Here is a 57671-nt window from a genome sequence, read left to right on the forward strand (position 1 = left end):
TGCGACGATGTTACCGCCGAATGCCGGACGGATCTGGCAGAGCTGGTTTTCGTAGAACTTCTTCACGCCACCGATGCTCATTTCGAAACTGTCGATTTCGAGTTCGGTACAGTCAGCGGTAAGGCCGCTGTGCATGGCGCTGGAGATGCGCGGGCCGAGGTCACGGCCGATAACCGTTGCACCGAGCAAGCAAATCTGCGGCTGTTCTTCCTTGAAGAGGTTCACCACGAGAGATGCGTGCGGGTTGGTGGTGTAGGGGAACAGGCCTTCGGCGTCGAACACATGAACCTTGTCCACACCGTAAGGGAAAACCTGTTTTTCAATGCCGTCAAGGCCCTTGCCAGCGCAAATGCACTCGAGCTGAACGCCGAGAGTGTTGGCCAACTTGCGACCCTTAGAAAGCAGTTCAAGGGAAACGTCAACGACGGTGGTTCCCTCAATTTCGCAATATACAAATACGTTATTCATAGGTTAGCCAATAATCTTCCCGTCTAAAAGTTCCTTGATAAGTCCTTCAATGTCGGCGTCGTTTGCGGAGAGCGTGCGGCTTTCCTTAGCCTTGAACACGATGTTCTTGACGGCCTTCACGTTCGTCGGCGAGCCTGCCTTACCGATCTGAGCCGGGTCGGCGTCGATATCGGCTGCACCCCACTGCGGGATGTCGAGGTAGGGCTTCTTAGCGATGAGGGCTGCGTACTTGTCAGCATCTTCCGGCTTGCGTTCGGCAACAGCAGTAGCGTTCTTGAACTTCATGATGCGCTTTGCATTGCGCGGACGGCACGGTGCGGCACTACCGTTAACGGTCACGACCAGCGGGAGCGGTGCTTCCACAGTTTCGACACCACCGTCGATGTGGCGGCGAATCACGACCTTGCGTGCCTGTTCGTCGAGCTTCAAGATTTCTTCGGCGTAAGTGACCTGAGTAAGTCCGAGCTTTTCTGCAATCTGCGGACCGACCTGTGCGGTATCGCCGTCGATAGCCTGGCGGCCACCGAGAATAATGTCGTAGTCACCGATCTTCTTCACTGCCTGGGCGAGCGTGTAGCTCGTAGCGAGCGTGTCAGCACCACCGAGCGGGCGGTCCGTCACGACGTAACCGCAGTCAGCACCGCGGTACAAAGCTTCGCGGACAACTTCGGCAGACTTCGGGAGACCCATGGTCAACACGGAGATGGTGGAACCCGGGAACTGGTCCTTCAAACGAAGGGCTTGCTCCAGGGCGTTCAGGTCTTCGGGGTTGAAGACCGCGGGCAATGCGGCACGATTGATAGTACCCTGCGGCGTCATGGCGTCCGGGCCTACGTTTCGTGTATCAGGTACTTGCTTTGCAAGCACAACGATTTTAAGACTCATATTACTATAGTGTTTTAATTTAACGGTTAATTGAAAATCCTGCTACTCTGCAAAATTTTACGGATACAAGATAAAATTATTAAGCCCGCCGGATTTCCGAATATGATCCAAACGGGCTGGAAATAACTCCATTTTAAGATTTACGTAATATTTCTGTAATAAATAAATTTGACCAGGTGGGGGAGGGATCCCCCTGATTGCAGCCCCGGCTTACATTGTCACCCCGATCATAATGTCATGCCCGCCACCGAGCGGGCACCTCCTTCTCGTACAGTATCAATGCATTCCCGCCGGGTCTTCCATCACCCTCTCGTGCGGGCTTCAGGCGCCAGCCCGCAACGCCTGGCTTGAGAACGCTATCCTTGTGTGTGGTTCTCTTGACTTATCATAATTATGATAGTATATTATCATAATAAAAGGTAAGCATATGCCGAATATTAGACCGATTTCTGATTTACGCAATAATTTCTCTAGCGTTGCCGAAACCGTACATAAGTACGATGAACCCATGTACCTTACTAAAAACGGCGTAGGGGATATGGTTGTTATGTCTATTGAGTGTTATGAAAAACAAATGGCTCAGCTAGAGCTTTATTCAAAACTTGCCGAAGCTATTTCTGAAATTGAACATGGTGCAGAAGGTGCTGATGCTGAAAAATTCTTGAAGGACTTGATGGATGGCTAAGAAATATAAGGTTCTTGTCTATCCATCGGCTCAAAAGGACTTGAACGAAATCAAGAACTATTTTTCGAATATCCTTAAAACATCTTCAAATTCTGTGTTCAAGAAATTCCTTGAACAAGTGCAAATTCTAAAGGAACATCCGCTTGTGTATCCAGTACATCAGGATTCGTTGCTGAAGCTTATTGGCTACCGTGTTATTCCCATAGATAACTATTTGATGTTTTATGTGGTAAAGGGTGATTCTGTTCAAATACATCGTGTCCTTTATGCTAAACGAAATTACTTGCAGTTGCTAGGAATTGTCGATTCTTAATTTTTATCACTATATTTAACATCGAAAAAATCAATAAAAAGGGGAGCAATGTATGATTGCGAAAATTTTTGCGGAAGGATTCCCGTGTCCATGAAAAACGACTGGAAAACCATCTACGGCGACGGTGTCCAGAAGGCAAAATAAAATGCGCAGCGGGCGCCGCGCATTCCGAATTATTTCACGATTTCCACGTAAATGCCTTTAGGCAGGTCGGGCAATTCGCCTGAATCAGTCCTTTTGCCGACAGGCTTGCCGAGCGCGTTAAAAATCACATTCCCGGGTTTGCCGCGTCTTAAACTGCGGATATTTGAAATTCGCGTCGTCTTTTGCTCAATCGTGACCGTGATTTCGAAGGTGACCTGCTTGTTTTCGTAAACGACCGCTTGCCGCACGGTGAATGAATCGCCTGCATAGACCTTGTTTGGCATATGCCCGATTTTTGTCGTCATTGTCGAAATGTCTGCGTTAGAATAGACGATGCTCGAACCGTTTGGATCCCAGGCGACGATTTTGCCGTCCTTGTCAAACCAGTGTCCGGTCCCTTCGCCGGTGGTACGGCTGTTGAGCGAACCGTCTGGTTCTACGCCGTAGAATTTGACTTTATCTGCGATTTCGCTTTTCTTGATGTTTAAAATTTTTGCGACGTCGTCACCTTTCAAGTCGAGCGTGACGTAAGCATAATTGTTGTCTATCGGAAGCGTCACGTCGAATGCGATTTTCTCGATTTTCATTTCGACGGCGCTGCTGCTCTCGGGCTTCGGCGCACTCGAGGAACTTGAAACAATTGCGCTGGACGAACTTGACGCAATCCCCGTTGAACTTGACGATTCTTGTGCTGGGCAGTTCCCGCCGATGCAGAACGTGAGCGTTTCGCCGGGCGTTCCGATGTCCGTGATTTTGAGTCCTGTCTTGGAACCGTTGTACCAGCGGATGGCGGGGTACTTGTCATCCGAAAATTCGGGATAGGCGCTGTAACTGAAGAACGTGTTTGCGGTACTGCCAGGGCTTGGCCACTGGTCTGAAACGTTGTCCGTAGATTTGCCTGCTGCACTTGCATGTACGATTCTTAAACCGAGCTTGTCGGCGGAGGAATTGGCGCCGATCGAAAAATCGTAGTGCTGCATCAAGAGTCCGCTACCTTTAAGAACTTTGTTGCGGCCCGTGTTTCGTACGTATGACCATACCAAGCCTTCTTTGTCCGGCCTTGCGGGGTTCTTGTAGCGGTAGCACACTTCGCCAGGCTTTGTGGTTTCGAGGCTCACGTCTTCGCTGGTCACGTCCACGAACGGAATCCAGCCCTGGTCCGCACGGTAAAAATCGTTGATGGCGACGGGGTTCAAGTCGTTTGCGCGATTGCCCATGGTGCAGTAGTCGCCGTACCAGTAAAGGTCCGGCCAGCCAAAAATCATGTGTCCGCTTTCATGCACAAAGACGTAAATGGAAAATTTGCCCGGCATGTCCGTCATCTGGTGGTGCGTGAGCTTTACGCCGTCGCGTTTTTCGTTGGACCATCCCGAGTGGGGCCACAAGCCTTGTCCCCATGTTTGCCCGGCGCCTGCGTACACGATATTGATCGCTTCGGTGGTGCCGTCCTTGTCGTTGTCGTAGCGGGAAAAATCAACTTGTGGATCGAAATAGTCAAAGACTTCCTTCATCAGCGAATCCGATCCTGTGTACCCTTGCAGGTTCTCGTACCAGGATTTGGGGTGCTTGGCGCGGTACCAGCCGTAGACTTCGTTGGTGAGGTCGAGTTGCCCGTTTGAAACGTCCAGATAGTAATCGCGGACGGATCCGTTGCAGCCGTCCCTGTTGAATCCTTCCTTGTTCAGCCATTCTTCAACGTCGGCAACTGAGACGGGCGCCTTCTGGTCCGAAAAATCAACGAGAAGCGTCAGGCTGTAAATTTTGCCTTTGGGGGCAGCGTAATGGCTTTGGGTCTGTGTCGCGGACGTTCTTGCCAAAATAAAGCTGGGCTTGTTGGCGTTTGAACCGTTGAATGTCGGACGGGCCTCGTCAGGCCATTCCTGGACCCTTTTCCCTTGATACACGATGTCTGCGAAAAGCATCGTCGGTAGCAACAATAAGCTTGATAATAAGCCAAATACAATTTTGGTTCTCATAGAACATCCCTTTCCCTTCAACTCTTTTTATAAATACATTAATTAGTGGTAAGAAGGCGTTTCGTATGAAAAAAGCAAGGACTTTTAGTGTTGGCCATAGCCTATTTTTATTACATTTCCTCTGAGACACTAATGGTCTCGTCATCCTGAACGTAGTGAAGGATCCAGGGCTTTAATTGACTGGATTCTTCGGCTTCGCCTCAGAATGACGGCGACAAATAACCATTGACTACTAACTACTGACCAACTTATGAAATTCAAACGCATTCTCCTCAAGCTCAGTGGCGAAGCCCTCGCAGGCGAAAAGGGCCACGGCATCGACAACCAGATTCTTTCTGACATGGCCTCCGAAATTGCATCCATCGTCAAGCAGGGTGTTCAAGTCGCTCTCGTGATTGGCGGTGGCAACCTCGTTCGCGGCATTTCCGCTTCTGCAGGCGGCATGAATCGCGCCCAGGGCGATGCCATGGGCATGCTCGGTACCGTGATGAATGGCCTTGCCATGCAAGACGCTCTCGACAAGCAGGGCATCGACTCCGTCGTGATGTCCGCTATCCGTATGGAACCGGTCTGTGAATTCTTCGACCGTCGCAAGGCTCTCAAGCTTTTGTCCGCTGGTTCCGTGGTCATCTTCTCTGCCGGTACGGGCAATCCGTTCTTCACGACGGACAGCTGTGCTGCTCTTCGCGCTATCGAAAGCGAATGCGACGTGATCATGAAGGCCACCAAGGTCGATGGCATCTACACCGCAGACCCGGTCAAGGACCCGACTGCCACTCGCTTCGACGATATCTCCTACAAGGAAGTCATCTCTCGCGGCCTCAAGGTCATGGACACGGCAGCTGTTGCACTTTGTATGGAAAACAACATGCCCATCTTCGTGTTCAAGATGGAAAAGGGCAACCTCACGCGCGCCGCTATCGAAGGCGATCTCGGTACGCTTGTCCACTGCTAAATTATAAATAACTTACAATTGTGCGCCCTTGCGATCGCGGGGGCGTTTTTGTGTTTTAAATAGGCCAAAAATGTAATACTTGCTTTGCTTTTATTTATATTTAGCCTCTAGAAGAAATCACTAAAACCTTTAACCTTTTATCTAGTAACTACTAACTAGTAACTAGGAACACAAACTATGGCAGATTATTCTGAAAAAATGGACAAGGCCATCGAGGCCACCGAACGTGAATTTTCCAAGATCCGTGCTGGCCAGGCTAGCCCGGCTATCCTCAACGGTGTGCGCATTGACTACTACGGCACTCCGACTCCGATCTCTCAGGTCGCAAAGATTTCCGTGCCGGAACCGCGTATGCTGCTCGTGACCCCGTGGGAAAAGCAGCTCGTCGATACGATAGACAAGGCTATCCTCGCTGCAAACATCGGCCTTACCCCGATGAAGGACGGCAACTGCATCCGCGTGACGCTCCCGATCCTCACGACCGAACGCCGCAAGGAACTTGCCAAGATCGCACGCAAGCATGCCGAAGACGGCCGCGTGGCTATCCGTAACATCCGCCGTGACGCAAACGACGCCCTCAAGAAGAACAAGGAACTCTCCGAAGACGACGTCAAGAAGCAGCAGGACGAAATCCAGAAGGCAACTGACAAGGCTATCGCACAGATCGACGCTCTCCTTGCTGAAAAGGAAGCCGACATCCTCAAGGTGTAATAGGTTCTATGGCCAATCAGCTTAGACATATTGCCATCATCATGGACGGTAATGGCCGTTGGGCCCGCCGTCGCGGTCTAGAACGGTTCTTGGGGCACCGCAAGGGCACGGAATCGACGATTGACGCTGTGGAAATGGGCGTGAACCTCAAGCTCGAGCACATGACATTGTACGTGTTCAGCTCGGAAAACTGGGGTCGCCCGTCCAAGGAAGTGGATTACCTGATGAACCTTCTCATCGAGATGGTTTACAAGGAAATCCCGGACCTCATGGAAAAGAATGTGAAGCTGATTGTCATCGGAGACATCAGCCGCTTGCCCGAGAAGCCGCGTGCCAACTTGCAGATGGCGATTGATAAGACGGCGAACAATACGGGTATGCAGCTGAACCTTGCCATCTCCTATGGCGGTCGTCAGGAAATCGTTGAAGCGGCAAAGCACATTGCTGCAGAAGTTGCCGCAGGCAAGCTTTCTATCGACGAAATCAACGACGACGTTTTTGCAAAACACTTGTACCTGAAGGGCGCTCCCGATCCGGACCTGATTATCCGCACGGGTGGCGAATTCAGGCTTTCCAACTACCTTCTGTGGCAGGCCGCCTATAGCGAGTTCTATGTGACGGACACGCTCTGGCCTGATTTCACGAAGGAAGAGTTCATGAAGGCGGTCGAGTTCTATAATACTCGCGAACGCCGTTTTGGGAAGGTTCTTCATGAGTAATTTGGCTCAGCGATTGATCACTGCATTTATTGCAATTCCAATCGTTTTTGTTTTACTTTGGTTCAACGATTTTAGTCGCATTGGACTGATGTGTTTTCTGGGCGCGGTTGGCGCCTGGGAATGGGCCGGCATGGCATCCAAGATGTACGCAGGCCCGGATATGCGTTACCTTTCGTTTGCGTCGACTATGGCGCTGACGCTTGCGTGGGCGCTTTCGAAGGGCGGCTACTTTGGTCTCCCGGCTGTGCCTTATGTTGTCGGCATGACGTTCCTCGCTATTTTTGCGATTTACATTGGCGTTGCCTACGCGAAGGTTGAGATTGACCATTTGTTCCCGTGGCTCGTGATGCAGCTTGGCGCTCCGCTGTATGTGGGGTTCTGGGGCGGCATGAACGTGCTCATGATGGGCAACGGCCAGGGCTTTGAACATTGCTACCCGTTCATCCTCGTGATGACGGCGGTATGGCTTTGCGACACGGTCGCTTATTTCTTTGGAAAGTTTGCGGCGGGCAAGGGACCGTTTGGCCGTCATCCTTTTGCTCCGAGCATCAGCCCGAAGAAGACTTGGGAAGGTTCGGTTGCGGGTTCCATCGCAACGATTGCCTGGGTCGCGTACTGGGTCAAGTGCAGTGCTGCACTCAGCTCGTTCGAAATGAATTTCACTTGGACATCGGCGATCGTCATTGGCCTCCTCATCACGGTAGCAGGCCAGGTGGGCGACCTTCTGATGTCTGCGCTCAAGCGCTGGAGCGGCACGAAGGATTCCGGGAACTTGTTCGTTGGGCACGGTGGCGTACTCGACCGTTGTGACTCGTTCCTCCTCGCAGCACCCGCCCTATACATCTTCATGGACTTCTTGAAGAGCGTCGTCCATCCATAAAAATGGCAAGATAGTCGATAACGCCTGATGCAGCGCCCTTCACGGGAACATAACGCATACTGTTGTCTGTTCCGATGATGATTGCAAGTCCGGCAATGTAATTTATCCAATGGTAGTCCTCGTGGTATTTGAGGGCTACTTTTTTGTTTGAACCGAATACGGCGAGCGGCATCACGAAAATGTCGTGCGAGACCATTATGCTTACGCGCTTCCATTTGGATAAATTCTTGAGGATGACTTTCTGCATGAATTCTTCGGCGCGGGGCGAGAGTTCATAGAGTACGTCGGGGTAGCCGCCTTCGTATGCCCAATGAGCCATGAGTTCGACAGAACTGCCTTTCATGTTGAACTTGGTGGCGTACTGTGCAAGCGAATCTGCTGAAATTTTCAGGAACCAGTTCCCGGTGATGTCGTAGTTGGTGATGAGTTTCGGGAGGCTTGCTTCTCCGCGACCTTTCGAAATGTTGTTTGCGGTTTCGTTAGTGCGCACAAATCCAGAAGTGATGTATGAAAATTCTTCATCGCTTTTGAGGGTGGCGCCTAGGTCTTGGGCCATCTTTACGCCATTGGCGGTGAGTTCCGTTTCTATAGCGACGTCATCTTCGCGTTCGGAATGGCGTATGATGAATACCGCTTTTTCTTCGGGGGCGAGGCTTCTGTAAACATCGGCGATGGTCGCAAAGCCGTTTTCGTCGAGCATGATTTTAACAGGCGGGGATGCTGTTGACGATGATGAAACCTCTTTTTGCGATGAAGCTTGCGTGTCTTGCGATGATGAAATTATGGATGAGCTTGTTTGTGCTACAGAAGACGAAGATCGTCGATGGCTACTTCGTGATGAGCTGGAATTATTTTTTGTTCCACTTGACGACGAGCTTTGTTGAATTGCTGAGCCGGATGACTCAATGGTTGCAACCTCCGATGACGAGAGTTCCTCAGTTGTTGTTGAGGATGAAGCGATGCTCTCAGGAGCTGTTGAGGATGTGGTGTCGCTACAGGCTGAAAGCATCGCTGTGAATGAGATTGCGACAAATAGGGGCTTTGTCGCAATTGCGCGGAGCACGCTATGGTTGAGTTTTTGCATTTACGAACCCCACTGGTAATCCCCTGCTTCGTAGACGGGTTTTTCGCCGTTGAAGCCTCGTGGGCGTTTAATCTTGTCGTCGAATAAAGTCTTGTTGAATATGCGGAAGTCTCCACGTTCGTAGCTCTGGAAAGATATATGGCAGAAAATGGGGCCTGCCGGCATGTACTCGCTATAACTCATGGTGCGTTCGCCGGATGTGTAGAGGTAATTGAAATACTTGCCGTTCAAAACGATGTGTAGCCCGATGTTGCCGACTGTGAACCAGCGCCCTTTTGCGAGAATGTTTTCGTGGTGGGTGTCATCGTAATCCATGACGACGAATTCTGCATCGCCATTCTTGTCGAGGTGGAAACGGTATTTGTGGTTGCCACCACAGCAACGCCCGTCAAAGAACCAGGTGTAACCACTTGCGGTCGCAATGCGCGGGTCTCGCACACTAGTATCGGGGTGGGCGAGCTGTTCATCGCTCACGATTCGTTCGGGTTCCACTGCTGCGATAAGCTGTGCCAATGTTTTGGGGTTGCTTACCGTGGGGATACTCACTTTGCTCTTCGCTTCGCTTGCGGCTCGGCGGTATAGACGATAGGGAATGCCATCGTCACTGATCATCGTGAGTTCATCCTCGCTGAACACGTAATAAGCGTAAGTTTTGGTGCCGTTCTTGGTGACAACGTTAAAGCTGCGGTTGTTGAGCGTGTACCATTGTCCTGAAACATTCGGGAATCCGGACACGGCCGCTATTCCGTCTTCGTTGATGATTACGGTGTAATCGTCGCTGATCCAGGCTTCGTCTGTAGCGGTGATTAAACGGCAGTCGCGGTTCTTATCGCCTTGGCAGACGGCGGCCGAGGGGTTTGCAGCTTCGCATGGGCTGACCATTCCCGGCGGGAGCTTTGTGGACATCCCGATTCTAAATCCCATGTCGGCGGCGCCATCGCGGCTGCGGATGGCGCGACGGCTCACTCGCGCGAACTCTGCGGGTTCCCCGTAACTTCCGCCTCGACGAGTCTTGTTGCCGGAACCCGTGAGCTGTACCGGGTTCACCTTGTCGCCAGATGTATAGCCTACGAGCCAGTCGTACACCCATTCCCAGGAATTCCCGCTCATGTCGTAAAGTCCTAGCTTGTTTGGCTTCTTGGTCGCTACATCGTGCGATTTCCCGCCGCTGTTTTCGGAATACCATGCCACATCATCGACGTTGTTACTTCCTGAAAACTTAAAGTTGTCTGTAATTCCGTCCTTGCCTCCGCGGGCGGCGAATTCCCATTCGGCATCGGTCAGCAAGCGGTATTGCCGTCCTGTTTTTTGCCCTAGTTTACAGGCGTAGTTGTTGGCGTCAAACCAGCTTACTCCAATTTTGGGTGCCTTGTCCGATTCCCAGGCGCTCTTTTTGCCGCCCATTACAGCGTTCCATTGTGCAATAGTCACTTCGGTATTGGCGATGAAGTATTCATCGACTGTTACTTTGTGTGATGGACTCTCGTAAATTTTATCTTGTTCGGCGCAATTGTCGCAGCCTCGTGTATAAGAACCGCCTGTTACATAGACCATGTTGAATACAACGCCGTTTACCGTATCGGCGAAATTTGCAGGCGAGGTGTAGACAAAAGATTCTTCGCTGGAGCTAGAATTTACTTGAACTCCAGACGATTTTCCTTGCTCGGGACTCGAAGATGAACTCCGGTGAGGACGTGTACTCGAAGAGCTGTTGCGCGAACCAGCGGACTTTTCTGATGATGCTATCGACGATGTTCCCGACGAGCTTTCTGGTACATTTGTGATTGATGATGAAATATTGATGTCCGACCCGGAAATGCCATTGCTTGACGAATCCGAGCAACTCCAAAGCACCCCAACTGCGCAACAACACGCAGCATATACACCCGAGGAAAGTATGCGCATAAGCACCTCCTTCGAGCAACAAACCTAACCCATATTCAATATACACTAATTTTTTTTATTGAAATGTAAAATGTTGTAATTGTCTCAACGCAAGCATATATATGGATAAATCGTTTATCTCCATATGTATGTTACCCTAGAATTTAAAGCTTGCTTTCTTGGCGGGATCATCTCTTTATTCTATCTTTACCGAAAAAGCAATCACTGAGGTTCTTAAATGAAAAACGTAGTTCTTTTGGGTGCCACCGGTTCTATCGGTACTTCTAGCGTCGATGTCATTCATCAACATTCGGACATTTTTAATTTATATGCCGTTGCAGCAAATAGTAGCGTAGAAAAAGTTGCAGAAATCGTGCGCAAGTACAATGTCGAACGCGTTTGCATGTTCAACGAGACTGCCGCCAAGGAACTCGAAGGCGTTCTCGGCAAGAAGGTGCTTGCCGGTATGGACGGCCTCTGCGAACTTGCTGCCGATCCGAAGGCGGACATCATCATCAACGCCTTGATGGGTGCAGTGGGATGCCTCCCGACGATTACCGCTATTGAACATGGCAAGCATGTCGCTCTTGCGAACAAAGAAACGATGGTCATGGCGGGTCCTGTCATTTGGGATAAACTTGCTGAAAATCCGAAGTCTTTCATTACACCGATTGACTCCGAACATAGCGCTATTTTCCAGTGTCTCGAAGGCGGCAAGCGCGAACACGAAGTCGAATTCCTTGAAATCACGGCTTCGGGCGGCCCGTTCCGCGAATGGCCTATTGAAAAGTTTGAAAACATCACTGTTGCCGATGCCCTCAATCACCCGGTGTGGAGCATGGGTAAGAAGATTACGATTGACTCTGCGTCCATGATGAACAAGGGCCTCGAAGTGCTCGAAGCTCATTTCTTGTTCCACATTCCGTATGACCAGATCAAGGTCGTTGTTCACCCGCAGTCCATGGTACATTCCTTGGTGCAGTTCCGCGATGGTTCCTTGATGGCCCAGCTCGGCGCTCCCGACATGCGCATTCCTATCCAGGTGGCACTCACGTGGCCCGACCGCCTCAAGCTCGAAACCAAGCGCCTCGACTTGCCGACGCTTGCAAAGCTCACGTTCTTCGAACCGGACTTCAACAAGTTCCGTTGCCTCGCTCTCGCGTTTGAAGCTGGCCGCCGTGGCGGTATTGTGCCTTCGATGATGAACGCTGCAAACGAAGTCCTCGTGGACCGTTTCCTCAAGGGTAACCTCAAGTTCACCGATATTCCGAAGTATGTGGAAATGGTGATGGAAAAAGCCCCGAATGCCACCGGTCACCTTTCGCTCGAACAAGTTCTCGAAGCCGACAAGGAAGCCCGCCTCATGACAGAAGGCTTCTTGAAATAATCGCCTTATGTGGTTTTGTTGCAAATAATGCATTTGTTTAGCACGGCTTCGGCCGTGCTTTTTTGTATATTCTGCACAATTTGTTTAAGGAAAAATTTATGAGAAATTCATGGCGTGTTGCGGGTTTGTCTGTAGCTATTCCGTTGCTTGCATTTGTTGCAGGTTGTTCCGAAAATCCGACGAGTCAGCTTGATGAACCGGGCAAGAACCCTGCATCACATTCGGGGGATGAGTCTTCGTTCGAAACTTTGCTCTGCTCTTCGCCTGTTGGCGGTGCGGTAACGCCAGAACCCGAGTACCTGAATGTGGGGTCGATGACGGCCGTCATTCGCGACTTCCAGCCGAATCATTCGGACTTTGAAAACTTCTCGGAAGAAGCGACGACACAACTGGAGTACGAATCCATTGCACATCTGGATCTCATTTATAACTATGTCACGCGCACTGGTGTTGCGATGAAGGATAATGGCTACGGTGATGATTGGTATACCGCTGTTCCTTATCACGCTTCTTGCGGAACCGTGAGTGCCAATGCCAAGTATGGCTCGGGAACGCAAATAGGTGTCGACGGTCTTCCTATGGACGAAAATACGAATTTGCCGGAATACCTCCGACAGACCTCCGCAGGTCCTGTATTGGAATACGGCGAATGTAATTTTTATAAGAAGTATGAATCCGGGCAAATGATTGTGCGCGGATACAAGAATGCCCTTGAAGGTATTGATTATTATTCGTGCGAAGGGGGCAAAACGAATTGGGCAAATCCTGTTATCGCTACGACGGGCATGGTTTCTCCTTATCTTACATTTGCCAAGGCCGGTGCTGATGGCAAAATTGATATGATTGATGGTGTTACGATTAGTAAGCTGAACGAACGCTGCGATAATGCGAACTTTGATCAGTGGTTTACCGATGTCCCGTCTGTAAATAAGCGAGTCAATACGACGCTTAACCTTATTAAGGATCCCGAGTCCGATGATTACATTTACAGCCGTGGCTATAATAATGGGGGCTTCTTTCCGCTCGATAGCATTAATCCCTCGACAAGGGAATGGGTCATGAACAAGCCCTGTGACCCGTCCATCCAACCGAATGGTATGTGCGAACAGTATGAACCGCAATCCCTTTCTATTTATTGTCCGCCTTATGATTATCAGTATGCACGAACTCAGTCGGATGAATTTCAACAGAATACTTATGAGCTTTGCGATGAATGGTTGAATCAGGGTGGGCCGCGTGCCGCTGATCCCCAAGGTACTGGGTATAGTGCGGCCTGGCTTGCTATGGTGTCCATGGCGAATAGGGGGGCCAAGATCGGTATGCAGCACCTCCGCAATTTCCATTTTACGATGATGGCTTATTCGACCTTCAAGTATGATGCCGCCAAGCAGGCTACGGCTCCGCAGAATTTTGAATTTATCAGTAGCGGTGATATGTGGGTTTTTGTGGATGGTGTGCTTGTTGCCGATATGGGTGGCGACCACATGCCGGTCCCGAGCATTGTGAATCTTCAGGTGCTTGCCGCTAACAACCATGGATGCCATGATGGAGAACCTCTTGCCACATACGAAAACTGCAAGGGTTCGTCAGAAAATGCGGGCTGGGCCGATGGTTCCGTCCACCACTTGCATATTTTCTATGCAAACCGCCAGACGAACGGTTCCGAAATTTACATCCGCGCAATTCCTGAAAAACGCGCAACGCGCCGTGTTGAACCGCTTTCGATGAATAAGTTCGAAGTGGTAAAGGATGCTCACGGCAATACGCAGAACCGTATTTCCATGAATCTTCCGTTTGCGGATTCTACAGTTAAGGCAGTGACCTCGCAGAATATACCGTCGATGATCGTGCTTCGCGACGATGCTGATGGCAAGACAAAGGCTCTTGGCCTTTATCTACTCTCGTTGACAGGCCCGACGGCCAGCGAAAATGGCGAACAGGTGTACCAGTTTGAAGGGGTCCTGAGGGACATCGATGGTAATACTGTTGAGGGCGGGTTGCGCAGCTTGGACCGCATAGCCTTTAATGTTCCCTGGAGCAAGGCGCTCGAGAATGGAAGTGATTCGGAAATGTATGTCGGCGATGTCTGGGCGCAGATGATGGCTTGGTCCAAGATGATGCCGACCTACATAGCTTCTTCGTCTGGGAAACAGATTGTGACCTTTACTGCAAATAATGCATTGAACAAGTTGATCAATTCATGTGCTGAATAAATTTTTGAGGGTTGTAAAACTCAACAATGGAAATGAAGCTCCGCTTTGTCGCGGGGCTTTTTTTGTGTATAAATTTGATGGCAGGATGCGGCTATAGAATTTAGCCGGTGTTGATTGGAGTGGATATGAAAAAGATGACAATGGCGGTATGCATTGCCGCTGTTTCTGCGTTCGCCCAGTGGGGCGGCGGTGGAGGTTTCGGCGGTGGTGGCTTTGGCGGCCCACAAGGTGGTGGGAGCGTATCTAATGCCGATAAGACTGCCGATGTAAACTATGTAGGCGACGGAAAGTCCTACCATACGCTGGATATTTATATTCCAAAGGAAGCCAAGGAATCGTATCCGGTGGTTATCCATACTTATGGTAGTGCCTGGAGCTTTAACAACATGAAAGGCTCTGCGGACCTGAGCACCATCTGTTCCGCATATGTCAAGGCGGGCTATGCCGTCGTGACTCCGAATCACCGTTCTGCAAGTGACGCCAAGTATCCGGCGCAGCTTCACGACATCAAGGCTGTGGTCCGTTTTGTCCGTGGCAATGCGGCTAAGTACAAGTTTGACACGAATTTTGTGGCTGTGTCCGGCTTCTCGTCGGGTGGTCACCTTTCGAGCCTTACTGCGACAACCTGTGGCTTGAAAGAAGGCAAGTCGGGTTCGGTGACGGTGGACTTGGTGGGTGACCTTGGCGAATTTACGTCGTTCAGCAGTTGTGTGGATGGTGCCGTGCTTTGGTCTCCTCCGACCGACCTTTACACGATGAACCCCATTCGCATGGGCGGCTCTGGGACAATGGAAGGCGATTTCATCGGTGTCGAGCGTGAAGGTAACAAGGATAAGTGGACTGTTGCCAGTTCGCCGTATTATGCAAGCGATGACGATCCGCCGATAATCATGTTTCATGGAACTTCTGACAATATTGTGAATATCGAACAAAGCCAGGAACTTTACGATTCCCTCAAGAACCACAATGTGGTGACGGAATTTGTCAAGGTGTCGGGCGGTTCCCATGGCGGCGACAAGATGAATGCGACTGAAAACTTGAACAAGGCGGTCGCGTTCCTTGACAAGGCGCGCGAGGCGAAGGCGGCAAGCGTCCCGCCAGATACGGTTGCTAGGGACACGTCCGTGATCGATACCTCCGCAAGGGATACATCTAGGACGGATACGAGCAAGGTGGATTCTGGCAGGACCATGTTGCCGGAATTTGCAAAGTCCCATGGTGTGGAAATTCGCGGAAATCGCTTGACGGTTCAGGGATCTATGGCGATATTCCGTTATACGGTAATTTCTGTAGACGGGGCGCGTAAAGTTAGCGGATTCTTCCGTAGGGAACTAGATCTGTCTCTATTGCCGGTGGGCGTTTATGGGATTATGGTGGAATCGCCTTCGGGTGTGACGAGCATCATAAAATTTGCGAAAAAGTAATACATTGGGTACAGTTGTAACCAGATTGTCCAACAAAAGTTGGGCAATTCTTTTTTTTAGGGGTAAATTTATATTGTGAAAATGGAAAGGAGTGTCTTATGAAGGCTTCATTTGGCTTAAAACAGTATATCCCCCTCGCAGCTACGGTTCTTTCGCTTGCTACGGCGGCGACCGCTGCAACAGCCTACATCAACCAGGTTGGCTACCGTACCACAGATCCGAAAGAATTTACGCTTTTTGAAGGTTCTGGTGATATCGAAATTGTGGATGCCGCCGGTCAAACTGTGCTTCAGGCTACTCCGAAAGCGGCATCCCGCTGGAATCCGAGCGGTCAGGATGTGCAGCTTGTCGATTTCTCCGCCTTGACCGTTCCTGGAACTTATTCCATCAAGCAGGGCGGGCAAGTGCTCCGTTCCGATTTGGTAATTGCCGAAAAGCCGTTTGAAAATGTTGCTAAGGCAGCCCTTAAGTGGTACTATTATCAGCGAGCTTCCATGGAACTGGAAGAACAGTATGCGGGTCAGTGGAAACGCGCTGCGGGCCATACGAACTCGACGGCGACGCTCCACAGTTCTACGGGAGCTTCGGGAACGATTGAATCTAGCAAGGGCTGGTACGATGCTGGCGACTACGGCCGCTATATCGTGAATTCAGGTATTACGACTTATACACTCCTGTCTCTTTACGAGCATTTCCCGGAATATTTCAAGACTTTCAAGTGGAACATCCCGGCCGACGGAACCCTCCCGGATTTGCTTGCCGAAATCAAGTACAATCTTGACTGGATGCTTACCATGCAGGCGGAAGATGGCGGTGTCTATCACAAGCTTACGACGCTCCAGTTCCCGGGCGACGTGATGCCCGCGAAGGATACGGAAAAACTTTATGTGATTGGCAAGGGTACTGCAGCTGCGTTTGATTTTGCGGCGGTGATGGCTACGGCATACCGAGTGTACAAGCCGTTCGACTCTGCCTATGCGACAAAGTGCCTTGAAGCGGCGAAGAAGGCTTATGCCTGGGGCGCTCAGAACCCGGAAAAGGCATTCAACAATCCGATGGATGTAGGCACGGGTTCTTATAGCGATGGCAAGCTGGATGACGAAAAGGTCTTTGCTGGTATGGAATTGTTTATTTCCACAGGCGATGCATCTTACAAGCCGACTCTGAATCCGAACGAAACGAGCATTGTTCCTGCATGGCCTGAAGTTTATGGCCTTGCTGTTTATGGTGCTGCAACTCATGCAACGGAACTTGGTGCTGAAGCCGCTACCGCAAAGAAAATGCTTACGGACTATGCTAATGAATTTGCGTATGAAGCCTCGAAGGGCTTTGGCGTTGTTATGTCTCAAGATGATTTTGTCTGGGGATCGAATGCTGTTGCTGGCAATCAGGGCGTGTTCCTTCTTCATGCTTACTATATCACAGGTGAACAGAAGTATTACGAAGCTGCAAAGAAGGTGGTGGACTACCTGCTTGGCAAGAATCCGCTCGACATGTCTTTCCTGACGGGTTTCGGTACCAAGTCCGCCAAACTCCCGCACCATCGTCCGAGTACTGCTGACAAGGTGACGGATCCTGTTCCGGGCATGATCGTTGGCGGTCCGCAGCCGGGTGGTGAAGATATCGGTTCCAAGTCTTGGGAATGCAAGGACTATACATCTGGCAAGAAGCCTGCGACGGCTTACATCGATGACCGTTGCAGCTATGCCACGAATGAAGTGGCCATCAACTGGAATGCTCCGTTTGCATACTTGGTTGGCGCTATGGAAGCCTTGAATGCTGGTTACGCTCCGTCCTTTGCTGTAGAAGGTGTTGCAAAGGGAACCTCTGCGATCAAGCCTTCCGTTTCAAGAATTCGTAAGAATGCAAATGATGGTGTTCGTCTTCGTTTTGCTGATCAGAAGGTGTTTATCGAAAAGAGCGGCAAGCGCTTTGACCTCAAGGGTCACCGCATGAAATAGAATTCCCCAAAATCCATATTCATAGAATGCAGAAACGGCGCCCCTTCCGGGACGCCGTTTTTTGTGGCATTTCGTCATCCTCGTATGAAGTGAGAGGCAACCTCAAAAGGCTAGTATGCCCCAAGCACGGTCATCCTCCGTTAGGAGGAACCATAATTTTTCGCCAAACACTTGCTACACTTTTCTGTAAAATAACGTTCTCGCGGGTGGGAAATGCGTTCAAACGGCTCTATATTATATGGACCAAAAACTTGCACTTTTTTACGAGGATGTTTGTGAAGAATCATGCGTTAAAGTCCGTCGCGCTTGCCGCGCTCGTCGCAGCCCCAGCTTTTGCAGCGACTGCCTACATCAACCAGATCGGCTACCGTCCGGGCGACTTCAAGGAACTCGCCTTGGTCGATGCAAACGGCAACGTGGATTTTGTGAATGCTGCCGGCCAGGTCGTTCTCTCCGTGACGCCTAAGGCCGCATCTTACTGGGATGCGAGCGGTCAGAATGTCCAGCTCGTCGATTTCTCCAAGCTTGCCGAAGCGGGCAAGTACAGCATCAAGGTAAACGGCAACGTGCTCCGTTCCGACCTCGTCGTGAAATCCCAGACGTACGAAGAAATCGTCAAGGCCTCCATCAAGTGGTTCTACTACCAGCGTGCCTCCATGGCTCTTGAAAGCCAGTATGCTGGCAAGTGGGCTCGCGCAGCCGGCCACACGAATCCGACTGCCGAACTTCACAATTCTACGGGTGCTTCGGGCACGATCAATTCCAGCAAGGGCTGGTACGATGCTGGCGACTACGGCCGTTACATTGTGAACTCGGGCATTACGACCTACACGCTTCTCTCTCTTTACGAACACTTCCCGCAGTATTTCAAAACGCTCAAGTGGAACATCCCGGCTGAAGGCTCCCTCCCGGATTTGCTTGCCGAAATCAAGTACAATCTCGACTGGATGCTCACCATGCAGGCTTCTGATGGCGGCGTCTACCACAAGCTCACCTCTCTCGGGTTCCCGGGCGACGTGATGCCTGCTCAGGACAATTCCAAGCTTTATGCTATCGGCAAGAGCACGGCGGGCACGTTTGACTTTGCTGCCGTGATGGCGATGGCTTCCCGCATTTACAAGCCGTTCGATGCCGCTTACGCTTCCAAGTGCCTTGAAGCCGCTAAAAAAGCTTACGCTTGGGGCCAGCAGAACCCGAGCCGCAACTATCTTGCCAATCCGTCGGATGTCTCGACGGGCGCCTACGAAAACGACAATCCGAACGACGAAAAGATTCTTGCTGGCACAGAACTTTTCATCACGACGGGGGATGCTTCTTATAAGCAGTCCGGCTCTTCGGAATACGTCTCTTACTGGGGCGATGTCATGGGCCTTGCCACGTACGAGAAGGCAACGCACCAGACGCAGTTTGGTGGCGACGCAAGCGAAGCCAAGCAGAAAATTTTGGGTACGGCGGACAAGTTTGTGAACCGCGCCGAATCTGGTTTTGGCGTTACAATGGTAAAGGATGACTTTGTGTGGGGTTCTAACTCTACGGCTGCAAATCAGGGTGTTTGGCTGTTGCATGCCTACTACCTCACTGGCGAACAGAAGTATTACAAGGCTGCCGTCAAGGCCCTTGATTACCTGCTCGGCAAGAACCCGCTCGACATGTCTTTCGTGACGGGTTATGGTACAAAGTCTCCGAAAATGCCGCACCACCGCCCGAGCACTTCGGATAACGTAGAAGAACCGATTCCGGGTATGCTCGTGGGCGGCCCGCAGCCGGGCGGCGAAGACGTTGGCTCTGCCGCTGAATGGAAGTGCCCGGATTACCGCACGGGTCAGGCTGCTACCGCTTACACTGATCAGCGCTGTAGCTATGCCACGAACGAAGTCGCTATCAACTGGAATGCTCCGCTGGCTTACCTCGCTGGTGCAATCGAAGCCATCAACTCTGGTTTTGCCCCGGAATTTGCTGCCGCAGGCGTTGCAAAACAGGATACGCCGGCCTCTAGTTCTTCCGAGGTTCCCGCAAGTTCATCTTCGAGCGTACCGCAGAGTTCCTCCTCCGCGATTTCTGGCAATTCCTCCTCTTCCGAGATGCCCGCAAGCTCTTCTTCTATTCCGGGCGTTTCCTCTAGCTCTTCTACAAACATTGAATCTTCCAGCTCGCAGGGCACGATTGCAATTCACGCTCCGGTGGATTACAAGGCCGTTCACTCGACACAGCCGCGCCTTCGTTTCGACGACCAGAAGCTTTTCGTTGAAAAGGGCGGCAAGCGCTTTGATTTGAAGGGCCATAGAATTAAGTAGGTTCTATTTTCTAATATTCATGGATTGTCAAATGGTGCCCTGTCTGGGGCATCATTTTTTTCTACATTGACCGTATGATGTCGAGTATCTTAAATAATTTGTTGATGTTCGTTTTGGGGCTTTTGGCGTTGAGCTTTCTCGTGACTATTCACGAACTGGGCCATTTTATCGTCGCCAAGTGGAATAAAGTCCGAGTGAACACTTTCTCTGTAGGCTTTGGCAAAAAGCTTTTCCGATTCAAGAAAGGCGAAACGGAATACTGCATTTCTGCAATTCCCTTTGGCGGCTACGTTGCCATGGCGGGTGAAAATCCGGACAGCATCGAAGAAGGTAAAGTTCCTTCGCAAGATGATTTTTTGGGAAAGTCGGTTGGCGCTCGAGCGGCGATTGCTTTTGCGGGTCCGTTCGTGAATATCGCATTTGCATTTATCCTTCTGATTTTCCTTTATATGGTTGGCGTTCAGGAACCTGATAATAAGAGTCTCATTATCGGTTTTGTGGCGAAAAATTCGTCTGCTGAAATTGCAGGCATCCAGCCGGGTGATACGATTACGTCTATCAATGGCAAGGAAACGCAAGGTTGGGATGATTTTCGTGAACAGATTGGCGTGAGCCTTGGTGCTGATGTGATGCTCGAAGTGCATCGCGGCGGCAAGCCTCTTGCCATCAAGGTTGTCCCGCAAGAACTCGTGATCCCGGCGGCGGATTCCGCTTCAGAACCCATAAAGATGGGAATTGGCGATATCGGTATTTATCCGCGCAACCGCGTGATTGTGCGTCTGCCACCTAAAGAAGGTTCTGCGGCGCAAAAGGCGGGCATCATGCGCGGTGATACGCTCTTTGAAATTAATGGAGAGCATATTTCGCGTTACGAAGATGTTATCCGCCTCATTGATGGATCCAAGGGTGCCGAAGTCAACGTGACGCTTTTGCGCAGTGGCGAAAAGGTCAACGTGAAGATGACGCCTGCTTATAGTGAAGAATTCAAACGCTACATCGTGGGTATCCAGATGGGCTATGTGATGTTCAGCGAAACGCATCTCGTGCGTCGTGGCCCGATCGAAGCTTTCGAAAAGACTTGCGCCACAAGCTGGAAAATGACGACGAGCATCTTCCGCTATTTCAAGCGCTTGTTCCAAGGCCAGGTGAAGGTCGATGCGTTCTCCGGCCCGGTCTCGATTGTCGCCGTGATGGGTAACGTGTGGATGAGCGGCTTCCAGGACTTCCTCATGCTCCTTGCGCTTATCAGCATCAACCTCGGCGTGATGAACTTGCTCCCGCTTGCAATTACCGATGGCGGTCTGCTCCTGTTCCTCGGTATCGAAAAAGTGCGCGGCAAGCCGCTGAGCCTCAAGACACAATCTGTGATCCAGAACGTCGCGGCGGCGTTCTTCATCAGCTTCTTCGTGTTCATCACGATTCTCGATTTCGGGAAAATCTCGCTCTTCTTGAAATAGTAATCTTTGGGCAAGTGCTGCGCGAACTCGTGTCATCCTGAGCGGAGCGTAGCGAAGTCGAAGGATCTAAACTCACAAGAGACTAGTAGTCATGATCCGCGTATGGGGAGGGAATCTCCATTTATCTTGCTTGCATGTACGCGTACGCGAAATTCATCGGTGGCGTACTGATGCAAATGTATTCGAAAATCTCGGGTCCCATATTGCGCAGCCCGTGGATTTCCTTTTCTGCAAAACGCACAACATCGCCTGCTTCAAACGGAACTTCCTTGTCGTCGGCAAGCAATAAAACGCCACGGCCCTGAACCGCGACCCACACCTGTTCCGACGTATAATGCTTATGGCGCGGCTGTTCTGCACCCGGCATTACAGAAACTTTCGTGACCGAAACCTTTTCTGACCTGCTGTTCTCGGGCGTGAGCATCTGTGCAGACTCCACTCCAGGGTTGCACAAAACCGTTATGTCGTACTTTTTAATCAGTTCCATTTCATATGCAAAGATAGCTCTTTATTGTGCACAAATGGCTCAATGCTGTGCTAATCTTCTGTATTTTGCCGTTTTTAAGCTTCCATCCCGAGAACGGCTCGGGCGAGCTGGTCTGCGCAAGAGGTCGGCTTTCCACCGCAGGTGTTGCCGAGCAACTTGGCAGCAATGTCTTTGGCCTTCATACCTTCGCAAAGTTTTGCAATGGCCTTGAGGTTTCCGTTGCATCCACCCGTAAAGCGGATGTTGCGGATTGTATCTCCGTCACGCGTAAACTGAATCGTCGTTGCACATGTACCTTTTGTCTTAAATGTTTCTTCCATAGAAAACTCGTTGTTGTTTTGTAATGTTCGCGTATCTCGCCATCCTGAGCAACGCGAAGGATCCAGTGATGTCTTGATTTGCACTAAATATAGAATGTCTTGTCACTGAGCGTGGCGACTTAGCGCTCCCTAGTTATTTTTTATAGATTATAGCAACAAACTATATGGCAATGGTTTAAATATGAATATTCTTGTTCTTTCGGGTAGCCCGCGCAAGGGCGGCAATACGGATTTATTGGTGGAATCGTTCGTAAAAGGAGCCTCGCAAAATCATCAAGTCGAAGTCGTTTCGGTTCATGATTACAAGGTCAATCCTTGCATCGGTTGCAATTCGTGCTTTGCCCGAGAAGACCACAAGTGCTTCCAGAAAGATGACATGCAGACCATTTACGACAAAATGGCGAGTGTCGAAATGCTCGTGATTGCATCGCCGGTGTATTTCTATGGACTGAGCGCCCAGCTGAAATCTGTCATCGACCGTTTCCACAATCCGATTCGCGATGCGTATCACATCCACAAGATGGCGCTCCTCTTGGTCGGTGCGGCTTCGCTCCCGGAACTGTTCGACGGCATCCTCACGCAGTACAAGCTTTGCTTGAATTTCTTCAAGTTGCAGGACATGGGCCAAGTGCTTGTGCGCGGCGCAAAAGATAAAGGCGATGTCAAGAACAGCGATTCGCTTCAAAAAGCTTTTGAGTTAGGACAAAGTCTTTGATGGTCCGTCATCCTCGAACGAAGTGAGGGGGTCCATTATTTCTTGTATTTACTATAAGGAGGAAAAATGAAACGTTTTCGTGATTTTATCGGATACCTGTTGGGCGGGATTCTTTTTGTGATGCTCATCCCGACAATCATGTGGCTTGCTTCTGGAATGCCTGCGCTGTGGCCCGTTGATACTTGGCGTTGCATCGTGTCGCCTGTCGTGATGCTTGTTGGCCTTGCGCTGAGCGTCTGGACAATCGTCTATATGCGCAGTCGCGGCAAAGGAAATCCAATGGATGCATTCGGCCACGAAGTGGCCCCGCGTACGCAGCATTTGATGGTCGAAGGCCCGTATAAAATTAATCGCAATCCGATGCTGACGGGAACTCTTGTTTACCTCGTGGGCGCCGCCGTATGGCTATGGACTTGGCAAGCTTGCGCCGTATTCGTCGCCTTCTTTGCCATCATGATGGTGCAGGTGCTGAGCGAAGAAAAACGCCTCCGCCGTGATTTCGGCAAAGAATACGAAGAGTATTGCAAACACTCCCGCCGGTTCTAAAATTTGAGATTTTGTATGTAATTTATTTTACAGCTTGAACTTTACACCCCAAGCCATGAAACCGGCCTGCCCGATTCCAAACTGCATAAAGAAGGATGTGTCCTTTCCAAATTCAAATCCCGCAAGGGACAAATGCCAAAGTGTATTTGCTTTAAATTCTTCACTGTTGAAAAGGAATACGGTTCCAATTGCCAGTAGAGAGTAAAAACGAAAATTAGATTCGTTAATCCAATTAATTTTAGCTTTGGGCATGAACGTAATGGTGTGATTGTTATAACCGGAACCGACATACGAATATGTCAGTATGCCGCCGGTTTCCAATTTTCCCCATAGCTCGTATCCATATGCGACATTGAACGAACTCATTGTTAAAAGATTGATATCTTTTAGGTCTTCTTTGTCACCACCAAAGTAACTGACTAGCGCATTTGCTGCCATGACGCTTGCTCCAGTCGTGTTTAAAAGACCGTAGCTAAGGCTCACGCTGTGGGCTCCATTTTCACTGGCGAATAAAACAGAAACTGTAAACAGCAAACAGAGAATAAACGATTTCTTCATATAACAGACAATGTGCAAAAACGTTTTATACGTGATTGACATAATTGCGTTTAAATATAACATTGTTGGCAGGACTGTCGTGAAATTTTATCATAAAAAATGTGATAGAAACGCAATGAAAGTATATTATAGGTGTGAATCTCTTTAACGCTTTGAAATGACCACTGGAATTTAGAATGATGAACAAGATATATTTCTATTCGCTGTATGCTTTTAGCGCGCTTCTTTTTGTCATTGGTTTGTTCCTGCCGCCAACGCCATCTTTTTGCTTTGTTATGCCTGCCATTGAATTGGTATCGGTTTTGACATGTTTCATTTTGTTAGAGAATGTTGTGCCAAGACTGAAGTACTTAAAATGGACGTTGTATTTGTTTGTTGTTGTTGCTGTTTATCATTTGGCATGGCTGCTTGTCGGTTTCTTGGAAATACCCCTTCATTGGAGTAACGGAACGGAATCGCTGCTCTTTTTTTATTACATGACAATGGTGCCGCTTAGAATCCTTCCGCAAATATTTCCGCAAGAAGGTGTAAATATGATTTTTTATTCAATTGCGATTCCTGTGCTTGCGGGGCTTTGGTGCGATGTGTGTATTTTGGGGCTGTTCAGAAAACTCAAAAAGAAGTGAGAGTTTATTAAGCGTTTCGAAAACGGAGTCTCGTGGATTTCTATGGAAAAGAAAAAATGATATGCTAAAATGCTGTAATCTGCATAAAAATATTGAATAATTGTGCAGATTAATATTTTTTTCTGCATAAAAAGAGTTCTTTCGCTACTTCTTTTGTACAAGAATGGTTACGATGTCGGCAAGTACATTTCGTACGAAGAACAGATTAGCAAGAATAAGTCTTGGTATTACGAATCCTTGCGGGAATCTTCCGTGAATTGGCATGAAAGCCGCAATAACTATTTTCCGTTCGTTCAGCACTTCTTAAGCATGCTTTACCAGTGCTATCAAGAATTAGACAAACGCTTTGCAATAGTGAATTCAAATAAAATAACAAAGTCGTCCCGCATTGAGGCTACAGTATTGAATAGCCTTCTTCCGATATCGAAATCCGAGATATGCAAAATTCTCCCCGATGTCAGCCCGACTACTGTCGAATATGTTTTATGAAAAATGGTGAAAAATGGAGTCGTCACGACAGTCGGTGCCGGGCGTGGCACGAAGTATTTGAGGAAGTAATTCAAAACGTCAAATTTTTTTAGCTAGTTTCGGTTCTATATGGAAAAAAACTTGCATGAATGAAACTTTAAAAGACCTTGATAAGGTTAGTGTTTTGATGCTGCATAAATTTTCCAGGCTTCATCTTCGTCGAGTGCTGACATACACCATCCGCCGCCAGGGGTTTTATTTTCGAGCAAGGAAAACATTTGCTGGTCGATTCTCTTCTGAACTTTAATCTCGTCTCTATATGCAGCCATTTCAGATGATACATGATGCCAGGTTGGTGCGAAAAATAATTTGTGACAAGGTAAAATCCAGGTTGGACGTTTTAAATAAAGATAGCCCATAAACTGTTCATCGTAGGGGAAATTTTTATCGGCGTGAAGGACTATGTTGCTTTTTTGATATACTAATAATTTTTGAATTTTATCTAGTTTCAATAGTTCTTCAAACAATTGCTTCCCGGATTGCTCCATCTGGGCTTCGAAACCTATAAATTTTCCATTGAGAACTGGTTGTAACTCAAATCCGTGCTGCAATAAAATTGCTGCATTAAACCCTTTCTGTACTTTCAGAATAACAGTGTTTTGATATGGCATTTGTTAATCCTTAATTTATCTTACCGAATATCCGGTAACTTTATTTGCTTAGTATTTTACGACGCATATTTGACCATGCTTGAGCCTTCAACCGATTGCTCTCAAATCATAGTATTGTGTTATACTCCAAAAAGAGGCGGCGTTTCTAGATCCAAGAAACACATCTTCTTGTTTGCCAATGTAGTCTGCTTTAATTTCGTTGTCTTGTGTCATCAAGATTCTCTATAAGATTCGTATTATGAATATACTTTTATTTTACGAACTATCGTAAAGGATGTGGAAAAGAATATGGATTAAGTTTGCTAACGATGCTATAGCGTCGGCCAAGGATGGGGAGGGTGCAGGGAGGGGCCCGTGCGGCCTTCGCAACTCTGAGCTGGGGCCCCTCCCGCAAGCTTTTTTTCTACATTTTCCTCCGTACAAAGATAAGGACTCGCTTATGAACATTCTCGTCGTTGGTAGCGGTGGTCGCGAACATGCCATCGCTCTTGCAGTCAAGAAGTCGCCGATGTGCGACACTCTCGTGTGCGCTCCGGGCAACCCGGGCATGGCTAACCTCGGCAAGTGCGTGCCGGTCGATGTGGCCGACCCGAAGGCTATTGCCGATCTCGCCGTAGCCGAAAAGATTGACCTCGCGATTATCGGCCCCGAAATCCCGCTCGTCGCTGGCGTGGTGGATGAATTCCGCCGCCGCGGTCTCCGCGCTTTCGGCCCGACTGCGGCTGCTGCCGCGCTCGAAGGCTCCAAGGCCTTCAGTAAGGATATCATGAAGAAGTATGGCGTGCCGACGGCAGCCTTCGAGACCTTCACCGATCTTGCCTCCGCGAAGAAGTTCCTCGCCGAACACCCGGCTCCGATCGTGGTGAAGGCGTCGGGCCTCGCTGCTGGCAAGGGCGCTATCGTCTGCATGACCGACAAGGAAGCAAACGACGCTGTCGAAGAAATGCTCGGCGACAAGGCCGTCTTCGGCGAATCCGGCAAGACGGTCGTGATTGAAGAATTTATGGACGGCGAAGAAGCCTCCATCTTCGTGGTTTGCGACGGCAAGGACTACGTGATTCTCTCCTCTGCTCAGGACCACAAGCGCGTCTTTGACGACGACAAGGGCCCGAACACCGGTGGAATGGGCGCTTACAGCCCGGCTCCGGTTGTGACCGACGCTCTCCTCGATGAAGTCAAGGCAAAGATTATCGAACCGACTCTCAAGGGCATGGCTGCCGAAGGCAAACCTTACACGGGCGTGCTCTACGTGGGCATCATGGTTACGAGCAAGGGCCCGAAGGTTGTGGAATACAACTGCCGCCTCGGTGACCCCGAATGCCAGATTGTGCTCCCGCTCTATGACGGCGACGTGCTCGCTTTGTTCGACGCTGCCGAAAAGGGTGAACTCGCCAAGCTCGGTGCCCCGAAGGCTCCGAAAGGCAGCTCCGCTATCGTCGTGCTCGCCAGCGCCGGTTATCCGGGTTCCTACGAAAAGGGCAAGGTCGTCACGGGAATCGAAGAAGCCGAAAAGAATGGCGCCCAGGTGCTCCATGCCGGTACCAAGATGGTCGACGGCAAGTTGGTGACCAATGGTGGTCGCGTGTTCGGCGTAGTCGGTCACGGTGCAACGCTCCAGGAAGCTTTGGACATCGCTTACGCCGCTTGCGAAAAGGTTCAGTTCGAAGGCAAGTTCTACCGCAAGGACATCGGCAAGAAGGGCTTGGCCCGTCTCGCCAAGATGGGTAAATAAAAAAAGGAATTGAAAATGCAGATTAATGAAGTTCCGAATGCAAAGGTCGGTATCGTTGCGGGTAGCAAGTCCGACCAGGAAACTGTAGACAAGATCACCGCTGTGCTCGACCAGTTCGGCATCACGTGGGAATACAACATCCTCTCTGCACACCGCACCCCGAATGCGACCGCGAAGTATGCTCGCGAAGCCGCCGGGCGAGGCCTCCAGGTCCTCATCGGTGTGGCTGGCCTCGCTGCAGCCCTTCCGGGTGTGCTCGCAGGGCACACGATTCTTCCGGTAATAGGCTTGCCCTGCGCTGGCGGCCCGCTCAATGGCGTCGATGCTCTGCACTCCATCGTGCAGATGCCCCCGGGAATCCCGGTGGCCACAGTCGGCATCGGCAACGGCAAGAATGCCGGTTTCCTCGCTGTCCACATCGTCGCCCTCTCTGACGCATCTGTCCGCGAAAAGCTCGTTGCTTACCGCAAGGGCCTCGGTGACATTGAAGCATAAGCCTCCGGCTTATGCTAATTCGGAGTTCGGAATTATGAATTAGGAATTATTTAAATTGGCGGCTCTGCCGCGATTATTTCAATTCCGAAATCCGAACTCCTAATTCCGAATTAAAAAACGCTGGCGTTTCGTCAGTGTTTTTTTATATATTGTCCTTATCTTAAAATTTATTCATTATAAAGAGTATTGGGGTTTATGTTTTATCGTGCTTTGAAAAGTGTTTTGTTGCTTGCGTTTACTTTGTCGGTTTCGTCTATGGCGGCGGAATCTTCGGATTCGTCTTTGTCCGCGCAGTCCCAAGGTGCGGCGACTCTTGACAAGCTGCCTCAGTCATCGGCGACTCTCGAATCGCAGGCCCCAGGCGTCCAGCCGTCCTCAAGTGCTAGTGCGCCTGCGAAGCCGCTCTCCAAGTGGCAGACCCTTCCCGAAGTTAACGCCCCGTGGATGAAGGGCGAACGTCTTGAATATGAACTCAGCTGGGGATTCATTACGGCTGGGTATGCAACGCTTGAAGTCAAACCTCGCAAGGATGGCAAGGTTGAATTCCTGACTTTTGCAACCGCCAACAAGACCGTCAATAAGTTTTACCCTGTCCATGATACCGTCTATACGCTTGTTCACAAAAACGGTCTCATGACGGACGTGTTCCGCAAGTCCCTTCACGAGGGAACATTCCACAACAAGTCGCTTATCAGGTTTAATCGCGATGGCAAAAAGGCCGTCCTTTCCGATACGGTGTTTAAGGACCCGGTCAAGCACTATGTCAAACGCTCTGCAGATACGTCTGTGACGATAGATGGGCTTGAGCACAGCATTATGTCGGCGTTTTACCTTGTGCGTACGCTCCCGCTTAAAGAGGGGGAAACGTCTCGTTTCTCGGCGGTAAGCGGGAAAAAACGCTATGAACTCAAGGTGATTATTCACAAACGAGAAACTATCAAAACGGATTTGGGCACGTTCAAGACCGTTAAAGTAGAACCGGTTTTGGACGGCGATGGCATTTTCAACTCCAGTGGCCGTATTTTCATCTGGTTTACGGACGATGAAAAGCGACTTCCGGTGCTCATGCAGTGCGAAATTAAGCTCGGTTCGATTAAAGCAGAGCTGAAAAAGGCTAAATAGTCATACTAGAATCTTACGAAATTGTAAAATCAAACGAAAAAACAAGTTTTACAAGAAGTTTTCGAAAAAAACTTCTATAAAAAGTTATATTCCAAGCGTGGTTATTTATCCGAGGCTTTTTTAATGCTGAAAAAATTGTTGTTGCTGTTGTGTCTTTCGAGTTTGGTTGCATGGGCTGCTCCTGCAAAAGCGCGTAAAGCTAAGTCTAAAAAGGCTGCTCCTGTAGCAGAACAGACCGTTGAAGCTCCTGCTGCTCCGGCGGAATCCGATGATGGCTTTATGTCTGTTTCCGAGGCTCCTTCTTCTTCTTCAAAAGCTGTTGATGATGATGACGAAGAAGAAAATGCCGAAGCGTCCATGGCTGGCATGAATGCCGCTCAGAAAAAGGATTTCCTTTCCCGTAAAAAGTTTGAAGAAGAACAGCGTTTGGACGAATATGCAAACTCTGAACGCCGTCGTGACTGGCTCAAGGACCGTCTCGTTTTTGAATTGGGACTTGGTTCCCGTATGCCGTTCATGGGTGAATCTGGCATGGGCATGGGTCTTGGCGCTGGTGTCGAATATATCACTCGCTGGCATGTAGGCGCTTTTGCCTCCTTTGGTTTCTTGCCGAAGGTCAAGGACAGTGAATTTGACTATATGGAACTTGAAGGTGGTACGGGTTATAAGATCGGTATTAACTACTACTTCTTCCCGAAGATTCCTATCCACCTGGGCTTGTCCGCTTCTTACGGTACGGTCTACTTTGACCACGATATGGAACCGGATGACAGTGGCCTTCGCCGTTTGATTTCTGTAAAAGGCTACCAGTTTGATATCCTGGTGTCTTACCTCTCGAATGAATGGTATTATTTGCAGTTCTCTTTTGGTTTCTACTATTCTCCGGAACTTGCTAAGCCTCGTGAATCGAACCCGAGCTTCAAGGAAACGAAGGACTCCAAGACGGAAACCGAAGTTACTTATGCCTCTCGCGTCGTGAACAAGCCTAATGGTATGGACAAGACCGGTATTGTGTTTGGCATTACGATCGGTTATTCCTTCCCGGAATTCTTCCCGGACGATACCGAAAAGCGTCGCCGTCAGCGTGAAAAGGAACGCAAGAACGCTAGGTAATCCGCATTTAGCTTAAGTGCTAAAAAGCCCGCCAGTTCAAATGAACGGCGGGCTTTTTGTTGCTTTTAATACCCATGTCCGGAATCGAACCGGAATACCTTCCTTCGGAGGGAAGGACACTATCCATTGTGATACACGGGCCTATGCAAGTGTACGGGCAAATATAATAATATTAGATAATTAGGAATTCGGATTTCGGAATGAGGAATTGAAATGATCGAGGCTTCGCCGCGATTGTAAATCCTAACCACTAATCACTAACCACTGTCAACGATGTTTTCCCCGTGATTATATCTCTCGTCTCTAGTCTTTCGTCTCTCGTCTGATCAGTCCACAATCTTCACCACAAGTTCGTGCGGTTCGGCGTCTACGACGAGTGCGTTGTGGAATTCTCCCACGTCGCCATCGCCCTCGATGACCTTCACGATATCGTCGTTCTCCATCGAGTTGCCTTCCGTGCGTCCATAGAAATGGTATTCGCTTTCTTCGGCGACCTGGTCGATGATGATCTTGACAGTCTTTCCGATCATGTTCTCGGCGTATTCGGCGGCAAGTTCTTCCTGGTAGTCCGTGACGGCTTCGAGCCTTGCGCGGGCATCGCTTTCGTCCACGGCCGGGAGGTCCATTTCCATCACCGGGGTTCCTTCTTCGGGGCTGAACACAAAGCCACCCAGATGGTCAAATTGCACATCCTGCAAAAGTTCCATCAGCTCTTCGAAATCTTCGTGCGTTTCACCGGGGAATCCGACGAGTACGGTGCTGCGGAGCGTCACGCCCGGGATGCGTTCACGGATCTTGTGCAAAAGGTCTACAAGTTCTTTTTTGCGGTAATTGCGCTTCATGTACTTGAGCATCTTGTCGCTGGCGTGCTGGATTGGCATGTCCACGTACTTCACGAGGCGCGGTTCCTTGGCCATCAAGTCCAGAAGTTCATCGTCCACGAACATCGGGTACCAATAAAGCATGCGGATCCACGGGATGCTCGTGTTGTCAAGCAGTGCTCGCAAAAGTTCGACAAGCGTACCGCCCTTCTTGCCTTTTTCACGTCCAAAGTAAGTCGTGTCCTGTGCAATCAAAGTAATTTCCTTGACGCCCTGGGCTTCGAGGTCCTTTGCCTCTGCAACGATATCTTCGATGGAGCGGGAGTCTTGCTTGCCGCGAATGAGCGGGATGGCGCAGTAGGCGCAGCGGCGGTTGCAGCCTTCCGCAATTTTCAGGTAGGCATGGTGCGAAAAACCGCCCAGGTTCATGCGGGGGAGGTTCTCGGCGTCGCAACTCTGCGGAGCGACAATGCCCATCTTCTTTAAAAGTTCGCCTGGCTTGTACGTGCCGACCCAGTAGTCCACCTCGGGCAGTTCCTTCATCAGTTCTTCGCCATAGCGGCCGCTGAGGCAGCCCGAAACAATCAGTTTCTGCTTCGCCTTCTTTGCTTTTGCCTGGGCGAGAATTGCGTTGATGGATTCTTCCTTCGCGGCTTCGATAAAACCGCACGTGTTCACGAGGATGTAGTCCGCTTTTCCGGCGGTATCGCAGGTTGCAAAACCTGCATGGAGCATTTCGCCGACGAGGTTTTCTGCGTCGACCTGGTTCTTGGCGCATCCGAGATGCACGACAAAGACTTTGGGCTTTTTTGTAGGCATGACACAAATATAGAATTTGAGGCAAGGGGTGCTTCGACGACGTGTTCGGGAGCTGTTTTTTTTCAATGATGGCTTTAAAGCTGTGTTTCTGTATCTTTTTTTTATATTTTCCAAATAACAAAATAATAAGGAGAGTATTTATATGAAAAAAATTATCCTTGCATCAGCAATTATGCTTGCTATGACCGCTTGCGATACTGGTACCAGTGCTAATGCTGACTCCGGAAAAGTCGTGAACGGTTTTTCGTGCAAAGTGACTCGCACGGCCAATTCCGTTACGCTTTCTGAAACGTATTTGCTGGGAACCTATAAACAAACGCAAACGGTTTATCAGGATCAATATGGTTTTGATTATTCCATTTGGGCTACGGACATTGTTTTCACTGATCTTGAGGAAGCCGCTGAGGAATGCGCGGACGAAAGGGATGAAGCTAGGAGCTGGAGAGATGGCAGCTACCAGGTGGAATGCTCGTCGAATTCTGTGCATGTGAAACAACGTGATGATAGCACTCGAGAGGATCTGGAAGATACCGCTCGCGAGTACCAGGCCCAGTGTGACGAAGGTTACCGGAGAGCCCAAAACGGCACTCTTTACGAATACGATTGATCCTGTTTTCGATAGGTTTTAAATGAAAAAGGCTCCGCAAAGTGCGGGGCCTTAACAGTTCGTTGTTCTTGTAAAATTACATGTCTTCGCTTGCGCCTGGCTGGCCAATGCGGTCGTTCTTGCGGTTGTCCACCCATCCGGCATAACCCTGCGGAGCGAGGACTTCCTTGCCGAACTGCTGGGCGTTTGCAATCGTGGAAAAATACCCGACGCGGACGCGGTAGAATGTGCCTTCGAGTTCGCCCGGATTTTCAACTTCGGCAACGTATGCCTTGATGCCCTGGTCGGAGAGCTTGCTCACGACGTTGTTGGCGGCTTTTCTGGAGGGCTGGATGCTTACCTGGATTACGAATGGGCCGGAGGCTTCTTGTTCGACGCTGGATGCCGGAGCCGGGGTTTCGACAGGAGCGGGCTTTTCTTCGCTAAGGGATTGGATCGGAACGAGTGCCGGTTCTTCCTGGACTGGTTCTGGAACCGCTTCTTGCACTGGAGCGGGTTCTTCGACGACGGATTTTACCTCGACTTGGGGAGCAGGCTGTTCTTCCTTGCTACCGCAAGCAGAAAGTAGGGCGATGGAAAGGGTGAATGCCCCAAGTAAAGAAACCGATTGCAATTTCATGGTCGTACTCCGCTTAAAAATAGTTCTCCGGCAATTTGGAAAATCTTACAAATAATATACATAAGTCTTTGATACTTCGCAAGTTATGAAGATTTATTTTTCTGAAAAAAGTCCATATTTTACAAAAAATTACGAGGAAATTTTGATTATTTATTTAGTTTTAGTGCTCAAATGTTTATACGCCTGTAAAGCAGAAGCCCTGGAAATATTTCCAGGGCCTCGTAATTTAAAGCGGATTGTTCTTCTTAAGAATCGCAATACCCGTTACGGAACTCTCGACATGTGGAAGCCCATGATCATTTGATCGTCCGGGGCGTCGTTCTGAGTGCAAGCGAGCTTAAGAATGATCTTTCCGGATGCCGGAACCGTGAACGAATGGAGAATGTACGGTTCGCGGATTTCCTGCATGGATGTGGAAGAGTATTCATAGCTGGACTTGGAGGTGAATTCGGTGCCGTTCTGGAAGAGGTGTGCTTCCATCTTGATCGGCAACTTGCCCAGGGACTTGATCGTGTTACCCTTCATGAGCCATGTCACAGCGAGCTTGTACTTTTCGCCAGCCACTAAGCCGTCGATGAGGACGTTCTGAGTCTTGTTGTTTCCGTTGGCGTCCTTGAAGAGAGACGTGTAGTTTGCGCGGTTCCAGTAGCCAGAGAAGGACTTGTTGGATGCCATGAGGTTGAATGCCGGAACGCCCGGAACTGCACCGCCGTCAGAATCTCTGTCTTCAATGAGGCTGCCAAGAGTAGACGTCAAGAATACGGGCTTGACCATTTCCGGGTGACCCTTGAAGAACGGGTGCTTGCTCATCAAGACTGCGCCCATGGCTGCAGAGTATGGTGTCGATGCGCTCGTTCCGTTAAAGATGTCGCCGTAGGCATCCGGGAAGATGGGGTCTGTGAAGTTCGTGAGGTTCATGATATCGGGTTTCGTATTGCCGATATTGGAGTTGATGTAGTTGCTGTACGGCAAGTAGAAATAGGCCGGTCCTTCCGGAGTTGTACTTGGGAGCGGGTTCACGGCGCCGACAGTAATGACGTTTGCGGCCTTGCCCGGGGAATGGATGGTCGGTTCGGGCTGTATGCTTTCGCTCTTGAGGTTACCGGCGTTCACGAATTCAGTAACGCTGGTTTCATAGACGTAGTTGTCGTACTGGGCGTCGATGACTTCATAGTTATTGCGGTACTGGCCGTTATAGTAGAAGCCCAGGGAAGTTGTACCAATGTAGATCTTCGGGCTGAACGAAGACGGGTCAGCAGGACCGTCGTGGGTGTTCAGGACCGTGTAGTCATAACCGTAGACGTTTACGTTCGGTGCAAAAAGCTGGAGAACGCCAGTCACGCCGGTAGCGTGGTCGCTGGTGCCGGAGCATCCCGGCGTGGAGTGCTTGGACGGGTCCGGAATTTCGCTTACTCTTGCGCAACCCTGTTCCAGATAGTAGACGCCGACGTCATTTCCCTTGTATCCGTCAGCGTGTGCAAAGTTGAGCTGGGAAATTTCGAGAGCTTCGTCACGCGTTACGTAATTGGCGGTGTAATAGCCGTAGCCACGAGTGTAGTCTGTAACGGTGAGGTAGTTCGGTTCGACCTGCAATTCTTCGCTTTCGATGTAGATGGCATCCGAAGACTTGAGCTTCTTTTCGATTTCAGTAGGAGTCAAGAAAGCCCTGTAAGATTTCTTGAGCGGCTTGCGCTTCTTTGCGCGGCGCTTTTCCCAGTCTTCTGTTTTCTTGAAGAACGACTTTCTGTCGATTGTCTTGCCGTTCAGCCAGAACTTTTCTTCCTTGGAATCGCCGTTGAAGGAATAGAATGCGCTGATCGGTTCGATGTCAATGTTGTCCACCTTCAAGTCCGTGACGGTGACTTCCATTTTTGGTTCGATTTCGTCTTCAACCATGTAAACGGTGGAATCGCGGAACTGACCTTTCTTGGATTTGCGGCCGAGAATGTCGCTCTTGAGGACAACTTTTCTCTTTTGTGCGTTGATTTTTTTATTAGCCTTTTCTGCTTTGTATTTTTCAACAAATTCCCTAGCTTTGGGGGACAAGCGGTCTAGATGATTGTCGGCTAAACCTGCTTGCGCAGAGACTACTCCAGCAAGTGAAAGTACCAATAAAGTCTTGGTATTCATCCTTTTCTCCTAATTTAATTGTAATTGATTATTTTACATTTTGTTAGCAAAATGTTGTATGAATATAATTTATTCTTTGAAACAAATGAATCTAATGGGTTGTAAAATGTGAAATATTAAAAATATTTTACACAAAGTGGACTGAGCATGAGTGTGACATCGTTATTTTTACCCCTTTAAAAGCCTCTAATTTTGAAAAATGGTTTTGACAACCTCCTGATTTATTTCTATTTGTAATAAAAAACAATTTTTGTTGTAACAAAAAGAAAAGGTTTATATGGGCTTCAATATGCACGGGCTGGCGTTCAAGCAGTCCATGATGACCCTTGTTGGTTTTAGCATCGTTTTTGCGACGCTTTTTGGGGTTCTCAGTTTTCAGGTGCAGAGCAAGCTTTCGACGCTTCTCACGCAAAAAGGCGAAGAAATAAGCCTTGCGAATGTTGCCATTATAGAGAAACTTTTTGAAAAGGGAAAAGCGCTCGGTGATGAATATGCCGAGATTCTTGGCCGGGAAATGCTTTCGGGCAAAGACCTCGACGACTTTCTGACGCAGGCGGTCTTTGATGCGCGGCAGACGCTTCCGCAGGTGCTGGCTGTTGTGGTTGCCTATGAACCGGGTATGGCGCCTAAGGCAAAATGGCATCAGGAGGTGATGCGGCTGGCCCAGTATTCGGGAACTGATATCAAGCTCCTGAAGGGTAAGGATTATCTGGAGAAGACTTGGTACAAAAGCACCAAGAACTTGCAGAAAGGGCTTTGGCAAGAACCTTTTATCGGAGACTTTATCAAGGAACCCATTGCGATTTATACGGCTCCGATTTATCAGAAAGATGCTTATGGAAACACCGTCTTCGCCGGTGTTCTCTGTGTTGATATGTCGATTGCCTTCCTTAAAGAAACGGTAGCCTCGATCCCGGTGTCGAATTCCGGGTATGTTGTCGTCTTGTCTGCAAATAATACTGTTATCGCGCACCCTAAGAACGAAATTGTTTTCAAGGAGAGTTTGTCCGACCTCTCGGGAGGGATGGGAACTCGCACGGTCACGGAATTTGAAAAGGCTGTGCAGAGCATGAAGAAGGGCCTTTTCATGGGAAGTACGCCTGATGGCAAAGAGGCTGTTATTTACTTCAAGGCGATGGATGTGAATGGCTGGACGTTTATGATTGTGTGGCCTGCGCATGAATATATGGAAAGCCAGCGTTCCTTGGAAAAAATGTTTGCGTGGATGAGCGTTGCAGGCTATGTGGTGATGTTGTTTTTAATATTTGTAATTTCGTCCAGGGTATCTCGACCGCTCAAGGAACTTGCTGTAGCTGCAAATAAAATGGGACAGGGCGATTTTGATGTGGAAATCCCGCACCTCTCTGGACGCGATGAAATTGCGCAGTTCGCGTGGGCGTTCCTGAACATGCGCACGTCGCTCAAGGAGCATATCGAAAAGCAGAAGGACTTGGACCGCATTGAAAGCGAACTGGATTTTGCGAAGGACATCCAACTTGGGTTCCTTGCGATGACAGAAAAAGAGGAAAATTCAGAGGACTCGCTCCATGAACTGACTCCGTTCCTGCAACCGGCGAAGGAGGTCGGTGGTGATTTTTACGATTTCTTCAAATTGGACGACGGACGTTTGTGCGTAGTCGTGGGCGATGTGTCGGGCAAGGGCGTTCCGGCAGCGCTGTTTATGATGGTGTCGCGCATTGTGCTGCGTACGACGGCTAGAAACTTGCAGTCTGTTGTTGAAACTTTTGAGAAGGCCAATTACGAATTGGCGAAACGCAACCGCGCGAACATGTTTGTAACCGTCTGGATGGGGTTTGTCGATTTGCGGACGGGACATATTGAATTTGCGTCGGCGGGGCATAATCCGCCGGTGATCCGCCATAAGGATGGCTCGGCCGAATTTGCGAAGAGCAAGGCGGGGGTCGTTATGGCGGCTATGGAAAACTCGCGCTACAAAATGCAGACGCTTGAACTTGCTCCGGGCGATACGCTGTTCCTCTATACTGATGGCGTGACCGAAGCGACCAACGAACATAACGAGCTGTTCGGCAATGACCGATTGCTTGATGCCGTTTCGCTTGGTGGCGGGCGGGGCACTAAAGAAATTTGTCGCTTTGTCAAACGCCAAATTGACGCTTTTACAAGAAATGCTCCGCAATTTGACGACATTACCATGCTGGCAATGGATTATAAAGGGGGTAATGACCGGTAAGCTTAAAATGCTTACAAAATGTTACCCTTGACGGATTTAGAATATTTAGGTATATTTGGCTATCCAAAAACTGAATTTTTAACCAAAGGATTATCGTGATCGGCGTTATTGTTAAGTCCAACGAACCTTTCGAACGCGCACTCAAGCGTTTCACCAAGTCTTGCGAAAAGAATGGTATCATTTCCGACGTCAAGAAGCGTCAGCGTTTCGAAAAGCCCTCCGAAGAAAAGAAGCGTATTGAAACGGCTGCTCGTCGCAAGCGTCTCAAAGAGATTGCTGACCAGAACCGCAAGCGTCTCTACTAATTCGATTCAATAATCGGAATTTTGCTAAGCTTTAATGAGTTGTCGGCTGGTGCTGATGACTCATTAGGTGTTTTATAACAAATCTTCATCGCTTGGAGCGAAGCGTTATAATCGCTCGAGGTCAATATGAGTTGTGCTTTGCTTACCCAGATTCTCGACGACATCAAGACCGCCATGAAGGCTCACGATGCCGAAACTCTCGGAACTCTTCGTACGCTCCATTCTGACATCAAGAACGAAGCTATGAAGTCTGGTGCCACTCCGGCACAGATTACCGAAAGCATAACCGATGCCATGTGCATCGACGTTCTCGCCAAGAGCGTGAAGCAGAAACAGGAATCCATTGAAATCCTCAAGAAGGGCGGATTCCTGGACAAGATCCCGGCCGAAGAAGCTGTCATTGCGATCTACCGCAAGTACATGCCGGCTGAAATGACCGAAGACGAAGTCAAGGCCCTCATTGCCGAAATCAAGGCTGCAACGGGCGCCTCTTCTCCGAAGGACATGGGAAAGATCATGAAGGAACTTTCCCCGAAGGTCAAGGGCCGCTTTGACGCCAAGCGCGCTTCTGCCCTCGTGCAAGAAGCTCTTAAGTAACCGCTCGCTTCGATGGCGTCGTCATGGCGGACTTTGATCCGCCATCTAGTCGAGCTTTGTCATGCCCGCCACTGAGCGGGCATCTCTTTTTTATACAGCAAAAAAAATTATATTGTTTGTATGGTAAAAAAGTTTTGTCCTGTCATCGCTTTGTTTCTTGTGTCGCTTGCTGCGGCTTCCGACATTTCCTGGAAAACATTTGATGTCAAGTTTGGTCCTGCATTGGGCAGCTGGACCGATGCTTCGACAATGATGTTTGGAGGTTCGCTTTCTCTTGTAAAACCGATTACACCTTATATTGGCGCTGGTGTCATGGCTGAATTTGCGACCGATGTTTCTGCATGTGAAGATTGCGATGATTATGATTTTGATGAATTTTCTGGTGGGCTTTTGCTTAATTTGAAAGCGCCCATAAGTAATCAATTTAGTTTGGTTGCAAATTTCATGTTCCTAGTGACTTTTCGGGACGGAACTGTTGATGAACTTTATTTTTTCAATTCTGCGCCCATTGAAGCGTACGATGCGGAAGGGAATCGCATCTTGACATACACGCGGGAAAAAGACAATCACGACTATTACTTTGAATCGTTCATGTTCCGCTCGAACTTAGGCGTTTCGTGGCGCACAAAGAGTGAGTTCTTTGAATTGGAATTCTATCCTTTGGATTTTGCTGTTGTGAGAGGTGGTGATGCGCGCATGACGTTCTCGTTGAATGCTGTATTCCGTGTATTCTAGGTGACTCATGACTTCTGGTGAAGAACGTAGAATCCAAGAACTAGAGCTGCTCTACAAGATCAGCTCTATTTTGAACCAGAGTCTTGATTTCGAGACGGTGGCGCATCCTGTATTGCAGACCGTCGAATCGGTGATGGGCGTCGAGCATGCGACCCTCACATTGTACAACCGCCATACCGGCGAAATTTCGATTGAAATTGCAGAAGGCTTGAGCAGCCGTCAGGCGAGCAAGGGTCGCTATAAGGTGGGCGAAGGCATTACCGGCCGCGTCGTTGAAACAGGCAAACCCATCATCATTCCGTCTGTTGCGAAAGACCCGGATTTCTTGGACCGCACGGGCCGCGGCAAGACCGAAGACAAGGCGTTCCTTTGCGTTCCGATTATCATGGAACAGGAAGTCGTTGGCGCCTTGAGTGCCGACGAACACAATCCCGATGAGGCAAACCTCAACGACCAGATTCATTTGCTCGAAATCATCGCGCAGATGCTTGCCACTGCAGTGAAACTCCGCCGTCAGGCCCGAGAAGAAAACGAAATCCTCAAGGCCGAAAACGAACGTATGGCGATGGAACTCAAGGCGAGATTCCAGCCGGATAACATCATCGGAAAAACGCCCGAGATGCAGCAGGTCTATACGCAAATCGACCAGGTCGCGAAAAGCCCGCTCCCAGCGCTCATCGTGGGGGAGGTGGGAACAGGCAAAGGTCTTGTTGCAGAAGCGATTCATTTCCGTTCTGACCGCAATTTAGGGCCGTTCGTGCGAGTGCATTGCGCGGCCCTCCCGGAGTCCGTTCTGGACCGGGAACTTTTCGGTAGCGAAAAGGGCGCCCTGGTTGGCGTCGTCAACGAGGCACCGGGCCGCGTCGAGCAGGCCGAAGGTGGTACGCTATTCCTCGATGAAGTTGCGGAACTCACGCCGAACTTGCAGATAAAGTTGCTCCGCCTTTTGCAGCAGGGCGAAATGGAACGCGTAGGCGCTCGATTCCCGAAAAAAGTGAACGTGCGCGTGATTTGCGCAACGACTAAGAACTTGCAGCAGATGGTCTCGGATGGAACCTTCCGTGAAGACTTGTACTACCAGCTTCACATTGTTCCGATTTACGTGCCGCCTCTTCGCAAGCGCCGCACTGACATTGTGCTCCTGGCTGATTACTTTGTTGACCATTACTGCCGCTTGGTCGGCAAAAACGTGCGCCGCCTTGCTCGCGGTACGATCGAAATGCTCATGAGCTACCCGTGGCCGGGCAATGTGCGCGAACTTGAAAACGCGATTGAACGCGCAGTCCTCTTGACCGAAGAAGACGTCATCTATCCGCATCACTTCCCGCCGACCATCCAGACCGACGAAACGAGTGGAACGCCTGTGAGCGGAAACCTCAAGCTCATGGTCGAGGCGTACGAACGCGATATCATTTGCGATGCGCTCAAGAGCAGCAAGGGCAAGATGGCCGCTGCCGCCCGCAGCCTCTCGACCACCCCGCGTATCCTCACTTACAAAATCAAGCAGCTCGGCATCGACCTCACTGCCTTCAGCAAGTAGCCGTACCCCTCACATTGTCATCCCGGACCCCGTTCCGGGATCGCCTTACACAGTACCAATAGCAGATACGTTCCCCTTCACACTGTCATGCCCGCCCCCGAGCGGGCATCACCTTTCAACTTCCTACCGCCTACGGCCTACTTCCTACTGCTAATAACCTATATTTCTCTCTATGGAACTGACTCAGCTAAAATACTTCTTGGAGGTGGCCCGCACGGAGCATGTGACGCAAAGTGCAAAGAACCTCTGCATAGTCCAGCCGGCGCTTACGCAAGCTATCCACAAGCTCGAAGATGAGCTGGGCGTATCGCTGTTCAAAAACTCCGGGCGTAACATCAAGCTCACCGATAGCGGAAAGTTCTTTTACGAAAAGCTCCAGCCGCTTTACGAGAACATGATGGCACTCCCGGCGCTACTCAAGGAGACTGCGGATAAGCAGAATAACAACGTCAAGCTGAACGTCCTTGCGGCATCCACGCTCATCACAAGCGCTGTGATTGAGTATAAACGTGGTAATTCTGATATTGACGTGGACATTGTGCAAAATGAGGAGACAAGCGTCTTTGATATTTGCGTTCGCACTTACGCCAATTACAAGCCGGAACTTGATAATACCGAAAGCGACGAAACGTTTGTCCATTCCGAAAAAATTTTCTTGGCTGTACCCAATACGGCGCAGTACAAAAGGCTCGATTCCATTTCGCTATTTGACTTGAAAGACGAAAAATTCATTCGTCTTTATGGTTCCAAGCAGTATAGACAAATTTGTAATGAACTTTGCGATAGCATTGGATTTCATACAAATGTGACGTTCGAAAGTGATAACGCCGCTGTTGTCAAGGAAGCTGTTGCCGCTGGCATTGGCGTTGGTTTCTGGCCGGAACTCTCGTGGGGTAAAATGGACCACAAGCGAGTCAAGCTTCTTGAAATTACCGATACGGATTTCAAGCGCGATATCGTGGTTTCGCTTCGCCGTAACAAACAGGACAATTCCAAGACGGAGCAGTTCTATAATTTTTTGACGAAGTACATTCTCCAGTGCCAATCCAAAAAGCGGAAGTAACTTTACGTAGATTGCCAAAGTTTTCCAATTTTACTGTTTACAGCCTGCTATCTACTTCCAACTTCCAACTTCCTACTGTCTACTAATTGCTATCTTTGTTCTGTAACAATTAACTAATAACAATTAACTACTAACTAGTAACTAAAATGCAATTCCGTCCTGTTAAAGAACAGCTTGAAATTTTGATGCGCGGCGTTACCGACATCGTGCCGCAAGACGAACTCGAAAAGAAACTCCAGAAGTCCTACGAAACGGGCAAGCCCCTCCGTGTCAAGATGGGGGTAGACCCGACAGCTCCGGACGTTCATTTCGGTCATACGGTCGTGATGCGCAAGCTCCGCCAGTTCCAGGACCTCGGTCATACGGTCGTCCTCATCGTGGGTGACTACACCGCGCAGATTGGTGACCCGAGCGGTCGCAACAAAGCCCGTCCGCGTCTTACGCACGAACAGGTTCTCGAAAACGCCAAGGAATATCAGGAACAGTTCTTCAAGGTCGTCCGTCGCGACCAGGTCGAAATTCACTACAACGGCGAATGGTTCTCCAAGCTCCCGTTCAGCAAGGTCACCGAACTCATGGGCCAGTTCACTGTCGCCCAGATGCTCGAACGCGAAGACTTCCACAACCGCTATACCGCCAATACGCCGATCAGCCTGCATGAATTCATGTACCCGATGATGCAGGGCTACGATTCCGTCGCCATCAACAGCGATGTGGAACTCGGCGGCACTGACCAGAAGTTCAACGTGCTTCGTGGTCGCGATCTTCAGATTTTCGAAGGCATGGAACCGCAGATCGGTCTCTTCATGCCGATTTTGCTCGGTACGGATGGCAAGGTCAAGATGAGTAAGTCCATCGGCAACTACGTTGGCCTCAATGAACCTGCCGACGTTATGTACCACAAGATTTACAGCCTCTCCGACAACATTGTCGAGAACTGGTATGAACTTTTGACCAACATCCCGCTCGACGAAGTCAAGCAGATGATGGCAGACATCGCCGCTGGCAAGATGAACCCGAACGAAGCTAAGCACCGCCTTGCTATCGACATCGTGACGCAGTACTACGGTGCCGAAGCTGCCGAAGCCGCTGCCGCCAAGGAACGCGAAATCCATAGCGGTAACGCTATCCCGAGTGACGCTGCCGAATGCTCCGTCGATGCTGGCTCGTATGGCGCTCTCGACCTCCTCGTGAACATCAAGGCTTTTGCCTCTAAGGGCGAAGCCCGCCGCATGGTGCAGAACGGCGGTGTGAAGATTGGCGGCGAAAAGCTCGCTGATCCGCAGGCCCAGATCGAAATCAAGGGTGGCGACCAGCTCGTCGTCCAGGTGGGCAAGCGCAAGTTCTTCAAGGTGAACTTCTAAGGTAAGCGATGTCAAGGGAAATCTTAGTTCTCGGTTTGAATCCTGCCTGGCAGAGGGTGTTCTTTCTGGACAAGTTTACTCCAGGCGAAGTGCACCGCATCTCCAAGGTCAAGGAATACGCGTCGGGCAAGGGCATCAACTGCTGCCGTGTGTTGCAGCTCCTGGGGGGGACTCCCCGCTTGATGCATTTCCTCGGCGCCGGGAACGGAGAAAAAATCTTTGACGAGCTTTCTGCTTGCGGCATCCAGCAGGTGCCAATCTGGATTCGCGAAAACACGCGCATTTGTACGACGATTGCCTGCAACGGCGATACCACAGAGCTTGTGGAGCCATCCCCGATGCTTTCGGATTCCGAGAACGAAGACTTCACGCAAACGCTGAATGAATACTGGGATTCTACGCAGTACATCGCCTTGTGCGGAACATTCCCGCAAGGCTTTAACGCAAAGATATTCAATGACCTTGATTTCAGCGACAAGCACATCTTTGTCGATGCCATTGACGGCATTGACGAACTCCTCGCGAAAGGCGTGGACGTCCTGAAAATCAACATGCTGGAATACTGCAAGCTCCTGGAACGCATGGGCATTCCGCAGGTCAAGTCGAGTCCGCAGTTCTGGAAAATGACGGCAACAGCAGTCCTCGAACGCCTCCCGATCAAGAATCTCATCGTGACCGAGGAAGATGCCCCTGTGCGTGCTTTCCGCCTTATGGAAAAGAAGTTCCAGGGCATTCAGTTGCAGCCGCCGACCATCAACGTGAAAAACGATATTGGCGCCGGTGACTCGTTCTTTGCGGGCTGGCTCTATGCTTTTGAACAGAACCTGAGCTTCGAAAGCTGCTTGGCGAAGGCGACTGCTGTGGCAAGTGCACGTTGCGAAGTCGAACGCCCGTGGAACTTGAGCCTCGACCGCGTCGCCGAACTCGAGAGCGATCTCTCGACAAAGGTCGAACGCCTGGAATAGGAATTTGGCTATGGAGAACGACTTTGTTCCTTTGTTTGCCTTTGCGTCAAACGTGGAATTTTTTGGCGTTTTTCCAGAATGCAAATCTTTTGTTCGAAATGACATCCGTTTAGGCGAAATCGTCGAACTGCCCGAAGGGCGCGGCTTTGCCGTTGTCCTTGGCGTTGGAATGCTTGAATTTGCAACAAATTTATCAGTATTGCTCTCTCGGTTTGCTGCCGAGGGGCCTTTTTCGCATGTGGTGCTTGCGGGAATCTGTGGCGCTTACCCTGATCGCGGATTGAACGTAGGCGACGTTGTTCGCGTCGATTCTGAAGTTGTCGGGGATTTTGGCGTTGTCGAATGCGATGGCTCGTTTACGCCGTGGCACAAGGTTTGCTTAACTTCTGCAAACGGTTCTGTAACTCAAGCGTCTGCCCAGGTTTACGAATCCTCGTCGTTACGGGGTGTTCCCGCCTGGCTTTCAAAATTAAAGCCTGTTGCCGGCCTCAGCGTCAACTGCTGCACGGGAACCGCCTCCATGGCTTTCGACCGCGTACGAAGCTTCAATGTCGATGTCGAATCGATGGAAGGGGCTGCCTGCTTTTCGATTTGCCATGCCTTCTGTGTTCCCTGCTGCGAAATTCGTGCCGTGAGCAACTTTGCCACTACCCGCGACAAATCCACCTGGCGCGTCAAGGATGCCTTGGACAGGCTCCGGATGGCTATTGCTGCGATGTAAATTTTTTTCGTAGCCAAGCCTATCGAAAAATATTTTGTATCGCGTATGTTTTTCTTATGTTATTTTTGTAAATAATTTATCGTTAAACAAGGAGTTTAAAATGAAAAAAATTGTTTTTTTGGTAATGTCCGTGCTTGCTTTGGTAGCTTGCTCTTCGGATTCTAAAGTTTCCGAACCTGAACCTTTGACTATCCAGTGGTCGCTATCGGGGACTTTTGGTGGTTCCGTTCTTGATTCTCTCCGTAGCGACATGAACTTGACGGGAAATGTGAACCGTTCCGCTTCGACGACCTTGCATTTGAACGGTTATGATACGACTTATTTCGAAAACAAGATTGTTGTTGAACATGTTATGAACGGCATTAAAAGGGAAGCCGAAATCGATGAAGCCGGTAATTTTACTTTCCGCAATGCGGATGCTATCGTCTTGCAAGGGCGTAACGATGTTCGGTTTACTCCGCGAGCCAAGGGAAATGTGAATCTCAGTCCGTGGTCTGTGACTGTCCGTGCCATGGTTTATTAGTTTTCTGTATTTTTATGCAACTCTCTCTTGGTATTTCCACTTGCCCAAACGACACCTTCATCTACGAAGCTTTGCTCCAGGGGCTTGAAAATTCCCCATTTGAATGGAAAGTGACGTTTGCCGACGTACAGACCCTCAACGAGATGGTTCTGCGAGGTGAACTCGATGTCGCAAAGATCAGCGCTCAGGTTTACCCTCAAATTGCCGAAACGTACCGTTGCCTCGGTTGCGGGGGCGCCATCGGGTACGGCTGTGGTCCGCTTTTGCTCTCTTCGCAGTCCGATACGTTCAATCCTGAACTCCCGACAACGCTTCCGGGCGCAAATACGACCGCAGCGCTCCTTTTCAAGTTCTGGTATGCGCACCATTTCAAAAACGCTCCAGAACTCGAATATGCCCTCTTTGACGAGGTTTATCGGCGGCTTCTCGACAATAGCGTTTCTCAGGGTGTTACCATCCACGAACACCGTTTTACGTGGAAAAGGGACGGCCTCCATCTTTTGCAGGATCTGGGGGCGTTTTGGGAGCAGGAGACGGGTTCTCCGATTCCGCTGGGGATCGCTGTTGCAAAAAAGGAATTGGGGTATGCGGCTATCGAATCCGTTGAAAAAGAGATTCGGCATAGTCTCCAGATAGCCCGCCAAAGGCATGACCCGGTGACCCCGTTTATCGTCGAAAAAGCACAGATCGATGACGATGAAGTCATCAAGTCCCACATCGCCATGTTTGTGAACGACTTCTCCGAAAATGTTGGGGAGGCCGGTTTTCGGGCTCTTGAGAATCTGTGGCGGTTATCACACTGTTAATAAGTTGTTGAATTAACCCAAACCTATGTAATAGTTTGTAAACGTAAACATAATTTTGCAAAACGGCGAATTTTTAGCAAAAACTTTATTTATTTTCCAAAAAGCATCTTTTTTTGGAGTTTGCTTATGAGTTTAGTAAACGATCTCGAACTAGAAATTGAAAATTTCAAACGCGAATACGAGAAATTCGAACGCGGCAACAAATCTGCTGGCACACGCGCTCGCAAGGTCTTGCAGAACATCAAGAAGACCTGCCAAGAGATTCGTGTTTCAATTCAAGGTGCAAAGAAGGAGGAGGAAAAGGAGGACGATCTTCCGAGTGAGGATTGACAGATAAATTTTCCCTAAAGGCTATACCTGTGTATTTTTTACACGAAAAATGGCGTTTTTGACGAAAAGTATTTGACTAAAGTCATTTTTGAAGGTATATTCCCACATGGGTTTTGTGTTTGCCAAACTGGCAAGCGTATGTTTAACGAATTTAAGTGTTCTATGATTGGAGAAACGTAGCAGTATGACCCTAAAGAAACTGGTCTTAATTACGGCCGGGGCGATGCTTCTTTCAGGAACCGCCATGGCAAAGAATATCAACGTGCCTGGCGATTTCGCAAAGATTGCAGATGCTCTCGGAAATGCGGATGCCGGGGATACAATCCTTGTCAAACGCGGTGTTTATAATGAAAACATCACCTTGATCATGGGTGTTGTTCTTAAGGGCGAGGATCCCTTGTCTACCATCATCGATGGTGGCCGCCGTGGTCCGACCGTCATGGGTACTTCAGGCGCCGAAATGTCGCACTTCACAGTGAGGAACGGTCTCGAAGGTATCCTTTGCGAAAACGCTGCCCCTTACATTCATCATTGCTATGTGATCGATAACCACGCAACGGGTATCGGTGCTTTCATTTCTCTGCCGTGGCTCCGCAACAACGTTGTCTACGGTAACCGCTGGTCTGGTATTCTCGCTTGGGGTGCTAAGTCTCTCGATGCTTACATCGAACAGAACGTCGTTCTCCGCAACGGCTATTCCGGCCTCGCTTTGAAGGGACCGACCAACGTGGTCGCCCGTAACAACATCTTCATGGAAAACCACTATTACGGTGTGTTTGCTGACCCGGCTGCCGGTCAGACGAAGGTGGAATACAACAACATCTACAAGAACTACTATCCGTTCAACCAGTTCATCAAGGTGAACCGCACGAACGTTTCTTTGGACCCGAAGTTCAACAACCCGTCTATCGGCAACCCGAACTTCTTCTGCCAGTCCACTTCCCCGATGCTCAAGCGCGGCAAGGGCAAGCTGGATATTGGTCTTACTGCAACTGACGTCGTTAAGGAAGAAGAAGCTGTCGAAGAAACTCGCAATCCGGACACTGATGGCGATGGCCTCTGCGATCCGTGGGTTTCCGAAGAAGGTCTCTCCGAAAAGTACGCTGGCGTTTGCACCGGTTTCGATAACTGCCCGGAAGAAGCCGAAGACTTTGACGGCTTCCAGGATGACGATGGCTGCCCGGATGCAGACAACGACCGCGATGGTCTCTGCGATCCGTGGGTCGAAGCTAAGGGTATGCTCTCTCAGTACGCTCACATCTGTAAGGGTGTGGACCTCTGCCCGGAACAGGCTGAATCTCTCAACAACTACAAGGACGACGATGGTTGCCCGGATGAAGTTCCGCAGCCGCCGAAGAAGGTCTTCGTTCTTGAAGGTGTGAACTTCGAATCTGGTAAGTCCACGATTACTCAGGACTCCTACATCTCCTTGATGAAGGTTGTCGATATCATGGAAACCTTCCCCGAAGCTACTTTCGAAATTATTGGTCATACTGATAACATCGGTAACAAGGACAAGAACATGACCCTCTCCGCAGACCGTGCTAACGCTGTGAAGAACTTCCTTGTCGAAAAGGGCATTGCCGAAAGCCGTATGACAACTAAGGGCATGGGCGATACGAAGCCTGTTGCTTCTAACAAAACACCCGAAGGGCGTGCGCAGAACCGTCGTATTGAGTTCATCCGCACGGATATTCAGTAAAGGAGTAGGTGATGTTGCGTACTAGTTTCATCAAGACGTCCGTTTTTGGACTTGCCGTAGCCAGCACTTCTTTGTTTGCAGAGGCAACCTACACGCCGAATAAGTATCAGCAGAATGACTGGTTTGCCGAATTTGGTGGTAACACCTCGATGTATGTGAACCCGGCTGGAATTTCTGAAACCGATCAGCTCGAATTCAGCGCTGCATTCTTTAGCACCATTAGTGGCGAAGCTAGCCAGGAATATGTCAGCTTGACATATCCGATGGATTACAAGCACACTTTGGGCTTCTCCCTTTTCGAAAACGGTGCTTCCATCGAAGGTGGCCAGTCCTATAGCGAAATTGCCGCAATGTTCGGCTATTCCTACAGACTTTTCCACTTGCTCTCCCTCGGTGTCGATCTCTCTGTCTTGTACATCAACCAGTTTGATGAAGTCAAGCAGCTTACAGTCGGTGCTGACGTAGGTTTGAGCTGGAACCCGCTCGCTTCTTCGAAGTACGGTTACTTGCTTATCGGTGTTGCCGTTCAGAACGCCCTTGCTCCGGCTGTTAGCGAAGCTGAAGCTACCGATGGCATGAAGTTCGTGTTCATGGGTGCTGCCGATGCATACCAGATTCCGACGAATCTCAATGTGTCGTTGTTCTATCGCGGCTTCAACCGTCTCCTCGAATTCAAGGCTGAACTCTCTGTGATTGACATCATCCACGATTCTGATGAAGGTGGTAAGGGTGCTAATCTCGAAATGAGCTTCTCCTTGACCTACTATCTTTCTTCTCACCTCGGTGTCCGCGCCCGCTTCACTAAGGAAGGCTACCCGGTCATCGGTGCTACGGTTAACGTCAAGGATGTCAGCATCTTCCGTTACCTCGCTCTCGACCTCGAAATGTCTCACGACGACCTCTGGGCCAAGAAGAACCGTGGCTTTGTGTGGGCTGTCAAGCTGACTTCTCGCTTCGGTGATACTCGTGAAGAGAAGATCGGTGAAGAACGCTATCGCCGCTTGAAGATCGAACCTGAAAACGACTACCGCGCTGCTATGCGTCTGTACTTGAACCGTCAGTTCCTCGAAGCTGCCTATGCCTTCGGTAAGGTTCAGACCAAGTACCCGGCATTCCACTTGGTGGACCAGGCTGCTTTCTACAAGGCAAAGTCTTTCGAAAACCTCCGTATGCACAAGGCTGCTAAGTCCGTCTACGAAGATGCTATCAAGCGTTATCCGCAGAGTGACCAGCGCGCCAAGTACCACTTCCAGTTGATGAACATCGACTATAAGGAAGGCAAGTACACGGAAGCTATGAACAAGTATCAGAACATTGCTCAGAAGTTTGGTGAAAGCGACGTGAAGGCTGACGCTGACTACGTTGCAGGCCAGATCAAGTTCGAACAGGGCCTCTATCAGGAATCCGTCGATCTCCTCGCCTCCATTCTCCCGGGTAACGCAAACTACTTCTACGCTCGCTATACCATGGGTATTGCCAACAGCCGTATGGGCAAGTTTGACGAAGCTGAAAACTGCTTCCGCGATATTACGGAACAGCCGGTTTCCAACCAGTCTGAACGCGACCTTCAGGACGCTGCAAGAGTTAAGCTCGGCCACCTCTTCTTCTCTGGTGAAAAGCCGGACATCGCAGCCGCTGCTCAGATGTATGGCCAGGTCCAGAAGGAATCTCCGGTGTTTGACGAAGCTATGCTCGGTATTGCTTGGTCCTTCCTTAAGGTCAACAAGCCGGATGAAGCTATCAAGCCGGCTAAGTGGATTATCAGCAATCTTCCGGAATCCTTCCTCGTGTCCGAAGCTTATCTCGTGATTGGTTACTGCCACTTCATGAAGAAGAACTATCAGGACGCTCTCGAAGCCTTGACTCAGGCTGAAAAGCGTACGGAACAGCCGATTGTGTCTGTTGCTTCTCGCGACAGTGCCCGTCAGGCTTACGATGCAATGCAGAGCCAGTTCGACTCCGTTCAGGTTCTTGCTTTGGATCTCGCTCGCCAGTTGCCGACTCCGCGTGTGGAAAGCAAGCGTGAAGCTTTGCGTCCGACGTTCAACAAGGCTAACCAGGCTATTGAAGATTATGCTTCGTTCATGCAAAGGTCCATCCAGAGTGACCGCTTCGAATCCAACCGTAAGCGCATCTTGGATGACGCTGGCTTTACAAAGGCTACCCTCTTGTCTAAGATGGGTGGTGCTGGTGGCGGCGCCTCGAAGTCTGGTGCATCTGAAATGCCCTCGTTGGAGGATGACCTCTAATAGTTATAGTTGCGGGCCCGCTTAAAATCGGGTCCGTCCTTTTTATTTTTTAGAATAATCATAGGTGGATAGAGAACGATGAAAAATCTATTGCTCGTATCAGCAATTGTTTGCTCCATGGCCGGAACATCATTCGCTGCATCGGACCCGTGTAAAGATAAGACTACCGAAGCTAAGAATCTTTACGCAAAGTGCAAATCCATTGGAAAGGGCAACTCTGGTTATGAACAGTGCGCCAGTTCCTATCGAGTTATCAAGAACCAGGCTGAACAGGCTTGCCGTTCTGGTGGCCTTGACGAACAGGGCATGCGCGATGCTATCGCCCAGTGGGAACGCCAGGTAGAACGCTGCAAGGGCAAGGTGAGCAACCGTTGCGCAAGCTCCTTGCAACAGCTCGGTCACTACCAGTTCCAGCTCGAAGAAAAGCAGTTCCTCGACAAGAACGCCCAGTATGAAGAAGATGTCGCATGGTGCGCTGACCGTGACAACAAGCCGGCAAAGTGCGCCAACATCGGCCAGTTCCCGAAGCCGGATCACCAGAAGTCTTTGGGCTATTTCCTCGAATACATCGACAAGTATCCGAAGGAAGCAAAGGCTCCGACCGTGATTTACCAGGCTGCTGCTGTGCAGGAAGCTAGTGGCGAAGACGACAAGGCTTACAAGCTCCGTATGCAGCTCGTCCGTGACTTCCCGGACAACGGTCTCGTGCCGAAGGCATGGCTCCGTATTGCTGAATACCACTTCATGAACCGCAAGTTCAAGGACGCTATCGGTGCCTATAAGAAGGTGACGGGCTTCGAAAACCTCACGGGTAAGGAAGCTGCACTTGCCATGTACCACTTGGCAGAATCTTATTACAACACTGCCGAATACGAAATTGCTGCTAGACAGTATTTCGACTACATCGTCGGTGCTGACAAGGGTAAATATCCTAACGACTTGCGCGCTGAAGCTATGGACTTCATGGCTGCATCCTTCTCTGACTTGGAAGGTGGTGGTGTCCAGGAAGCTGAAGCTTTCTTGAAGGACAAGAAGGTTCCGTTCAAGGACTCTGTCTATTACCGCATCGGTATGAAGAACAAGGACCATGACCGTAACGAAGAAGCTGTCCAGTCCTTCAAGCGCTTGATGAACATCAACCCGGACTATATCGACGCTCCGCTCGCCGATATTGCCATGATCGAAATCTTGATCGTCCAGCAGAAGTTCGAAGATGCTCAGGCTCACCGTTATGAAGTTGTGAAGCGTTATGACCGTAACTCTTCCTGGTACAAGAAAAACCAGAAGTATCCGGAATCTGTGAAGAATGCTGAAAAGGCCATCCGTGGCGCTATGCTCGACATTCCGCAGTACCACCACGCTCAGGCTGCTAAGCTCACCAAGGAAGGTGATATCGAAGGCGGCAAGAGACAGTATACTAAGGCTATCGAAGCTTATGAAGCATTCCTCAAGCGCTATGCTAAGGAACCGACCTGGGATGAATACAAGGTTCACATCAACCTTGCTCTTGTCTATCAGGAAATGAACCAGCATGCTAACGCTGCCAAGATGTTCAACTGGATCGTTGAAACCGATACGACCCGCTATGGCCGTCGCGAAATGGGTTCCGGCGCTCTCCTCACGAAGGATGAAGCTGGTTATAACGCCGTTCTCATGATGGACCAGGCTCGTGAAAATGCAAGAAAGTCTAAGGCTAACGATGACGCTGTCCAGGCTTACAACTTGCCGGAAACTAAGGCTTACTTCGACCAGGTCGATAAGTACATGGCCAAGTTCGGTAAGAACAAGGAAGCTGCAGAACTTGCTTACAACGCCGCTATCGTTCATTACGATGCAAAGCAGTTCAGCGTTGCTGTGAACGTCCTCCGCAAGCTCAAGAAGGACTTCCCGAAGCACCAGTACATTTTGCTCATCAGCCGTATGCTTGCCCAGTCCTTGCTGGAATCTAACCAGCTCGATGAATCCCTCACCGAATTTGAATGGCTCCTCAAGCAGTACAAGGCTAAGGAAACTCGTAACGACTCCATGGCTGCTGAAATCGAAAAGGCTATCGCTTACGTTCTCTTCCAGAAGGCTGAATCTTCTGTCAAGGCCGGTAAGTCCGAAGCTGGTGCCAAGGCTTACTTGGACCTCGTGAAGCGCTACCCGAACATCGACATTGCTGACAAGGCTATCTTCGAAGCTGCTGCCGCTTACGAAAGCGTCAACCAGTACAAGAAGGCTGCTGAAACCTTCATGCTCCTCCCGAAGAGCTATGCTAAGTCTCCGCTCACTGTCAAGGGTATCTTGCGTGCTGCTAGCAACTACAAGAAGGACAAGCAGCCGGTGGTTGCTGCTAAGACGTTCTTGTTCATCACGGACAACTTCCCGCAGGATTCTATGGCCTTCCCGGCAATTGGCTTTGCTGCTCAGACCTATGACTCCATCCCGGACAAGAAGCAGGCTGCTCAGACGTTCGAACTTGCTTACAAGCGCTACCCGCAGAACGAAGAAACTCCGTCCTTCCTCTATAGCGCATGCTTGAGCTACGACGAAGCCAAGATGACCAACGAAGCTATCCGCTGCTCCAAGGACCTCGTCCGCGACTATCCGAAGAGCTCTTACGCTGTTGACGCTGCCTTCTCTATCCCGATGGCATACGCTAACGCTAAGAAGTGGGACCTCGCCATCCAGGAATATCGCAACTTCATCAAGATGTACCAGGAAGACAAGGAAAAGCTCATTGCCGCTTACATCGGTATCGCTCGCGCCTACCGCAATGTGAAGGACATGGATAACTCTGTTGATGCTTACAAGAAGACTCTCGAAGCTTACGACAAGTACGGTTTGCAGATCAAAAACGCAGACGCTGCTATCCCGGCTGAAGCTGCATTCTACATGGGTGAACAGGAATACAACAAGATGACTCCGGTTGTCTTGAAGGGCAAGGAAAAGGAAAAGGCCAAGATCATCAAGAGCTTGGTTGAAACCCTCCAGAAGGCTATGGGGCATTACTCCAAGTCTGCTGCCTACGCATCTGAAAAGTGGACCTTCCGTGCCACCAACAAGATGGGTATGCTCTTCGTGACGATGGCTGCAAAGATTCGTGAACAGCAGCTCAACGGTAAGAAGGAAGAAGAAAAGTTTGCAGAACGCATCGGCATTGTGCAGCAGCTCCCGACTTACTACGAACAGGCTCGTCCGATCTTCCAGAAGAACATCGACCTTGCTCGTGACCAGGGCTTCTACAACAAGGACGTGATTGCTGCAGAAATGGGCTACATCGAAATGTATTACCAGGGCTGCGCTGTGTTCGTCGAAGTTGCTGATGCATTCGCCAATTCTCCGCTTCCGGACAGTGCTTTGATCGTGCGTGAATACATTGGTCAGGGCATGGTGAAGGATGACGCTATCATGGCTGCCCATGAAGACTTGGAAGCCTACCGTGAAGAATTGAACAGCCGTTCTGATGCTGCCAAGCAGCTCGCTATCCCGCAGTGCGCAACGGGTATCAAGGCTTCTGCTCACTACGGTATCGATAACGAATGGACTGCAAAGCTCTTTGAAACCTTGAGAAAGCTCGACGAAGCTAACGAAGATCTTAACACCAAGATCGAAAAGTTTGACCCGTCTACGCTCTTTGCTGACCCGGCTTACTTCAAGTTGAAGGCTCGTATCGAACAGATTGAACAGTCTGACGCTATGACCCTCGAAGAAAAGGTCTCCACCTTCCGCAACATCGTCAAGGAAACTAAGGACGATCGCGCAAAGCTTGAAGAAGAACTCGCCAAGCTCAAGCAGTGGATGGCTGACCCGAGCTTGATCCCGGCTTCTGAAAGAGGTGTCGAAGCTGCTTCTGAATCTTCTAGCGATGAAGAAGCTGTCGAAGCGACCTCCAAGAAGGGCAAGAAGGGCAAAAAAGCTAAGTCCGAAGCCAAGAAAGCCAAGAAAAAGGCTAAAAAAGGCAAGAAGAAATAGCGGTAAAAACTATTTTACGGGGAATCCTAGTTCATGGGATTCCCCTATTTTATTGGGCTTGAGGGCGATTTCAGCGCGGTAAAGAAAGTTTTACTACTAAAAACTCCCACAACGCTCCAAAAAAAAATAAATATGAACGAAGATTATCAAAAACAACAAAAACAATAACTCAATTAAAGGAGTCTCTAATGTCTAAATTGCTTCAATCCTTCAGCCCTGAATCTGATGGTTACCAGTTCATGTGGATCATCTTGGTCGTGTTCATCATCGGCCTCGGTTTCTCTCTCGAACGCGTTACCTACATCATGGTGAAGAGCTCCAAGGGCCGCGCTAAGTTCATGGCCGATTTCGGTAAGCTCGTTATGCAGAACCAGCTCGAACAGGCTCTCCAGTTCGCTAAGAGCTCCAAGCTCCCGATCGCTAAGGTTATGGACGCTATCGTTGCTGCTAAGCTCAACTGCAAGGATGCAGACAAGGCTCGTGACTTGATGACTGCTGCTTCTGATGCTGTGTTCCTCACTGAAGCTCCGCGCCTCACTCGCTACATCTCCATCATCTCCGTTATGGCTTCCATCTCCACGTTGCTCGGACTTATGGGTACGATTTACGGTCTGATCTACACATTCGACGCTGTTGCTAACAAGCCGGCTTCTGAACGTGCTAAGGCTCTTGCTGATGGTATTGCTATCGCTATGGGTACTACGCTCCTCGGACTTCTCTCTGCAGTTCCGCTCCTCGTCATCGTTGGTCTTCTCAACATGAACTCCGAACGCCTCATCCAGGAAATGGAAGAAAAGGGCCTCAAGATTATCAACTCCCTCGCATAATCAATCAGAGAGTTTAATTTTAACTGGAGTTTAAATAAACATGGCAAAAAATATCAAGAAACCAGGAAAGGTCGAAGAACCGGATTTGCTTCCGGCGATGGGCTTGTTCACCATCTTGATTCCTATGCTTTTGACCATGACTGCTTTCTCCAAACTCGCCATTGTCGAAGTGAACCTGCCTGAACGCAGCCAGATGCTTATCGACAATGACGTGCCGCCTCCACCTGATGAGCAGGCATTGAACTTATCCCTCGCTATCGCTAACAACTACCTTGTTATCGGTGCACGCGGTGGTTTCCAGCCGAACGTCTATTTCAAGGAAATGTGGACGTTCCGTTGCAAGTCTGATGCTCAGCTCGTTACGTATCCGATGGAAGACGTGAAGACGGCTGTTGAAAGTGGACATGGACCGAAGTGCAAAGATGGTTCCGAAATGGACAAAGAGAAGTATCTCTACGAAATCGAAACCATCGAACTCTGGGCTATTCAGAAAGAATCTGAAGAAGACCCGGGTAAGGTCATCTGGGCCGCATATAAGAACGACGGTAGCTCTGAAGAAGCTCATGCCGACAGTGCTTATGTAGACGGTGCCAACAACTTCTTGTCCCTTCCGGGTGAAGGTGCAATGGGTATGCAGAAGCCGGCCGCTCTCAAGGCCCCGACTCCGGGCATGGCTGTTGCAACGCTTCAGCCGAACTCTGCCCGCACTCTCAAGCCGGGTGACAAGTCTATGGTTTATCCGCTCTCCGCATACGATCTCATCGCTAAGGACTTGATCGCAATCCATACTCAGTTCATCGACTTGGACGACGTTGATAACATCATCATCGTTGCAAACGACGACACTCAGTTCGACAAGATCATCCAGCTCATGGACCGTGCTAAGGAAGCTGGTTTCAGCAAGATCAACCTTGCAAAGTTGGGAGGTTAATCATGGCTAGAAAATCTCGTAAGTATAGCGAAGACGTACCTTTCTCCTTAACGTCCATGATGGACATGATGACCATCATCTTGGTGTTCATGATCAAGAACATGGACGCTGAAGGTCAGCTCTTGACCCAGGCAGAAAACTTGATTCTTCCGATCTCGACCTCCAAGGTCCAGCCGAAGGAAGTTTCTTTGACTGTCGTGGTCGATGCTAACTACGTTATCGTTGACAATGAAAAGGTCGTGCCGACCGCTGACGTTCTCGCTCAGGAAGACCTCCTCGTTACGAAGGTGGACGAAATCCTGAAGGACCGTCGCGCAATCGAACAGGAACACGCTCTCAAGATGGGCCTTCCTGCCGATGAAGCTGGTCACATCATTGTCCAGATTGACAAGAACATCCCGTATGATGCGATGTATAAGGTCATGGCCACTTGCGGCTTCTCCGGATACACGAATATCGCATTCGCCGTGATGGAAAAGAACGGCGGGGAGGAATAATCAATGGCAAAGAAGAACATAGATCCGTTTATTGCGTCGCTCATGCCGGAATCCGACAAGAAGATGGGCGCAATCGCCGGTGTCTCTCTTGTGATCGCTTTGGCTATGTGTATTTGGGCTTCCATGTACGAACAGGTCGTTGCTGAAGTCGTATTCGACAACGCTGATTCCGTGGACCTTACTACTTCCATGCAGATTGAGCAGAAGGAAGAAAAGAAGGAAGAAAAGAAGAAGCCCGAACCGAAGAAGCCTCGTAAGAAAGCTGGTGGCGGTGGTAAGCCGCGCGGTAAGGGCCAGCCGAACGCTCCGCAGACTCGCGGCGTGCTCAAGCTCCTCACTGCTCAGACCAAGAATGCCTCTGCTGCTGCTTATGACTTGATGAAGAACCAGAAGTTCACCAAGGACATCGATAAGGTGCTCAAGGACGTCGCTGGTCTCCAGACTACGGGTAAGACCGTTCTCGGTGGCCGTCGCGGTAAGGCTAATGGTGGCTTCAATGAAGGTTACGCAGAAGGTGGTTCCGGTGGTATCGGTGACGGCCTTGCAGGTCTCCTTGGCGGTGGTGGCGGCGGTATCGCTACTAAGGCTAAGGGTTCCATCAAGACTCCGTCCATGCGTGATATCGACATGGGTGCCGGTGGTGGTTCTCGTTCCGCTGCAGACATCATGAAGGTTGTCCGCCAGCGTACTCCGGGTCTTCGCCACATCTATAACAAGTGCCTGAAGAAGAAACCGGGATTCCAGGGTAAGGTTACCTTGAAGTTCACGATCGCTCCGGGTGGCGAAATCATCAGCATCTCTACTGTTTCTTCGACGACCGGTTTCCCGGAATTCGACTCCGAAGTCAAGAATGCAGTTAGCCGCTGGACCTTCAGCAAGGTGAAGTCTGGTAACACGACGGTTACGATTCCGTTCACGTTCACCGAATAATTCACTTATAAAGCTTGCAAAAAAGACCAGACTTGCGTCTGGCCTTTTTTGTATCCTGATTTCGGGAATGACATCAAAAAAAATGATGTTTCATTAAATTTATGTTGCGTTTTTTCTTTTATAAAACT

Annotated in this window: 53 protein-coding genes and 1 tRNA gene; 41 read left to right on the forward strand and 13 right to left on the reverse strand. The window is 49.7% G+C overall.

Translation table 11 applies throughout. The features are described 5' to 3' along the window. Both ACJMM9_RS05155 and ACJMM9_RS05160 read right to left on the reverse strand, forming a co-directional pair. Positions 1-468, reverse strand: a 468-nt coding sequence (locus tag ACJMM9_RS05155; RefSeq protein WP_405324452.1) for an electron transfer flavoprotein subunit alpha/FixB family protein, incomplete at its 3' end; no start/stop codon positions are given. Between the two features lie 3 nt (positions 469-471). Continuing rightward, complete coding sequence (locus ACJMM9_RS05160; protein ID WP_405324454.1) at positions 472-1353, reverse strand: electron transfer flavoprotein subunit beta/FixA family protein; 882 nt, start codon at positions 1351-1353, stop codon at positions 472-474. Positions 1354-1780: 427 nt separating this feature from the next. Between ACJMM9_RS05160 and ACJMM9_RS05165 the strand changes: the two genes are divergently transcribed. Both ACJMM9_RS05165 and ACJMM9_RS05170 read left to right on the forward strand, forming a co-directional pair. Next, complete coding sequence (locus ACJMM9_RS05165) at positions 1781-2038, forward strand: type II toxin-antitoxin system Phd/YefM family antitoxin (protein ID WP_405324456.1); 258 nt, start codon at positions 1781-1783, stop codon at positions 2036-2038. Next, the gene (locus ACJMM9_RS05170) at positions 2031-2351 is read left to right on the forward strand and encodes a type II toxin-antitoxin system RelE/ParE family toxin (protein WP_405324458.1); all 321 of its coding nucleotides are present in this window, start codon (positions 2031-2033) and stop codon (positions 2349-2351) included. The genes ACJMM9_RS05165 and ACJMM9_RS05170 overlap by 8 nt, the downstream gene beginning before the upstream one ends. Positions 2352-2524: 173 nt before the next feature. On the opposite strand, the gene ACJMM9_RS05175 is transcribed toward ACJMM9_RS05170, so the two are convergent. Next, on the reverse strand, positions 2525-4471 hold the full coding sequence (locus tag ACJMM9_RS05175; protein WP_405324460.1) for a M6 family metalloprotease domain-containing protein: 1947 nt from the start codon (positions 4469-4471) through the stop codon (positions 2525-2527). 250 nt (positions 4472-4721) lie between these two features. Between ACJMM9_RS05175 and pyrH the strand changes: the two genes are divergently transcribed. The 4 genes from pyrH (at position 4722) to ACJMM9_RS05195 (ending at position 7736) form a co-directional block, all read left to right on the forward strand. Next, positions 4722-5426 (forward strand): UMP kinase, encoded by a 705-nt coding sequence (pyrH, locus tag ACJMM9_RS05180; RefSeq protein WP_072827780.1) that lies wholly within the window; start codon positions 4722-4724, stop codon positions 5424-5426. Positions 5427-5603: 177 nt separating this feature from the next. Further along, on the forward strand, positions 5604-6137 hold the full coding sequence (gene frr / locus ACJMM9_RS05185) for a ribosome recycling factor (protein WP_088641349.1): 534 nt from the start codon (positions 5604-5606) through the stop codon (positions 6135-6137). Positions 6138-6145: 8 nt separating this feature from the next. Further along, a complete protein-coding gene (locus ACJMM9_RS05190; RefSeq protein ID WP_405324463.1) occupies positions 6146-6856 on the forward strand; it encodes an isoprenyl transferase in 711 nt (236 codons plus the stop codon). Next, positions 6849-7736, forward strand: coding sequence for a phosphatidate cytidylyltransferase (locus ACJMM9_RS05195; RefSeq protein ID WP_405324465.1), 888 nt, complete (start codon positions 6849-6851; stop codon positions 7734-7736). Before ACJMM9_RS05190 ends, ACJMM9_RS05195 begins: the two co-directional genes overlap by 8 nt. Here the strand turns inward: ACJMM9_RS05195 and ACJMM9_RS05200 are convergent. Next, positions 7702-8436, reverse strand: coding sequence for a histidine phosphatase family protein (locus ACJMM9_RS05200; protein ID WP_405324467.1), 735 nt, complete (start codon positions 8434-8436; stop codon positions 7702-7704). The two genes, ACJMM9_RS05195 and ACJMM9_RS05200, sit on opposite strands and share 35 nt — an antisense overlap. Positions 8437-8465: 29 nt before the next feature. Here ACJMM9_RS05200 and ACJMM9_RS05205 point away from each other — a divergent pair, with 29 nt between their 5' ends. After that, complete coding sequence (locus ACJMM9_RS05205) at positions 8466-8753, forward strand: hypothetical protein (RefSeq protein ID WP_405324469.1); 288 nt, start codon at positions 8466-8468, stop codon at positions 8751-8753. Between the two features lie 67 nt (positions 8754-8820). On the opposite strand, the gene ACJMM9_RS05210 is transcribed toward ACJMM9_RS05205, so the two are convergent. Next, entirely contained in the window at positions 8821-10725 is a 1905-nt protein-coding gene (locus ACJMM9_RS05210; RefSeq protein ID WP_405324471.1) for a formylglycine-generating enzyme family protein, read from the reverse strand. A gap of 217 nt (positions 10726-10942) precedes the next feature. Here ACJMM9_RS05210 and dxr point away from each other — a divergent pair, with 217 nt between their 5' ends. From dxr to rseP, 6 genes are all read left to right on the forward strand, one after another. Beyond that, positions 10943-12091, forward strand: a complete 1149-nt coding sequence (dxr, locus tag ACJMM9_RS05215; protein ID WP_405324472.1) for a 1-deoxy-D-xylulose-5-phosphate reductoisomerase — start codon at positions 10943-10945, stop codon at positions 12089-12091. Positions 12092-12189: 98 nt separating this feature from the next. Next, on the forward strand, positions 12190-14304 hold the full coding sequence (locus ACJMM9_RS05220) for a fibro-slime domain-containing protein (protein WP_405324474.1): 2115 nt from the start codon (positions 12190-12192) through the stop codon (positions 14302-14304). 125 nt (positions 14305-14429) lie between these two features. Further along, positions 14430-15728 (forward strand): alpha/beta hydrolase fold domain-containing protein, encoded by a 1299-nt coding sequence (locus ACJMM9_RS05225; RefSeq protein ID WP_405324476.1) that lies wholly within the window; start codon positions 14430-14432, stop codon positions 15726-15728. Positions 15729-15826: 98 nt separating this feature from the next. Then, positions 15827-17689 (forward strand): glycoside hydrolase family 9 protein, encoded by a 1863-nt coding sequence (locus ACJMM9_RS05230; protein WP_405324478.1) that lies wholly within the window; start codon positions 15827-15829, stop codon positions 17687-17689. 269 nt (positions 17690-17958) lie between these two features. After that, entirely contained in the window at positions 17959-19983 is a 2025-nt protein-coding gene (locus tag ACJMM9_RS05235; protein WP_405324479.1) for a glycoside hydrolase family 9 protein, read from the forward strand. Positions 19984-20087: 104 nt separating this feature from the next. After that, positions 20088-21440, forward strand: a complete 1353-nt coding sequence (gene rseP, locus ACJMM9_RS05240) for an RIP metalloprotease RseP (protein WP_405324589.1) — start codon at positions 20088-20090, stop codon at positions 21438-21440. Positions 21441-21561: 121 nt separating this feature from the next. Here rseP and ACJMM9_RS05245 read toward each other — a convergent pair whose 3' ends face one another. Together ACJMM9_RS05245 and ACJMM9_RS05250 are read right to left on the reverse strand one after the other, a co-directional pair. Continuing rightward, positions 21562-21927 carry a cupin domain-containing protein gene (locus tag ACJMM9_RS05245; protein ID WP_088641360.1) on the reverse strand — a complete coding sequence of 122 codons (366 nt, stop codon included), beginning with the start codon at positions 21925-21927 and terminating at the stop codon, positions 21562-21564. A gap of 74 nt (positions 21928-22001) precedes the next feature. Continuing rightward, a complete protein-coding gene (locus ACJMM9_RS05250) occupies positions 22002-22247 on the reverse strand; it encodes a TIGR03905 family TSCPD domain-containing protein (RefSeq protein WP_405324481.1) in 246 nt (81 codons plus the stop codon). Positions 22248-22428: 181 nt separating this feature from the next. Between ACJMM9_RS05250 and ACJMM9_RS05255 the strand changes: the two genes are divergently transcribed. Together ACJMM9_RS05255 and ACJMM9_RS05260 are read left to right on the forward strand one after the other, a co-directional pair. Further along, a complete protein-coding gene (locus ACJMM9_RS05255; RefSeq protein WP_405324483.1) occupies positions 22429-22962 on the forward strand; it encodes a flavodoxin family protein in 534 nt (177 codons plus the stop codon). A gap of 66 nt (positions 22963-23028) precedes the next feature. Then, positions 23029-23508: a methyltransferase family protein gene (locus ACJMM9_RS05260; protein ID WP_405324485.1), complete on the forward strand. Its 480-nt coding sequence runs from the start codon at positions 23029-23031 to the stop codon at positions 23506-23508. Between the two features lie 27 nt (positions 23509-23535). Here ACJMM9_RS05260 and ACJMM9_RS05265 read toward each other — a convergent pair whose 3' ends face one another. Further along, positions 23536-24066: a hypothetical protein gene (locus ACJMM9_RS05265; protein WP_405324487.1), complete on the reverse strand. Its 531-nt coding sequence runs from the start codon at positions 24064-24066 to the stop codon at positions 23536-23538. A 176-nt stretch (positions 24067-24242) separates the two neighbouring features. Between ACJMM9_RS05265 and ACJMM9_RS05270 the strand changes: the two genes are divergently transcribed. Both ACJMM9_RS05270 and ACJMM9_RS05275 read left to right on the forward strand, forming a co-directional pair. Next, positions 24243-24692: a hypothetical protein gene (locus ACJMM9_RS05270; RefSeq protein WP_405324489.1), complete on the forward strand. Its 450-nt coding sequence runs from the start codon at positions 24243-24245 to the stop codon at positions 24690-24692. 102 nt (positions 24693-24794) lie between these two features. Continuing rightward, on the forward strand, positions 24795-25181 hold the full coding sequence (locus ACJMM9_RS05275) for a hypothetical protein (RefSeq protein ID WP_405324491.1): 387 nt from the start codon (positions 24795-24797) through the stop codon (positions 25179-25181). A 155-nt stretch (positions 25182-25336) separates the two neighbouring features. On the opposite strand, the gene ACJMM9_RS05280 is transcribed toward ACJMM9_RS05275, so the two are convergent. Next, entirely contained in the window at positions 25337-25831 is a 495-nt protein-coding gene (locus tag ACJMM9_RS05280) for a hypothetical protein (protein ID WP_405324492.1), read from the reverse strand. A gap of 439 nt (positions 25832-26270) precedes the next feature. Between ACJMM9_RS05280 and purD the strand changes: the two genes are divergently transcribed. From purD to ACJMM9_RS05300, 4 genes are all read left to right on the forward strand, one after another. Then, positions 26271-27563 carry a phosphoribosylamine--glycine ligase gene (gene purD, locus ACJMM9_RS05285; RefSeq protein ID WP_405324493.1) on the forward strand — a complete coding sequence of 431 codons (1293 nt, stop codon included), beginning with the start codon at positions 26271-26273 and terminating at the stop codon, positions 27561-27563. A gap of 15 nt (positions 27564-27578) precedes the next feature. Next, positions 27579-28058 (forward strand): 5-(carboxyamino)imidazole ribonucleotide mutase, encoded by a 480-nt coding sequence (purE, locus tag ACJMM9_RS05290; RefSeq protein ID WP_405324495.1) that lies wholly within the window; start codon positions 27579-27581, stop codon positions 28056-28058. Between the two features lie 195 nt (positions 28059-28253). Continuing rightward, complete coding sequence (locus tag ACJMM9_RS05295) at positions 28254-29180, forward strand: DUF3108 domain-containing protein (protein WP_405324496.1); 927 nt, start codon at positions 28254-28256, stop codon at positions 29178-29180. A gap of 123 nt (positions 29181-29303) precedes the next feature. Beyond that, positions 29304-30293 (forward strand): hypothetical protein, encoded by a 990-nt coding sequence (locus tag ACJMM9_RS05300; protein ID WP_405324497.1) that lies wholly within the window; start codon positions 29304-29306, stop codon positions 30291-30293. A 69-nt stretch (positions 30294-30362) separates the two neighbouring features. Here the strand turns inward: ACJMM9_RS05300 and ACJMM9_RS05305 are convergent. Together ACJMM9_RS05305 and rimO are read right to left on the reverse strand one after the other, a co-directional pair. Continuing rightward, a tRNA-Arg gene (locus ACJMM9_RS05305) sits at positions 30363-30434 on the reverse strand. A gap of 185 nt (positions 30435-30619) precedes the next feature. Next, a complete protein-coding gene (gene rimO / locus ACJMM9_RS05310) occupies positions 30620-31933 on the reverse strand; it encodes a 30S ribosomal protein S12 methylthiotransferase RimO (protein WP_405324498.1) in 1314 nt (437 codons plus the stop codon). Positions 31934-32075: 142 nt separating this feature from the next. Here rimO and ACJMM9_RS05315 point away from each other — a divergent pair, with 142 nt between their 5' ends. Further along, positions 32076-32540: a hypothetical protein gene (locus ACJMM9_RS05315; protein ID WP_405324500.1), complete on the forward strand. Its 465-nt coding sequence runs from the start codon at positions 32076-32078 to the stop codon at positions 32538-32540. 76 nt (positions 32541-32616) lie between these two features. On the opposite strand, the gene ACJMM9_RS05320 is transcribed toward ACJMM9_RS05315, so the two are convergent. Together ACJMM9_RS05320 and ACJMM9_RS05325 are read right to left on the reverse strand one after the other, a co-directional pair. Beyond that, positions 32617-33159, reverse strand: a complete 543-nt coding sequence (locus ACJMM9_RS05320) for an SPOR domain-containing protein (protein WP_405324502.1) — start codon at positions 33157-33159, stop codon at positions 32617-32619. 264 nt (positions 33160-33423) lie between these two features. Further along, positions 33424-35289, reverse strand: a complete 1866-nt coding sequence (locus ACJMM9_RS05325; RefSeq protein WP_405324504.1) for a S8 family serine peptidase — start codon at positions 35287-35289, stop codon at positions 33424-33426. Between the two features lie 277 nt (positions 35290-35566). Here ACJMM9_RS05325 and ACJMM9_RS05330 point away from each other — a divergent pair, with 277 nt between their 5' ends. From ACJMM9_RS05330 to ACJMM9_RS05420, 19 genes are all read left to right on the forward strand, one after another. Further along, entirely contained in the window at positions 35567-37501 is a 1935-nt protein-coding gene (locus ACJMM9_RS05330) for a SpoIIE family protein phosphatase (protein WP_405324506.1), read from the forward strand. Positions 37502-37596: 95 nt separating this feature from the next. After that, a complete protein-coding gene (gene rpsU / locus ACJMM9_RS05335) occupies positions 37597-37806 on the forward strand; it encodes a 30S ribosomal protein S21 (RefSeq protein WP_014546541.1) in 210 nt (69 codons plus the stop codon). 126 nt (positions 37807-37932) lie between these two features. Next, the gene (locus ACJMM9_RS05340) at positions 37933-38403 is read left to right on the forward strand and encodes a GatB/YqeY domain-containing protein (RefSeq protein ID WP_073424949.1); all 471 of its coding nucleotides are present in this window, start codon (positions 37933-37935) and stop codon (positions 38401-38403) included. 120 nt (positions 38404-38523) lie between these two features. Continuing rightward, positions 38524-39138: a hypothetical protein gene (locus tag ACJMM9_RS05345; protein WP_405324509.1), complete on the forward strand. Its 615-nt coding sequence runs from the start codon at positions 38524-38526 to the stop codon at positions 39136-39138. A gap of 7 nt (positions 39139-39145) precedes the next feature. Further along, complete coding sequence (locus tag ACJMM9_RS05350; RefSeq protein ID WP_088631330.1) at positions 39146-40678, forward strand: sigma 54-interacting transcriptional regulator; 1533 nt, start codon at positions 39146-39148, stop codon at positions 40676-40678. A gap of 172 nt (positions 40679-40850) precedes the next feature. Further along, positions 40851-41741 (forward strand): LysR family transcriptional regulator, encoded by an 891-nt coding sequence (locus tag ACJMM9_RS05355; protein ID WP_405324512.1) that lies wholly within the window; start codon positions 40851-40853, stop codon positions 41739-41741. 146 nt (positions 41742-41887) lie between these two features. Then, the gene (tyrS, locus tag ACJMM9_RS05360) at positions 41888-43105 is read left to right on the forward strand and encodes a tyrosine--tRNA ligase (RefSeq protein WP_405324514.1); all 1218 of its coding nucleotides are present in this window, start codon (positions 41888-41890) and stop codon (positions 43103-43105) included. A gap of 8 nt (positions 43106-43113) precedes the next feature. Then, positions 43114-44070, forward strand: a complete 957-nt coding sequence (locus tag ACJMM9_RS05365) for a 1-phosphofructokinase family hexose kinase (protein ID WP_405324516.1) — start codon at positions 43114-43116, stop codon at positions 44068-44070. Positions 44071-44080: 10 nt separating this feature from the next. Then, positions 44081-44791, forward strand: coding sequence for a futalosine hydrolase (gene mqnB / locus ACJMM9_RS05370; protein WP_405324518.1), 711 nt, complete (start codon positions 44081-44083; stop codon positions 44789-44791). Positions 44792-44891: 100 nt separating this feature from the next. After that, the gene (locus tag ACJMM9_RS05375) at positions 44892-45314 is read left to right on the forward strand and encodes a hypothetical protein (protein ID WP_405324520.1); all 423 of its coding nucleotides are present in this window, start codon (positions 44892-44894) and stop codon (positions 45312-45314) included. Between the two features lie 14 nt (positions 45315-45328). Further along, on the forward strand, positions 45329-46120 hold the full coding sequence (locus tag ACJMM9_RS05380) for a 1,4-dihydroxy-6-naphthoate synthase (RefSeq protein ID WP_405324521.1): 792 nt from the start codon (positions 45329-45331) through the stop codon (positions 46118-46120). 126 nt (positions 46121-46246) lie between these two features. Further along, positions 46247-46450 (forward strand): hypothetical protein, encoded by a 204-nt coding sequence (locus tag ACJMM9_RS05385; RefSeq protein WP_088641383.1) that lies wholly within the window; start codon positions 46247-46249, stop codon positions 46448-46450. Between the two features lie 244 nt (positions 46451-46694). Then, positions 46695-48152, forward strand: a complete 1458-nt coding sequence (locus ACJMM9_RS05390) for an OmpA family protein (protein WP_405324524.1) — start codon at positions 46695-46697, stop codon at positions 48150-48152. A gap of 11 nt (positions 48153-48163) precedes the next feature. Next, on the forward strand, positions 48164-50401 hold the full coding sequence (locus tag ACJMM9_RS05395; protein ID WP_405324526.1) for a tetratricopeptide repeat protein: 2238 nt from the start codon (positions 48164-48166) through the stop codon (positions 50399-50401). Between the two features lie 78 nt (positions 50402-50479). Further along, entirely contained in the window at positions 50480-54358 is a 3879-nt protein-coding gene (locus tag ACJMM9_RS05400) for a tetratricopeptide repeat protein (RefSeq protein WP_405324528.1), read from the forward strand. Between the two features lie 188 nt (positions 54359-54546). Further along, positions 54547-55185, forward strand: a complete 639-nt coding sequence (locus tag ACJMM9_RS05405; RefSeq protein ID WP_405324530.1) for a MotA/TolQ/ExbB proton channel family protein — start codon at positions 54547-54549, stop codon at positions 55183-55185. Between the two features lie 40 nt (positions 55186-55225). Then, entirely contained in the window at positions 55226-56116 is an 891-nt protein-coding gene (locus ACJMM9_RS05410; RefSeq protein WP_405324532.1) for an ExbD/TolR family protein, read from the forward strand. A gap of 2 nt (positions 56117-56118) precedes the next feature. After that, positions 56119-56613 carry a biopolymer transporter ExbD gene (locus ACJMM9_RS05415; protein ID WP_014546558.1) on the forward strand — a complete coding sequence of 165 codons (495 nt, stop codon included), beginning with the start codon at positions 56119-56121 and terminating at the stop codon, positions 56611-56613. 3 nt (positions 56614-56616) lie between these two features. After that, entirely contained in the window at positions 56617-57543 is a 927-nt protein-coding gene (locus tag ACJMM9_RS05420; RefSeq protein WP_088641388.1) for an AgmX/PglI C-terminal domain-containing protein, read from the forward strand. Positions 57544-57671: the final 128 nt, after the last annotated feature.

Origin of the sequence: Fibrobacter sp., assembly GCF_045112255.1 — a bacterium.
Classification (GTDB): Bacteria; Fibrobacterota; Fibrobacteria; order Fibrobacterales; family Fibrobacteraceae; genus Fibrobacter.

What these genes read in the sequence shown, in the direction of transcription:
- ACJMM9_RS05160 (WP_405324454.1), bottom strand. Translation starts at nt 1,353, where the DNA reads ATGAGTCTTAAAATCGTTGTGCTTGCAAAGCAAGTACCTGATACACGA.
- ACJMM9_RS05165 (WP_405324456.1), top strand. Translation starts at nt 1,781, where the DNA reads ATGCCGAATATTAGACCGATTTCTGATTTACGCAATAATTTCTCTAGC.
- ACJMM9_RS05170 (WP_405324458.1), top strand. Translation starts at nt 2,031, where the DNA reads ATGGCTAAGAAATATAAGGTTCTTGTCTATCCATCGGCTCAAAAGGAC.
- ACJMM9_RS05175 (WP_405324460.1), bottom strand. Translation starts at nt 4,471, where the DNA reads ATGAGAACCAAAATTGTATTTGGCTTATTATCAAGCTTATTGTTGCTA.
- pyrH (WP_072827780.1), top strand. Translation starts at nt 4,722, where the DNA reads ATGAAATTCAAACGCATTCTCCTCAAGCTCAGTGGCGAAGCCCTCGCA.
- frr (WP_088641349.1), top strand. Translation starts at nt 5,604, where the DNA reads ATGGCAGATTATTCTGAAAAAATGGACAAGGCCATCGAGGCCACCGAA.
- ACJMM9_RS05190 (WP_405324463.1), top strand. Translation starts at nt 6,146, where the DNA reads ATGGCCAATCAGCTTAGACATATTGCCATCATCATGGACGGTAATGGC.
- ACJMM9_RS05195 (WP_405324465.1), top strand. Translation starts at nt 6,849, where the DNA reads ATGAGTAATTTGGCTCAGCGATTGATCACTGCATTTATTGCAATTCCA.
- ACJMM9_RS05200 (WP_405324467.1), bottom strand. Translation starts at nt 8,436, where the DNA reads ATGCTCGACGAAAACGGCTTTGCGACCATCGCCGATGTTTACAGAAGC.
- ACJMM9_RS05205 (WP_405324469.1), top strand. Translation starts at nt 8,466, where the DNA reads ATGATGAAACCTCTTTTTGCGATGAAGCTTGCGTGTCTTGCGATGATG.
- ACJMM9_RS05210 (WP_405324471.1), bottom strand. Translation starts at nt 10,725, where the DNA reads ATGCGCATACTTTCCTCGGGTGTATATGCTGCGTGTTGTTGCGCAGTT.
- dxr (WP_405324472.1), top strand. Translation starts at nt 10,943, where the DNA reads ATGAAAAACGTAGTTCTTTTGGGTGCCACCGGTTCTATCGGTACTTCT.
- ACJMM9_RS05220 (WP_405324474.1), top strand. Translation starts at nt 12,190, where the DNA reads ATGAGAAATTCATGGCGTGTTGCGGGTTTGTCTGTAGCTATTCCGTTG.
- ACJMM9_RS05225 (WP_405324476.1), top strand. Translation starts at nt 14,430, where the DNA reads ATGAAAAAGATGACAATGGCGGTATGCATTGCCGCTGTTTCTGCGTTC.
- ACJMM9_RS05230 (WP_405324478.1), top strand. Translation starts at nt 15,827, where the DNA reads ATGAAGGCTTCATTTGGCTTAAAACAGTATATCCCCCTCGCAGCTACG.
- ACJMM9_RS05235 (WP_405324479.1), top strand. Translation starts at nt 17,959, where the DNA reads ATGTTTGTGAAGAATCATGCGTTAAAGTCCGTCGCGCTTGCCGCGCTC.
- rseP (WP_405324589.1), top strand. Translation starts at nt 20,088, where the DNA reads ATGTTCGTTTTGGGGCTTTTGGCGTTGAGCTTTCTCGTGACTATTCAC.
- ACJMM9_RS05245 (WP_088641360.1), bottom strand. Translation starts at nt 21,927, where the DNA reads ATGGAACTGATTAAAAAGTACGACATAACGGTTTTGTGCAACCCTGGA.
- ACJMM9_RS05250 (WP_405324481.1), bottom strand. Translation starts at nt 22,247, where the DNA reads ATGGAAGAAACATTTAAGACAAAAGGTACATGTGCAACGACGATTCAG.
- ACJMM9_RS05255 (WP_405324483.1), top strand. Translation starts at nt 22,429, where the DNA reads ATGAATATTCTTGTTCTTTCGGGTAGCCCGCGCAAGGGCGGCAATACG.
- ACJMM9_RS05260 (WP_405324485.1), top strand. Translation starts at nt 23,029, where the DNA reads ATGAAACGTTTTCGTGATTTTATCGGATACCTGTTGGGCGGGATTCTT.
- ACJMM9_RS05265 (WP_405324487.1), bottom strand. Translation starts at nt 24,066, where the DNA reads ATGAAGAAATCGTTTATTCTCTGTTTGCTGTTTACAGTTTCTGTTTTA.
- ACJMM9_RS05270 (WP_405324489.1), top strand. Translation starts at nt 24,243, where the DNA reads ATGATGAACAAGATATATTTCTATTCGCTGTATGCTTTTAGCGCGCTT.
- ACJMM9_RS05280 (WP_405324492.1), bottom strand. Translation starts at nt 25,831, where the DNA reads ATGCCATATCAAAACACTGTTATTCTGAAAGTACAGAAAGGGTTTAAT.
- purD (WP_405324493.1), top strand. Translation starts at nt 26,271, where the DNA reads ATGAACATTCTCGTCGTTGGTAGCGGTGGTCGCGAACATGCCATCGCT.
- purE (WP_405324495.1), top strand. Translation starts at nt 27,579, where the DNA reads ATGCAGATTAATGAAGTTCCGAATGCAAAGGTCGGTATCGTTGCGGGT.
- ACJMM9_RS05295 (WP_405324496.1), top strand. Translation starts at nt 28,254, where the DNA reads ATGTTTTATCGTGCTTTGAAAAGTGTTTTGTTGCTTGCGTTTACTTTG.
- ACJMM9_RS05300 (WP_405324497.1), top strand. Translation starts at nt 29,304, where the DNA reads ATGCTGAAAAAATTGTTGTTGCTGTTGTGTCTTTCGAGTTTGGTTGCA.
- rimO (WP_405324498.1), bottom strand. Translation starts at nt 31,933, where the DNA reads ATGCCTACAAAAAAGCCCAAAGTCTTTGTCGTGCATCTCGGATGCGCC.
- ACJMM9_RS05315 (WP_405324500.1), top strand. Translation starts at nt 32,076, where the DNA reads ATGAAAAAAATTATCCTTGCATCAGCAATTATGCTTGCTATGACCGCT.
- ACJMM9_RS05320 (WP_405324502.1), bottom strand. Translation starts at nt 33,159, where the DNA reads ATGAAATTGCAATCGGTTTCTTTACTTGGGGCATTCACCCTTTCCATC.
- ACJMM9_RS05325 (WP_405324504.1), bottom strand. Translation starts at nt 35,289, where the DNA reads ATGAATACCAAGACTTTATTGGTACTTTCACTTGCTGGAGTAGTCTCT.
- ACJMM9_RS05330 (WP_405324506.1), top strand. Translation starts at nt 35,567, where the DNA reads ATGGGCTTCAATATGCACGGGCTGGCGTTCAAGCAGTCCATGATGACC.
- ACJMM9_RS05340 (WP_073424949.1), top strand. Translation starts at nt 37,933, where the DNA reads ATGAGTTGTGCTTTGCTTACCCAGATTCTCGACGACATCAAGACCGCC.
- ACJMM9_RS05345 (WP_405324509.1), top strand. Translation starts at nt 38,524, where the DNA reads ATGGTAAAAAAGTTTTGTCCTGTCATCGCTTTGTTTCTTGTGTCGCTT.
- ACJMM9_RS05350 (WP_088631330.1), top strand. Translation starts at nt 39,146, where the DNA reads ATGACTTCTGGTGAAGAACGTAGAATCCAAGAACTAGAGCTGCTCTAC.
- ACJMM9_RS05355 (WP_405324512.1), top strand. Translation starts at nt 40,851, where the DNA reads ATGGAACTGACTCAGCTAAAATACTTCTTGGAGGTGGCCCGCACGGAG.
- tyrS (WP_405324514.1), top strand. Translation starts at nt 41,888, where the DNA reads ATGCAATTCCGTCCTGTTAAAGAACAGCTTGAAATTTTGATGCGCGGC.
- ACJMM9_RS05365 (WP_405324516.1), top strand. Translation starts at nt 43,114, where the DNA reads ATGTCAAGGGAAATCTTAGTTCTCGGTTTGAATCCTGCCTGGCAGAGG.
- mqnB (WP_405324518.1), top strand. Translation starts at nt 44,081, where the DNA reads ATGGAGAACGACTTTGTTCCTTTGTTTGCCTTTGCGTCAAACGTGGAA.
- ACJMM9_RS05375 (WP_405324520.1), top strand. Translation starts at nt 44,892, where the DNA reads ATGAAAAAAATTGTTTTTTTGGTAATGTCCGTGCTTGCTTTGGTAGCT.
- ACJMM9_RS05380 (WP_405324521.1), top strand. Translation starts at nt 45,329, where the DNA reads ATGCAACTCTCTCTTGGTATTTCCACTTGCCCAAACGACACCTTCATC.
- ACJMM9_RS05385 (WP_088641383.1), top strand. Translation starts at nt 46,247, where the DNA reads ATGAGTTTAGTAAACGATCTCGAACTAGAAATTGAAAATTTCAAACGC.
- ACJMM9_RS05390 (WP_405324524.1), top strand. Translation starts at nt 46,695, where the DNA reads ATGGCAAAGAATATCAACGTGCCTGGCGATTTCGCAAAGATTGCAGAT.
- ACJMM9_RS05395 (WP_405324526.1), top strand. Translation starts at nt 48,164, where the DNA reads ATGTTGCGTACTAGTTTCATCAAGACGTCCGTTTTTGGACTTGCCGTA.
- ACJMM9_RS05400 (WP_405324528.1), top strand. Translation starts at nt 50,480, where the DNA reads ATGAAAAATCTATTGCTCGTATCAGCAATTGTTTGCTCCATGGCCGGA.
- ACJMM9_RS05405 (WP_405324530.1), top strand. Translation starts at nt 54,547, where the DNA reads ATGTCTAAATTGCTTCAATCCTTCAGCCCTGAATCTGATGGTTACCAG.
- ACJMM9_RS05410 (WP_405324532.1), top strand. Translation starts at nt 55,226, where the DNA reads ATGGCAAAAAATATCAAGAAACCAGGAAAGGTCGAAGAACCGGATTTG.
- ACJMM9_RS05415 (WP_014546558.1), top strand. Translation starts at nt 56,119, where the DNA reads ATGGCTAGAAAATCTCGTAAGTATAGCGAAGACGTACCTTTCTCCTTA.
- ACJMM9_RS05420 (WP_088641388.1), top strand. Translation starts at nt 56,617, where the DNA reads ATGGCAAAGAAGAACATAGATCCGTTTATTGCGTCGCTCATGCCGGAA.